Annotated in this window: 40 protein-coding genes and 2 riboswitches (2 of these 42 running past the window's edge); of the genes, 7 read left to right on the plus strand and 33 right to left on the minus strand. The window is 47.7% G+C overall.

Annotated elements, in window-relative coordinates:
* The 8 genes from MKY44_RS21715 to MKY44_RS21750 form a co-directional block, all read right to left on the minus strand.
* On the minus strand, positions 1–488 hold the 5' portion of the coding sequence (locus tag MKY44_RS21715; protein WP_341008563.1) for a hypothetical protein. 82 nt of this gene lie to the left of the window's left edge; only the first 488 of its 570 coding nucleotides appear in the window; it begins with the start codon at positions 486–488; its stop codon lies off the left edge, out of view.
* A gap of 267 nt (positions 489–755) precedes the next feature.
* Entirely contained in the window at positions 756–2,234 is a 1,479-nt protein-coding gene (locus MKY44_RS21720; protein ID WP_341008564.1) for a M20 family metallopeptidase, read from the minus strand.
* Positions 2,235–2,329: 95 nt separating this feature from the next.
* Positions 2,330–3,313 (minus strand): ABC transporter ATP-binding protein, encoded by a 984-nt coding sequence (locus tag MKY44_RS21725; RefSeq protein WP_341008565.1) that lies wholly within the window; start codon positions 3,311–3,313, stop codon positions 2,330–2,332.
* 39 nt (positions 3,314–3,352) lie between these two features.
* On the minus strand, positions 3,353–5,002 hold the full coding sequence (locus tag MKY44_RS21730; RefSeq protein WP_341008566.1) for an ABC transporter substrate-binding protein: 1,650 nt from the start codon (positions 5,000–5,002) through the stop codon (positions 3,353–3,355).
* Positions 5,003–5,060: 58 nt separating this feature from the next.
* Positions 5,061–5,960: an oligopeptide ABC transporter permease gene (gene opp4C / locus MKY44_RS21735; RefSeq protein ID WP_341008567.1), complete on the minus strand. Its 900-nt coding sequence runs from the start codon at positions 5,958–5,960 to the stop codon at positions 5,061–5,063.
* A gap of 50 nt (positions 5,961–6,010) precedes the next feature.
* Positions 6,011–6,961: an ABC transporter permease gene (locus tag MKY44_RS21740; RefSeq protein WP_253440055.1), complete on the minus strand. Its 951-nt coding sequence runs from the start codon at positions 6,959–6,961 to the stop codon at positions 6,011–6,013.
* Between the two features lie 22 nt (positions 6,962–6,983).
* Positions 6,984–7,982 carry an ABC transporter ATP-binding protein gene (locus MKY44_RS21745; RefSeq protein WP_341008568.1) on the minus strand — a complete coding sequence of 333 codons (999 nt, stop codon included), beginning with the start codon at positions 7,980–7,982 and terminating at the stop codon, positions 6,984–6,986.
* A complete protein-coding gene (locus MKY44_RS21750) occupies positions 7,979–8,983 on the minus strand; it encodes an ABC transporter ATP-binding protein (RefSeq protein ID WP_340967403.1) in 1,005 nt (334 codons plus the stop codon). The genes MKY44_RS21745 and MKY44_RS21750 overlap by 4 nt, the downstream gene beginning before the upstream one ends.
* A 379-nt stretch (positions 8,984–9,362) precedes the next feature.
* Here MKY44_RS21750 and MKY44_RS21755 point away from each other — a divergent pair, with 379 nt between their 5' ends.
* Together MKY44_RS21755 and MKY44_RS21760 are read left to right on the plus strand one after the other, a co-directional pair.
* A complete protein-coding gene (locus MKY44_RS21755; RefSeq protein WP_339789517.1) occupies positions 9,363–10,103 on the plus strand; it encodes a response regulator transcription factor in 741 nt (246 codons plus the stop codon).
* Positions 10,104–10,106: 3 nt separating this feature from the next.
* A complete protein-coding gene (locus MKY44_RS21760) occupies positions 10,107–11,879 on the plus strand; it encodes a sensor histidine kinase (RefSeq protein ID WP_341008569.1) in 1,773 nt (590 codons plus the stop codon).
* Positions 11,880–12,021: 142 nt separating this feature from the next.
* Here the strand turns inward: MKY44_RS21760 and MKY44_RS21765 are convergent, their stop codons facing one another.
* The 11 genes from MKY44_RS21765 to MKY44_RS21815 form a co-directional block, all read right to left on the minus strand.
* A complete protein-coding gene (locus tag MKY44_RS21765; RefSeq protein ID WP_076212356.1) occupies positions 12,022–12,651 on the minus strand; it encodes a 50S ribosomal protein L25 in 630 nt (209 codons plus the stop codon).
* Positions 12,652–12,931: 280 nt separating this feature from the next.
* Positions 12,932–15,808 (minus strand): type I pullulanase, encoded by a 2,877-nt coding sequence (gene pulA / locus MKY44_RS21770; RefSeq protein ID WP_341008570.1) that lies wholly within the window; start codon positions 15,806–15,808, stop codon positions 12,932–12,934.
* Positions 15,809–16,294: 486 nt separating this feature from the next.
* Positions 16,295–18,343, minus strand: coding sequence for a type I pullulanase (gene pulA / locus MKY44_RS21775; RefSeq protein WP_341008571.1), 2,049 nt, complete (start codon positions 18,341–18,343; stop codon positions 16,295–16,297).
* 173 nt (positions 18,344–18,516) lie between these two features.
* Positions 18,517–22,122, minus strand: coding sequence for a DUF5704 domain-containing protein (locus MKY44_RS21780; protein WP_341008573.1), 3,606 nt, complete (start codon positions 22,120–22,122; stop codon positions 18,517–18,519).
* 86 nt (positions 22,123–22,208) lie between these two features.
* Positions 22,209–23,477, minus strand: a complete 1,269-nt coding sequence (locus MKY44_RS21785; RefSeq protein WP_341008574.1) for an S-layer homology domain-containing protein — start codon at positions 23,475–23,477, stop codon at positions 22,209–22,211.
* A 347-nt stretch (positions 23,478–23,824) separates the two neighbouring features.
* Positions 23,825–25,336, minus strand: a complete 1,512-nt coding sequence (locus MKY44_RS21790; protein WP_341008575.1) for an extracellular solute-binding protein — start codon at positions 25,334–25,336, stop codon at positions 23,825–23,827.
* Between the two features lie 108 nt (positions 25,337–25,444).
* Complete coding sequence (locus MKY44_RS21795) at positions 25,445–26,548, minus strand: glycoside hydrolase family 88/105 protein (protein ID WP_341008576.1); 1,104 nt, start codon at positions 26,546–26,548, stop codon at positions 25,445–25,447.
* Positions 26,549–26,572: 24 nt separating this feature from the next.
* The gene (locus MKY44_RS21800; RefSeq protein ID WP_341008577.1) at positions 26,573–28,072 is read right to left on the minus strand and encodes an extracellular solute-binding protein; all 1,500 of its coding nucleotides are present in this window, start codon (positions 28,070–28,072) and stop codon (positions 26,573–26,575) included.
* Between the two features lie 61 nt (positions 28,073–28,133).
* Positions 28,134–29,006 (minus strand): carbohydrate ABC transporter permease, encoded by an 873-nt coding sequence (locus tag MKY44_RS21805; RefSeq protein ID WP_169481870.1) that lies wholly within the window; start codon positions 29,004–29,006, stop codon positions 28,134–28,136.
* 45 nt (positions 29,007–29,051) lie between these two features.
* A complete protein-coding gene (locus tag MKY44_RS21810; RefSeq protein ID WP_017686861.1) occupies positions 29,052–30,005 on the minus strand; it encodes an ABC transporter permease in 954 nt (317 codons plus the stop codon).
* A gap of 282 nt (positions 30,006–30,287) precedes the next feature.
* A complete protein-coding gene (locus MKY44_RS21815) occupies positions 30,288–32,624 on the minus strand; it encodes an AraC family transcriptional regulator (RefSeq protein ID WP_341008579.1) in 2,337 nt (778 codons plus the stop codon).
* A gap of 527 nt (positions 32,625–33,151) precedes the next feature.
* Between MKY44_RS21815 and MKY44_RS21820 the strand changes: the two genes are divergently transcribed.
* Positions 33,152–35,155, plus strand: coding sequence for an endonuclease MutS2 (locus tag MKY44_RS21820; protein ID WP_341008580.1), 2,004 nt, complete (start codon positions 33,152–33,154; stop codon positions 35,153–35,155).
* Positions 35,156–35,295: 140 nt separating this feature from the next.
* The gene (locus tag MKY44_RS21825; protein ID WP_341008581.1) at positions 35,296–35,547 is read left to right on the plus strand and encodes a cysteine-rich CWC family protein; all 252 of its coding nucleotides are present in this window, start codon (positions 35,296–35,298) and stop codon (positions 35,545–35,547) included.
* Between the two features lie 60 nt (positions 35,548–35,607).
* On the opposite strand, the gene MKY44_RS21830 is transcribed toward MKY44_RS21825, so the two are convergent.
* From MKY44_RS21830 to gcvH, 5 genes are all read right to left on the minus strand, one after another.
* Entirely contained in the window at positions 35,608–36,753 is a 1,146-nt protein-coding gene (locus MKY44_RS21830; RefSeq protein WP_341008582.1) for a mannitol-1-phosphate 5-dehydrogenase, read from the minus strand.
* Positions 36,750–37,184, minus strand: a complete 435-nt coding sequence (locus MKY44_RS21835) for a PTS sugar transporter subunit IIA (protein ID WP_017686856.1) — start codon at positions 37,182–37,184, stop codon at positions 36,750–36,752. The genes MKY44_RS21830 and MKY44_RS21835 overlap by 4 nt, the downstream gene beginning before the upstream one ends.
* Positions 37,181–39,283, minus strand: a complete 2,103-nt coding sequence (locus MKY44_RS21840) for a BglG family transcription antiterminator (RefSeq protein WP_341008583.1) — start codon at positions 39,281–39,283, stop codon at positions 37,181–37,183. Before MKY44_RS21840 ends, MKY44_RS21835 begins: the two co-directional genes overlap by 4 nt.
* Before the next feature lie 38 nt (positions 39,284–39,321).
* A complete protein-coding gene (locus MKY44_RS21845; RefSeq protein WP_341008584.1) occupies positions 39,322–40,776 on the minus strand; it encodes a PTS mannitol transporter subunit IICB in 1,455 nt (484 codons plus the stop codon).
* Positions 40,777–41,195: 419 nt separating this feature from the next.
* Complete coding sequence (gcvH, locus tag MKY44_RS21850; protein ID WP_047844042.1) at positions 41,196–41,588, minus strand: glycine cleavage system protein GcvH; 393 nt, start codon at positions 41,586–41,588, stop codon at positions 41,196–41,198.
* 343 nt (positions 41,589–41,931) lie between these two features.
* Positions 41,932–42,054, plus strand: a riboswitch (glycine riboswitch).
* A gap of 3 nt (positions 42,055–42,057) precedes the next feature.
* Positions 42,058–42,159, plus strand: a riboswitch (glycine riboswitch).
* 217 nt (positions 42,160–42,376) lie between these two features.
* Here gcvH and gcvT point away from each other — a divergent pair.
* The 3 genes from gcvT (at position 42,377) to gcvPB (ending at position 46,439) form a co-directional block, all read left to right on the plus strand.
* On the plus strand, positions 42,377–43,513 hold the full coding sequence (gene gcvT, locus MKY44_RS21855) for a glycine cleavage system aminomethyltransferase GcvT (protein ID WP_341008585.1): 1,137 nt from the start codon (positions 42,377–42,379) through the stop codon (positions 43,511–43,513).
* Entirely contained in the window at positions 43,510–44,865 is a 1,356-nt protein-coding gene (gene gcvPA / locus MKY44_RS21860) for an aminomethyl-transferring glycine dehydrogenase subunit GcvPA (protein WP_341008586.1), read from the plus strand. Before gcvT ends, gcvPA begins: the two co-directional genes overlap by 4 nt.
* 134 nt (positions 44,866–44,999) lie before the next feature.
* Positions 45,000–46,439, plus strand: coding sequence for an aminomethyl-transferring glycine dehydrogenase subunit GcvPB (gene gcvPB / locus MKY44_RS21865; protein WP_341009925.1), 1,440 nt, complete (start codon positions 45,000–45,002; stop codon positions 46,437–46,439).
* A gap of 786 nt (positions 46,440–47,225) precedes the next feature.
* On the opposite strand, the gene ptsP is transcribed toward gcvPB, so the two are convergent.
* The 9 genes from ptsP to MKY44_RS21910 all read right to left on the minus strand — a co-directional run.
* Complete coding sequence (ptsP, locus tag MKY44_RS21870) at positions 47,226–48,938, minus strand: phosphoenolpyruvate--protein phosphotransferase (RefSeq protein WP_036617013.1); 1,713 nt, start codon at positions 48,936–48,938, stop codon at positions 47,226–47,228.
* The gene (locus MKY44_RS21875; protein ID WP_036617010.1) at positions 48,931–49,206 is read right to left on the minus strand and encodes an HPr family phosphocarrier protein; all 276 of its coding nucleotides are present in this window, start codon (positions 49,204–49,206) and stop codon (positions 48,931–48,933) included. The genes ptsP and MKY44_RS21875 overlap by 8 nt, the downstream gene beginning before the upstream one ends.
* Positions 49,207–49,283: 77 nt before the next feature.
* Positions 49,284–51,335, minus strand: a complete 2,052-nt coding sequence (ptsG, locus tag MKY44_RS21880) for a glucose-specific PTS transporter subunit IIBC (RefSeq protein WP_307542706.1) — start codon at positions 51,333–51,335, stop codon at positions 49,284–49,286.
* 287 nt (positions 51,336–51,622) lie between these two features.
* The gene (gene glcT, locus MKY44_RS21885) at positions 51,623–52,477 is read right to left on the minus strand and encodes a glucose PTS transporter transcription antiterminator GlcT (RefSeq protein WP_047844046.1); all 855 of its coding nucleotides are present in this window, start codon (positions 52,475–52,477) and stop codon (positions 51,623–51,625) included.
* 165 nt (positions 52,478–52,642) lie between these two features.
* A complete protein-coding gene (locus tag MKY44_RS21890; protein WP_289390194.1) occupies positions 52,643–54,199 on the minus strand; it encodes a flotillin family protein in 1,557 nt (518 codons plus the stop codon).
* 63 nt (positions 54,200–54,262) lie between these two features.
* Entirely contained in the window at positions 54,263–54,799 is a 537-nt protein-coding gene (locus tag MKY44_RS21895) for a membrane protease regulatory membrane protein (protein WP_047844048.1), read from the minus strand.
* A gap of 278 nt (positions 54,800–55,077) precedes the next feature.
* The gene (locus tag MKY44_RS21900) at positions 55,078–56,241 is read right to left on the minus strand and encodes an iron-containing alcohol dehydrogenase (protein ID WP_047844049.1); all 1,164 of its coding nucleotides are present in this window, start codon (positions 56,239–56,241) and stop codon (positions 55,078–55,080) included.
* 93 nt (positions 56,242–56,334) lie between these two features.
* Positions 56,335–56,922, minus strand: a complete 588-nt coding sequence (locus MKY44_RS21905) for an MSMEG_1061 family FMN-dependent PPOX-type flavoprotein (protein ID WP_341008587.1) — start codon at positions 56,920–56,922, stop codon at positions 56,335–56,337.
* 158 nt (positions 56,923–57,080) lie between these two features.
* Positions 57,081–57,671, minus strand: the end of a protein-coding gene (locus MKY44_RS21910; RefSeq protein ID WP_341008588.1) for a UDP-glucose--hexose-1-phosphate uridylyltransferase. 1,008 nt of this gene lie beyond the right edge of the window; only the last 591 of its 1,599 coding nucleotides appear in the window; the start codon falls outside the window, past its right edge; it ends in the stop codon at positions 57,081–57,083.

Genomic DNA, 57,671 nt, shown 5'->3' on the forward strand with positions numbered 1-57,671 from the left:
TTCACACTGCGGTCAAAATAAACGTGAGCCGTGACGTTATACATGATTGGCTGTTCATCAAAGATATATCGGATGTTCTGGCACATCCTCTGCTCAGGCCAGCTCTTCTGTAAGATCGGACGAATAACCGGGCACTGTTTCTCAGGGTCCTTCACAACCATACTAAAACGTAGTTCCAAGCGGCAACCCGGATTCGCACCAGGCGTCTCTAGGATCTCCGCTGCAAGCTCCTCAAGGGAACTGCTTAATACAACTTCCCCTGTTACTTCCGGGCGATCCCTAAGACAGAACTGTAATGTGAACTCTCTGGACATCACTGCCATCTCCAGCCGATCTTTACGCCCTGTAATCTGAATACGTTCGTCCAGGTTATCCATATCATAGAGATAATTCTCAAACCCGACTTTCAGATTGTCATACACCGTTGGGTCAAACATTGAAATAAACCCACTTTCTTTTCCTTTGACTTCATCTGCACTGGTTCTCATCACTTGATCAAGCCTATGTTCAGGTTTATTGTAGTATATTCTCACTTTCCATGCACTTTTTCCGCAGCGTCCAGCAGCTCCGACCGTTGTTACCCCTCTGGTGGATTATTCGCTCTCTCCAGAGTTGCGTCGGATGGCAGTACGTTTAGCTTCGGTTTAACCAGCGGCTGGCCAGCCGCTGACTTGCTCCTTTGGTGCCCGAAGCTTTATTTTGCTTCGATGGTCTTTCTCTGCCATTGTCATTCTCTATATTCTTTTGGGTGGGAATTACACATTAATCGTTATTTGTTCAGTTGCTGCTCCGCCAGTACTTTGAGAAAATGAAAGATTCGGAGGCATCACCTCATCGGGGAACGGACTAACGTATGACTCTCCGTCCAGCCTTTCCTTCAGTTCAGCCTTTGCCATCTCGATGAGCACAGGATCGAGCAGCGCTGCAATGGCAGTGCACGCCATCGCCTTCCCCGCGAGCAGCATGCCTTTGTGGGCATAGCCGCTTTTGCCCTGCGCAACGGTCTGCCAGGCATGGATTGGCGTCGCGTAAGCCCAGGTCGCCGTGCCGCATTGCGCAGTTGGCACATTCCAACTGACGTCTCCAACGTCCGTCGACGCCGGCATAACGCGCATTGTCTCCATAAGTGGAGCAACGAAGCTCGCAAGAGGGCTAGCCGAAAGCATGTCATGAACCCCCTTGCCATTTTGCCGCGATGCACTCGTCTTATCCTCATCCGGGATCACAGCAAAGATCTCTTGGGCAAAGGCCAATTCATCCTCCGTATACACGGGAAGCTCCAGCCCACTAAGGAACTCGTGCATTTTGCCTTCCAGGGTCGCATTCGGAATGAGATTGGACGCTCCACCTTCATAGTGATATGACATCTTGGTTCCCGTCATCAGAGCCGCTCCACGAGCAACATCGAGAACCCGTTCGAACAGGTCAGCCACCTGGGAGGACTTCGGCGCCCTAACCAAATAATTCACTTCTGCTTCCGCCTGAACAACATTGGGTGCGAAGCCGCCTGTATTCGTCACGGCATAGTGGATTCGGGCATCCGAAATCATATGCTCACGCAAGTAGTTCACTCCCACGTTCATCAGCTCGACTGCGTCCAGCGCGCTTCGTCCGAGATGGGGCGTGGCTGCCGCGTGGGCACTGCGGCCTGCGAATTTGAAGTGCACATGTAGATTGGCAAGAGAGGACATATGCATGACAACGTTCATCGTGGCAGGATGCCAGCAAAAAGCGACGTCGACATCCTGAAACAAGCCTGATCTGGCCATGTAGGCTTTACCGGATCCACTCTCTTCAGCCGGACAGCCATAGTAGCGAACCGTGCCGGAGATTTGATGCTCCTGCAAATAATTCTTGACCGCAAAGGCAGCCGCAAGAGATCCTGCTCCGAGCAAATTATGCCCGCATCCATGTCCATTTGTCCCTGGCACAACAGGATTGAATACCGCTGCCCCCGCTTGCTGGCTAAGGCTGGCCAAGGCGTCAAACTCACCAAGAATTGCAATGATCGGGGAACCGTTCCCGAAGCTGCCTATAAAGCCAGTGGCGAGTCCGGCAACGCCTCTCTCAACGGAAAACCCTTCACGTTCCAATTCCTTGCAGAGCAAATCTGCTGACTCAAACTCTTCGAATCGCGTCTCAGCGAAGCCCCAGATCGAGTCACTTACATCAATAAATAAATCTCTCTTCCCTTCGATATACGCAGTAACCTCTTCAATGATCTTCTCATTCATGCTAAACACCTCTCTCCTTCATTTTGGCTAATCTTCATTATTCACAGGCAAAGGATGCAACAGATGCAGTACATACTTTGAGTACCGGCTATCGGTCAATCAAATGCGAAGCAGGCAACGGCATGATCGTGACCTTTGAGCTCCGGCTCAAATTCGCGACAGATTGCTTTGGCGATCGGACAGCGCGTATGGAAACGACAGCCACCTGGCGGGCGAACCGGATTTGGCACATCCCCTTGGATGATAATCCGCTTCTGCAAACGAAGCCTGGGATCTGTTACCGGATTTGCACTTAGCAAGGCGTTCGTATAGGGATGCTTCGGCACCCTGAACAGTTTCTCCCGGCTCGCAATCTCCACGATCTTTCCCAGATACATAACCGCTATTCGATCACTGATATAGCGGACGGCGCCGAGACCGTGTCCGATGAATAGATAAGCGAGCCCCTCCTCCTTCTGGAGCTTTTTCAGGAGATTCAGAATCTGTGCCTGGATAGAGACGTCAAGAGCGGAAACAGGCTCGTCACACACGATCAGCCTGGGGTTTAGGGACAAAGCTCTCGCAATGCCAATTCGCTGTCGCTGTCCTCCTGAAAATTCATAAGGATAACGACTTTTGTCTTCTTTCGAAATTCCGACTGTTTCAAGCAGCATATCCACCCGATCCCGAACAGACGAACGGCTCTCGAGTCGGTGCGCTAGCAGAGGCTCTGCCAGAATATCACTGATCCTCATCTGGGGGTTAAGCGAGGAGTATGGGTCTTGGAAAATCACCCCTATGCTCGCCCGGGTTCGGCGAAGTTCCCTCTTGCCGAGTTCTGCCAATTCCCGGCCCGCATAGAGAACCCTTCCTTCATAAGGAGTCTCTAGTTGAAGCAGCGTGCGACCGACACTCGACTTACCACAGCCCGATTCTCCGACGAGACCGAGCGTTTCTCCTTCGCGAATCGAGAAGCTGACTCCGTCGACCGCCTTGACGTATTCTGTGACCTGAGAGAAAATGCCCTGCCGGATCGGATAATAGGTCTTGAGACTTTCTACGCTCAGCAAAGGTGGTCTCTCCTTTTTCAAACCTGGCATCTACAGCTCCTCCCTGAACCGAAGCTAGTCGTTATTCGATCATGGATTGAACGTCCACTTGGCGACATTGTTCGTCAGGCCGACTGTACTGGTCTCAAGGCCTTTGCCAAGGTCTAGATTTTTGGCCGCAGCATACATTTGCTTGTCAGCGAACAGAGCGATAACCGGAACATCGTCGTGCAGGATTTGCTGAACCTGCTTATAAATCTCGAAACGCTTGGATGGCTCCAGCTCCTCCGCTCCTTGGACCAGCAGCTCGTCGACTTCGGCGCTCGAATAGTCTGCGATATTGAAGCTGACTCCTGTCTTGAACAGCCCTAGCACGGAGTTCGGATCGAGAATGAATCCGAGATTAATTATCGTCAAGTCGTAATCGTGCTTAAGTGCTCTTTGATAGGTTGTCGGAAAATCAAGCTTTGTCACTTGTACCTTCAGACCGACTGCTTTCAGATTCTCCGCAATGATGTCAGAAGCTTGTTCACGGATCTTGTTACCTGTCGGAACGACGAATTCAATCGTCTGATTGAAGTCCCAGCCCGCTTCCTCCAACAGTGCTTTCGCTTTCTCCGGATCGTAGCCATACAGTGGTATTTCCTTATTGTAGTAAGGGTGGTTTTGGCCGAGCATGCCATCCACGAGTTCGCCTTGCCCTTTGAGCAATTGATCTACAATAAGCTGGCGGTTCATGGCATAAGCGATTGCTTGCCGCACTTTTGAATCCGGGAACTTCTTCGAATTGATGAACATAATGTTCGGATTGTTCGCATCGCCGTAGCCCGTAGTCACATTCGCCATATTGGCTACCTTGTCAAAATCCTGCACCGGAATAAGACCTACACCCGGAGAAGTCAACTGTATGTCCCCTGTCTGGAGCTGCGCTGCCAGATTTGTCGCCGGCATCATCTTGATGTAAATATTCTTGATATTTGGCGCACCTTCGTAATATTGCTCGTTCGCGGTCAGCTGAACGTACTGGTCCTTGGCGAATTTGACGAACTTGTAGGCCCCGTTGGTGACCGTAGGATTCATCATAAATTCATTTTTGTTCAGGTCCACCGGGGCTACATCTTTCAACATATGCTCTGGCAAAAAGCGGAAGTACGTGCCGAATTGACTCTTGAATTGATTCGTCTCCATCGGGTTTTTCGTTTTGATAACAAAAGTGTAATCATCAACCTTCTCATAAAATCCCAGCTCCGTTTGCCCATCCTCTCTCTTACCGGCTTCGTTCAGTCCAGTGACAAACGTCATGTTGAGGAGTGTCTTCACGTTAACGTCCGTGAACATCCGGAATGTGAACTCAACGTCGTCCGCCGTGAACGATTCCCCGTCACTCCACTTAGCATTCTTGTTCAGCTTGATGGTGAAGTTCCGGTTGTCCGTCGTTTCGATTGATTCAGCAAGCTTCGGATCGAATCCATATTCGCTGTTCATCGCAACAAGCGTATCGCTCATCAACGAGTTAACGAAAACACCTGCATTGTCCAGATTGAAGACATCGAATGTTGTCACCGGATTCACAAGACCGATATAAAGAGGCTGACCGGAGCCTCCGGAAGCAGAAGCGCTCTCGCCATCCGATCCCGGAGACGTTGTTTTATTGCTGCCAGAATTCGAACCGCAGGCCGCGACCAATACCATTAATAATGTCAGTACTCCGCAAATCCAAACTTTACGCACCCTTTTCATCTGATCTCCTCCACCTGATTATCTTTTTGAATGCCATATTTGAGAGATGCATTGTGGTTTATTGTTTAGGGTCGAGTGCGTCGCGCAGCCCGTCACCTACGAAGTTGATGGCGAGCACCGTCACCAGAATCATGATTCCGGGAGGCAGCCAAAGCCAGGGCTGGTCGGTCATGACGCTAATGGATTGAGCGTCCGTCAGCATATTGCCCCAACTGGCGGTCGGCGGCTGTACGCCCATGCCTAGGAAACTCAGCCCTGACTCCGCCATGATTGCCGCCGCAACACCAAAGGTCGCATTTACGATGATCGGTGCCAGCGCGTTCGGCAGGATGTGACGGAAGACAATGCGCGGCGTACTGAGCCCCAGGGCGACTACGGCTTTAATGTAATCCATTTGCTTGAGCGTCAATACACTCCCCCGGACAAGTCGGGCGATGGACGGCCAGGAAAACAGAGCAAGAACAAGTACGAGCGTCCAAAGCGTTGGTCCAAGCACACTAACGACAACGAGAATAACCATCATGTAGGGGAATGCCATAAACATATCGGTAATTCTCATGACCATCATGTCGACCCAGCCACCAACATAAGCAGACCAAAGACCGATGATCGTTCCGAACGTCACATACAGAGCGACCGTTCCGAACCCAACCGTGACAGCGACTCTCGTCGCGTATAGCAGACGGGACAGCACGTCCCTTCCCACCTGGTCAGTTCCAAGCCAATGGGAAGATGAAGGCGCGGCAGAAAATTCGGCGGTTACCGCATAAGGGCTATGCGGGGAGAGCCACGGGGCAAAGATGGCGATGAGGATAAGCAGCAAGGTAACGACAAGACCGGCGACGGCCAGCCGATGTTTCAGGAAACGCCGGGCCATTTGCCGGAAGACACCCTCGGGCTCTTCTTGTTGAATGGGAAGAATGACTCCTCCGGCGACTGGGGTTTGTACAGCAGACATCGAGTCCGCCTCCTCTCATTCGTGTTCGTTTCACAGCAATAAGCCTTAATTTAATGATATTGGATGCGAGGATCGGCTACCGAGTAGAAAATATCCGTGAGCAGATTGGCGGCCAGCACAATGATGGCAGCGACCAGATTAAGGCCCATGATGGTGGAATAGTCGCGGGACATGATCGATTGGATGGTCAACTGACCGATGCCCGGCCATTGAAACAACTGCTCAACAATGACGGCTCCCCCGAAGAGCATCGGGATTTCCATTCCGACGACGGTAATGATCGGAATCAGAGCGTTGCGTAGCGCATGCTTGTTGGTGACATAAAACTCTTTGAGCCCCTTGGCTCGCGCTGTTCGCAGGTAATCCTGCTTCAGTACATCCAGCATGCTGGCCCGGATATAACGCACTTTGCGTCCCGCAATACCGACGGCTAGTGCTATGGAAGGAAGTACTAAATGACTGATTCGGTCGCCTAACCCTCCTCCTCCACCAAGATCCTCCGTTCCGCCGACGGGAAGCCAGCCCAGTTGAACAGCGAAAATATAAATGCACACGAGACCAAGGAAAAACTGGGGAATCGAGGTTCCGACAAACGATAGTCCAGTCATGAGATAGTCAAATTTCGAGTTTTGCCGGACAGCGCTCATAATACCGATCGGCAGCGCGATCAAAAGGCCAATAAGCAGAGCACAGATGCCGAGCAGCACCGTCTGCCCCAGACGCTCACCGATGAGCGAAATTACGGATTCGCTTGTGCTGAAAGAGTATCCGAGATTGCCGGACAGCAGTTGCCCTAGCCATTTGAAATATTGAATGATGATCGGATCGTTCAATCCAAGCTGCTCCTTACGCAGCTCAAGCAGCTCCGGAGGTGTGTCCGGTGTCATGTACATGTCGATCGGGTTACCCGGCGCAAGGTTGATGATGACAAAATTGATAATCGTAATACCAAACAAGACGGGAATCGCAATCAGAATGCGGCGAATGACGTAAGTAAACATGCTCTCTCTCCTCTCTTGCGATTTATCCTGTAGTCAATGGATAATGACAAGCCGCTGCGTGTTCTCCTCCTTGCAGAAGAGGCTCCTCCTCCTTGCACTTTGCTTGAACGAACGGACAACGGGTATGAAACCGGCAGCCTGACGGCGGACTAGCGGGACTTGGCACATCTCCCTGAAGAACGATTCGCTCCTGTCCGCGCTTGCGGGGATCCGGTACCGGATAAGCATTGAGCAAAGCTTGGGTATACGGATGGCGCGGACTCGCAAAGATCCGTTCCTTCGTTCCGATCTCAACCACCTTGCCAAGGTACATAACAGCGATGCGGGTACTGATGTACTTAACCGCCCCTAGACCATGAGCGATGAACAAATAGGTGAGTCCGAGCTCCCGCTGCAGCTCCTTCAACAGGTTCAAGATCTGTGCCTGAATGGAGACGTCGAGCGCGGATACTGGCTCATCGCACACAATGAGTTTCGGGTTCATGGAGAGTGCGCGGGCGATGCCGATGCGTTGCCGCTGGCCGCCTGAGAATTCATGAGGGAATCTCTGCTTGTAACTGCGGGGAATGCCAACCGTATCCAGAAGGGTATCTATTCTTGCCTCTAGCTCTGCTCCACTGGCCAGACCATGCACCCGCATCGGCTCGGCCAGCAGCTCCTGCACCCGCATCCGGGGATTAAGAGAGGAGTAGGGGTCCTGAAAAATCATCTGCATTTTCGTTCGTTCCCCGCGGAGGTCCGACATTTTGCTTGTCGTAATTTCTTGCCCTTCGAACCAGATTCGGCCGGCCGTTGGATTCTCGAGTCGAATGATGCTCCGGCCGATGGTCGACTTGCCACAACCCGACTCCCCAACAAGTCCTAGCGTCTCTCCTTGGTACAGCTCCAGCGAAATGTCGTCCACTGCTTTGACATTCCCGACTGTACGGGATAACAATCCTCGTTTGATGGGGTAGTACGTCTTTAAGCCTTTGATTTTAAGCAGAGGTTCTCGGGCCACTCTGCGTTCCGCAAGCGTCATATGACCCCCTCCTCTCGCGTCTTCCAGGCACCGGGATCCTGTGACATCCAGCAGCGCACTTGATGTCCCTCCTGAACCGGAAGCAGCTTCGGCGCTTCGGAAAGACATTTCCCTGCGGCAAACTCGCAGCGAGTATGGAATCGGCAGCCCTTCGGCATGTTGGTAAGTGGAGGCACCGCACCCGGGATGGAGGTCAGCATCTCATCGGCATCAGTTTCAATGTGGGGAATGGATCTCATCAATCCTTGCGTGTAAGGATGAAGCGGCTTCTCAAACAGGGTAAACACGTCCGTTTCCTCGACCACCTGACCGGCGTACATGACCACAACCTTGTCCGCCATCTCCGCAACAACGCCGAGATCATGGGTGATGAGCATGATCGAGGCACCCATCTCTTCGCGGAGCTCCTTCATCAGATTCAGAATCTGTGCCTGAATCGTCACGTCCAGTGCGGTCGTAGGCTCATCGGCGATGAGTAGCTTCGGCTTACAGGAAAGTGCCATTGCGATCATCACCCGCTGTCTCATTCCCCCGGATAGAGAGTGTGGGTAGCTCTTCATAATCGCTTCAGGACGGGGGATGCCGACCTTTTCAAGCATTTCGACTGCGTATCTTTCAGCAGCCTTGCCTCTCAATTCGGTATGTAGCCGGATGGCTTCCGTCAATTGATTCCCAATAGTGAACACTGGATTGAGTGAGGTCATCGGTTCCTGAAAGATCATCGCAATATCTCCGCCGCGAATCAGGCGCAACTCGGCCTCAGGCAGCTTCGCGAGATCCTTGTCCATGAACCGTATTTCCCCCTCCCTGATGCTGCCGTTCTTGCCGAGCAGCCTCATGATCGAGAGAGAAGTGACACTCTTACCGCAGCCCGATTCGCCGACGATACCGATGGTTTCCCCCTTCTCCAGCTTAAGGCTGACCCGGTCCACCGAAGTGACTTCCCCTTTTTCCGTTTTGAAAACGGTCCTTACGTCCTTAAGCTCTAGTAGCATGCGCAGCCCCTCCTTTGCCTCAATATTTGGTATGCCGCTAAGCAGTTTAATGTTATGTTTATTGACATATAAAAAACATCCTAAAATCCTATTATGAAGTCACCTGTGAAATCCCACACTTTTTCCTCTTTTTTCTTGGGGAAAACTACATATTTTTCATAGGACACTTATGCTATATTTCAAATATAAGATTTATTTTCTTGCGAACGCCCCCTAACATTTCAATCATGTATCTCTTCTTGTAACTTTATTTAACTTCAATATGACGATTAATTAAAGACACTTTACATTAGCTTTTGGAATCATTTCTTGGCATCCATGCCTCCGTAAGACCAGAAAGGTATCAAATTTTAAGAATTAATAAAAAAAGAAGGGAGTGTGGGCCGTGTACAATCTTCTAATCACCGATGACGAGAGCGAAATTCGCAACGGTCTAAGTAACTATTTCCCATGGCATGAATTCGGTTATCAAGTTGTCGGGCAAGCGTGCGACGGTGAGGCTGCACTCGCCTTTATCCAGGAGCAGCCTGTGGATGTGCTTCTCTGTGACATCCGCATGCCCTCCTTGTCGGGCATTGATGTAGCAGAACGGCTATATCGACAAGGCTCGGAGGTCAAGGTTGTTCTTCTAAGCGGCTTCAAGGAATTCGAATACGCGCAGTTGGCCGTACAGTATGGAGTCAAGAGATATTTGACAAAACCTACTAAATACACGGAAATCGCCGAAGTGTTCGGACATCTCCGAAGCGAAATGGACAATGCAAAAATGCCTGCCCCTCCCCTCTCTGCATCAACCGCAGAGAGCGGCCTGGCGGACCAGACCATCGAGAAGGTTAAGATTTACTTGCAGGATAACTTGTCCGCCGCCACCCTGGAGAACGCCGCAAAGCATGTTTTTCTTAACCCCTTCTATTTAAGCAAATACTTCAAGACCAAGACCGGCGAGAACTTCTCGGATTATGTGACGAAGCTTCGCATGCAACATGCGGCCGTACTTCTGAAGACTACCTACTGCAAGACGTACGAGATCAGCGAAATCGTCGGGTACAGTAACGCAAAGAATTTCACGCGAATGTTCCGGAGCTTTTTCGGCATGACTCCCAGAGAATATCGGAACGAGGAATAACTTATGATCACGACCACCGTCCGCTTTTTCATCAAGAACCTGTTGACCTTCCTATTGCCCATGCTGATCCCTCTCCTCGTTCTCGGTGCTCTGTCCGCCTTCCTGATTCAGCAGTACGTCGTTCACGGAATTAACAACAACAACATGAACATGCTTAAGCAGACCAAGGAGAACATTGAACTTCTGTTCAATGAACAGAACTCCCTGAACCTGCATATCATCGCCAGCACGACCCAGTTCATGAACCTCAAGGGTATGCTGAACAAGCCCCTGCCATCGGCAGAGGATTACCAACAACTGGCGGTCTTAAAAAATTTTATCGATTCACCCTCCATTGCCAGCCCCTATATTGATTCCATCTATATTTTTCTAAATAACGACAACCAGCGCTACATTTCATCCGTTACCGGAGGCTTCATCGAGCTTGGAGAGGATCCAGACCACTTATGGTACGACAGCTATCTAAAGCATGAGCATCACGAAGCAATCTGGACGGAAAGCCGGGCGGTTCCGCGCTATAATCTGAACGAAGAGATTGAATATGCAGATGTCATTACCATGTATCGCAATTTCAAGGTGTCAGATGACACTCGCGGTGTTATCGTCCTTAATATCAAACGGGAGTATATTGAACGCAGATTGAACGATCTCTCTACAGCAAAAGGGCAACTGCTCGCCGTTGTCGATCAACAGGGCTCTGTTATATTCCGCAATAACGCCCGGTACGAGCTAAGTCCCGAGGAATTGGAACAGGTTATTTCAAGTAAAAGCAACTTTATTACGACACAAACTCCGAATGACGAGGCCTTGATCAATATGATTTACTCCAAGACCTATGACTGGGTATTCATCTCCGTCACTCCAAAGCAAACCCTGTACACCGCGCTTAATCGCCTGCTTCGCATCGGGGCTGTGCTGATGATCATGGCGTTGCTCGCAGCGCTTCTGCTAGCCTTTCATTTGACGAAGAAGAATTATTTGGACCTTAAGATCATCATGTCCATTCTCGGCGCAGCAGAACAAGGAAAGCCGCTCCCTTTACACCGCACAAAGGGTAACAGCGTTCACAGCCAAATCATCCGCAGTTTGCTTCAAAATTTTATCGAGCACAACTATATGCGCGTTCAACTTTCAGAGAGCCAGTATAAAACGCAAGCCGCCCAGTTCGCCGCCCTACAATCGCAGCTCAACCCTCATTTTCTCTATAATACGCTGGAGACGATACATTGGAAGGCAGCAGGTTATACAGAAGGGCCGAATGAGCTAACGAGCATCGTGGAGCATTTGTCCGATATTCTGCGGTACTCCCTGGACGGGCAAAATGGACTTGTGCCGCTTAACGTGGAGATCGCCAATACGAAGAGCTACACAGCGATACAGAAAACAAGATATGGGGAGCGATTTTACATTTGGTGGGAGTATGACGCGGAGCTAGAGAAGTACCATGTGCCCAAGCTGATCTTCCAGCCATTGATCGAGAACAGCCTACAGCATGGCTTGAGTCGTTCGGATCAGAAGCTGGCAGTCAAGATCAAGATTCAGCGTTGTGGCAATTCCCTCCGCTTGGCCATCATTGACAACGGCAACGGTATATCGGAGGAGCGAATGGTCGAGCTTCGCACGAGGTTGTTTAGTGATTCGACGGATGCAAACCACATCGGCCTTATTAATACACAGAGAAGAATTCAGCTTGCTTACGGTCATAAAAGTGAGCTTCGCATCAAGAGCAAGCCCGGCTGGGGAACGCTAATTTACATTACGCTTCCAATCAGTTAGTTCGTGGATTGGTGGCTGGGGTGTTACAATATTTTTCACATGTTTTTCACTTCCAGATGTTTGTCCTGGAAATTTAAAAAGCCCAGTCACTAGGACTGGGCTTCGGCTAAGCATGGGATCTGATAAGATCCCTGAGCTTCGCTTATTCTTCTGTAGCTTTTTCTTCAGCTGCCGGTTCAGCTTCCTCAGCAGAAGCTGTTGGCTCTTCCTCAGCCGCTTGTGGCGGCATGACGGACGCAATGATGGACTCAGGTGATGTTATGAGTGTCAAACCTTTGTCCAGTTTGATATCCGCAGCAGTCAAGCGATCGCCAATATCCAATCCGCTGACATCCACCTCAATGGACGTTGGCAGATCTGCAGGCAATCCTTCTACTTCCAGCTGTGTCTCCTGTGTCTGGAATACACCGCCAGCTTTCGAGCCGGCCGCTGTACCCTGGAAGTCGATCGATACACTTACGCTGATCGGCTTGTTCTTGGAAATTTGCAGGAAGTCTACATGCAGCAAACGTCCGTTACGCTCTTGCTGATCCTTGATCAGCACCGGAACCGTTTTACCGCCCTCAACATTCAGGTTGAACATTTCGGAGCGGCCTGTGCGTGCCACTTTCAGCATTTCTTTTTCATCTACATGTATTGAAGCACCTTCAAGTCCCGGGCCGTAAACGACTGCGGGAACTCGTCCGCCTTGTCTTAACAGGCGCAGTGCTGCACCTTTCTTTTCCGTTCTTGGCGTTGCTGTAAGTTGAGCCATTTTTCCGTTGGATTTCATGATTGAACATCCTCCTTCAAGGGATCACTACATTATATTTGTTGGAAAGCGCTGAGGCTTATCTCATAGACCATAATGGTCTTTTTTCCTTTGGCCGAATCGTGGGCCATATCTATATTTACCCCAATGATAGAGGATCTCAAACACGAAACAGGACAATTAATTATTTTTTGGCAAGTTATGCGGCTTATAATCAGACCAAAAAAGCAGTCGGAATCTCTTCCAACTGCTGATTTAACAAGGTTTTGACGAACTACGTTCGACGTTATAAATTAAGAAACTATGCGCTATCACGATCCTCCGTTTTTTCGCTTTCACGAATGATCTGCATCTCGTCTGATCCGCTACGGACAATAATGTGCACATCCCCATCTTCAGGTACAATGTCCACGTAACGGTCTCCGCACGTATCTTTAGCTTCCCATTCGTTCAATCGAATGATCAATCCCAGATGATGCAGACCCGGAGCAACGCGGAAGCGGGCTTCGGCGACATTTCCGACTTGTTCCAGCCGTACTGCTCCGTCCTCCATACCTGTGCCCCATACCCAGACATCCCAACCTTCATAATGTTGGTCTTCCCGTTCGTATCGAAGCGTGACGGTTCGCGAAATCTGTTTATGAATCGTCACCGCAAGCGTTGCCCGGATTCCTCCAGCTTCAGCAATAATATGGGTTACACCAGGTGTCATCGCACGTACGATCCCTGCTGCACTCACCGCTGCAAGTTCTGGATGAGAAGAGCTCCAGCGTATATTCGAATCCTGAAGCGGCTGACCAAATTGATCCAGAGCCAAGGCACGGAAGCGACTGATTCGAGTCATGTACATGACAGGTTCGCCCACAATTTCAATTCGTTCAGCATGACGATAATCCACTTGTAACATACAGCTTGCCGTTATGTCCCCACAGTGGACTGTAATCGAAGATTCCCCCCGTTCCAGTGCATGGATTGTTCCATCAGGCTGGATCTGAATAATATCCGGATGAGAAGAAGTCCAGGTAACTGGAGCTTTTTCGACCACATTGCCAATGCTGTCCCGTACGATCGCTCGCAGTTGAGTGGTCTCCTGTGGACTATATACCTGGCGAGGAAAACTAATCTCCACTGTTGATGGTTCAGCGCCTCCAGCATGCTCTGTATCATACAGTACCATTAAAGACCATCGTTCTACCTGAGCAGTACCACGAACAGTCTCGATCACGTCTGTGCCAGCCTGATGATCATTGACTACGACATGCCAGTCCCCTTCACCCAGGTCGACATGCTGTTGGTGCTCCGTTCCGTTATAGATGACCATAATCTGATTCCAGGTGTCCTTATTCGCACCATCATGAAGTATAAAGGCAACTACATTGCCATCCGCACGAATAACACGTAGGTGATTTCGTACCTGTTCAGCATCAATCATACGAAAAGCGGGATGTGTGCGCCGCAAATGAATAAGACCACGATAGTAGTCGAACACCGGTCTGAAGCGTGATTTGTTGGCCCATGTGATGGCGTTCACCGCATCCCCGCTCCGATAACTGTTATGATCACCGGCTTTGGATCTGAGCATCTCATCCCCTGAATGCAGAAACGGAATTCCCTGAGAAGTAAGCAGAATGCCGGAAGACAGTAAAGAGCGACGAACCATCTCATGATTCAAAACATCATCTGCATCCACATATCGATAAGGATCTGCAGCTTTTACAGCGGACTCAGCACTCCCACCACCCACGGGCTGTCCGTCCTTCCATACGGGAAATCCTAATTCATGCCTAAGGTTCATTGTTGTCGCAATTTTATCCCACAGATTGAGATTGTCATGGGCAGTTACATAATTGACAACTTCCACAGGTGAAGATGTGAAATCATCCAATGCTCCTGCCAATCCCCTAATAAGCTCATATTCCTGCCCTCCGGCACCCGTGACAAACCCTCTGCCACTGCCATCACTATCACCCTTGATTGCACTGCGAAAATGATCATTAAATACTGCAAACCCCTGACCTCGCTGGGTTCCTTTTAATGTTTTACGGTCCAAAGGTGAGTCTCCACCCATCCAGGGTTCCCCATAGATCAGAAACGCCGGATCGATCTGCTCCCGCAATTCACGTGTCAATTCATTCATCGTTTCCGTATCAATCAGGGCCATAAGGTCAAAACGAAATCCGTCCACATGATATTCTTCTGCCCAATATCGGAGAGAATCCAGAATATATTTTCGCACCATTGGACGTTCTGTCGCCAATTCATTGCCTACACCAGAACCATTACTGAGGGTGCCATCCTCCCGATAACGGTAATAATAGCCTGGTACAATCCGTTCAAAAGGTCCCTCTTCCACGCTATACGTGTGATTATAGACAACATCAAGTACAACGCGAATGCCTTGTCTGTGCAGCGATTGAACGAGAGTTTTGAGCTCCCGAATTCGAACTGCAGGATCACGAGGGTCGGTAGCGTAGGAACCTTCGGGAACGTTATAATGCTGGGGATCATACCCCCAGTTGTATGGTGCTCTGACATTTGAACCCACATCTGCTGTAGCGAGTTCATTCACCGTCTGATAATCCGCCACAGGCAGAAGATGTACATGAGTGACTCCCAGTTCGGCAAGATGGTCTACGCCAATACTATTGCCTGCTCTATCCGTCAGACCGGATGCCGTGAATGCCAGATATTTTCCCTTATACGGAATATCTGCATGTGGGTCCGAGGAGAAATCACGGACATGCAACTCATATAACACGGCATCGACAGGACGCAGAAAAGCAGGTTTGACATCCAGGTCCCAATCAACCGGATTGGTGGTCTCTGGATCTATAATAGCCGTTCGTTGCCCATTAGCCGTTACCGCTCTGGCATAAGGATCAACAACCACTTCAATCCGCTGATCATCATGGATAATGCGGTACATATAATAATGTCCTGCCCAATCGCCGCTGAGCTTCAGGCTCCATATTCCGTCCGCATCGCGCGTCAGAGTATGTTCCTGTCCACCTTCATGATCTTGTACTTTGCCACTATCGTTGTAATGACCTTCATCGTCAAAAACCAATATATAAACCCGTTGTGCCGTAGGTGCCCACAATTTAAAAGTACTTGCAGCACGAGTATATGTTAAGCCAAGATCGTTGCCTTCGTAACGAAAAGAAGTCCATTCCGGCATCGTTCCCACCGCCTTTATATCCATTGTTTTCGTGTTGTCCCGATGTTACGGAGCGGGACGTGATTTGTCAACCCGGGGTTGTCTGTACTCATCATATCGGTCCAATTTGCGTATTCAATTAGCAATCGCTTTCAAAATATAGATATGTAAACAAGCGCCATAGATTGACAGCATTTGTACCTGTCCCGACAAAAAAAGTTTGAAATATACAAGAATAAATTGCAGGATGTCATTGGGTTGAGATTAAAATGCACCAACAGGTGCACAACATAAAAAAGGTGGACATATGACGATATATAGTCCTGTGACCAAGGCAATGGTTTCTGACGCATCAACAAATCCCCCTTTCTTACGGGAAAGGGGGATTTGTTTTATCTCAATTTATTTGATTAAATTCGATTGATTGGATATCTTGAACGTGTCCTTGTTAACGATTTTACTAATGGTTTGTTGGTACCCTTCAATTCTTGGCAAGCATTGCGTTCATTAGGAATTGGAATACATCACCGTAAGGGATATCGCATTCACATGTACCTGACCATCCTGTATGGTGCGTATCGTATTAACGTCTGCTTGTCCTTTTTCTACAATCACATTCCATGTCCCTGTGGGAACAGCGATGTCACGGTTTTCTTTTGCCGCGTTGTATATGACAACAATACGTTCCCATGAATCGCTGGTTGCTGTACCGTTCAGTTCATAGGCTAGCAGCCCATTACCTTTTTCGATTAGACGAACATGCTTCTCGATCTCTTCCCGGGTACGAAGCCGAAAGGCTGGATGTTCTCGCCGAAGACGGATCAGCCCACGATAATAATCAAATACCGGCTTGAACAGCTTCTTCTGTTCCCAATGTATGGCATTGACCATGTCTCCACTCTGGTGGCTGTTGGCGTCCCCATATTTGCTGCGAAGCAGCTCATCTCCAGCCGCGATCAGGGGAACACCCTGGGAGGTTAGAACGATACCATTGGCAAGCAGACAACGCCTAACCGTCTCATTCTCCAGAATGTGTTTCGGATCAATCTGCAGGTAAGGCTTAGCCTTCTCTACGGCCTCTTCCGCACTCTGGCATCCACGAATACTTCCATCCTCGTCATAGGTGAGGAAATTCAAGGTATCATGTAGTCCTTGTGTACGTGCGACTTTGTCCCACAGGTTGAGATTATCGTGCACTGTTACATAGTTAATCGTCTCGGATGGACCATCCGTAAAATCCTGAATGGCTCCCCGGACGCCAGTCCACAATTCGTCTTCTTTCCCGTGCGCGCCCGTCGCAAATCCCGTCCCCATGCCATCGCTGTCTCCCTTGATCACTCCACGGAAATTATCGTTAAACACAGCAAAACCCGCTCCGCGCTGCGTTCCTTTAAGGGTCATATCATCCCCAAGCGGCGAATCCAGTGCGCCCCATGGTTCACCATATAACAATATGGAAGGTGACACTTCGGTGTGCAATTCCGCTGCAAGCTGTTTCATCGTAGTTGTGTCGATCAGGCCCATCAGATCAAAGCGAAAACCGTCCACATGGTACTCCTCTGCCCAGTAACGGACCGAGTCGATGATAAACTTGCGAACCATGGTGCGTTCAGTAGCCACCTCATTGCCCGTACCTGAACCATTGCTGTAGGTCCCATCGGCGTTTTGACGATAGTAGTACCCTGGTACAAGTTTTTCAAAAGAGCTGCCTGCCGTATCAAACATATGATTATATACCACATCCATAATGACACCTATTCCCTTGTTATGAAGGGCCAGCACCATTGATTTGAACTCACGAATTCGTGTCTCCGGATCATCTGCACGTGATGCATAGGACCCTTCCGGGACATTGTAATGAAGTGGATCATATCCCCAGTTATAGTTGGAGGCATCAGACGTATCACCATCCACCCTGGATTCATCCACCGTCGCAAAATCAAATACAGGCAGCAGATGAACATGGGTAATCCCGAGTTCAACCAAATGATCGATCCCCAGTGTGTTGCCCTCCGAATCACGCAGACCCGTCTCGGTAAAAGCCAAGTATTTGCCTTTATTCGTTATACCCGATGATGGATGAATGGAAAAATCACGTACATGCAGTTCGTACAGGACTGCATCTACAGGACTGGTCAATTCCGGGCGAATATCATCTCTCCATCCCTTCGGATGTGTCTGCTCCAGTCTGACAATTACACCCATTTCTCCATTCATGGTCACTGCTCGGGCGTATGGATCTACAGCAGTAGTTGAATGTCCATCTTCAAAAGTAGGCTTGTACATGTAACGGTAGCTGTTTAAATCACCCTCCAGTTCCAGAACCCAGATGCCTTGTTCTTTCTTTTGCATAGGTAACGCCTGCTGTTTCCGTTGATTGGGCTCTTCCTCCGGGCTCCCCCCTGTCAAAGGTGGGTACAGAAGTAGTTCCATCTGAACGGCGAACGGTGACCAGACTTTGAAGCGACAGGACTGTGCTTCTAATGTGACACCTAAATCTCTTCCTTTGTATGTATCTTCTGAAATCAATAGTTCCTGCTTATCCTCTTCAATCATGTGTGTTGTTCCCCTCTCGTTGAGAAAATTGATGAATATGGATGGTACGAGTGCTCCTTACCCTTTATACCCGTTCTGCTGCCCAACCATAATCCGAATTACACAAAAAAGAAGACAAACGTCATGTAGATTCACATTACGCCTGCCTTCTTTATGGGTAAAACGATACCTCTCTAATGTGGTACCTGGGATTGGAAATCATTTCGGCTGGATTGATCCGCGTGGTACAAAACCACGTCCCCATCTTGCATCGGCCAACTTCTCCCCTGACCATCTACCGGGCTGTTATCAAAACCTTCCATTTGCCATTGATTCATCAACGGTGCATGAATATATTGCAGATGTGGTGCACTCGTATTACCACTGCGCAATGTTTCGATATTGAAGTTAACCACAATGTAACCGCCCCTCAGAAATACCGTTGCCTTCTCATCCAACCGGTTTTGTCTGGCAAGCGACTCGAGATCGGTTCCTTTGGGTACTGCATATACATCTGCTGGCAAGCTATATTCCCCATACCAGCGCTGAATCGCTGCATTCGCCCGATCCACATTAACACTGGAGGGAATATCCGTTTTTGGGCCAATGAGTGTACGGATCTGTGAAGGAAGAATCATCCAGTCATAACGACCTACCCACGTTTTATGATGAGAGGTCTGATCCACGAAACGAACCATATGTTCCGCCATTGTACCCTGATTGCGTTCCTCCGCCGACAGTTCATAGGTATACTGATAACGCGCTGTATCACCTAACTCCGTACTTGGGACATTCCGCAACCGTGAGTTCAGCACAACAAAGCGTTTTTCTAAATCCTGTCCCGATCCGATACGAATGAGTCGTTCCTGTCCTCGATGGTAGTATAAATCCACTTCTTGCCGGGTGGTGCCATCTTTACTCACAAAAGAGAACGTTGGCGTAATTCGGATACCATCCTGTTTCCCAAACATATTGCCCTTGGTTTTCAGATCAAACTTGAAATGGTAACCTGTCTTCACTGCAGCATTTCGGAAACCCTGTACCGGATGACTGCCGGGACGAATAGGCAGTACATAGGGAGCCAAGTTACCTCGGGGATCTCCGTCGATACTGTTTTCTCCGGTCCAGTAGCTCACACCCGTTGGTTCCGGGCTGCCCATCCGCTTACGGAACACATTCTCCCAGTTGTAGTCTGAAATATCGGTAATGTGAAAATCATACAATCGTCCGATAACCTCTACAGCAACGGTATCTGCTGCGACATGATGGGTCAGATTCGTGTTCGCATCCTGTTGTTCTGTGAAGTTTGCAGGTGCATTTTCGGCGATATTTCGAAACTCAACCTGGTAATTCCCTTCATCTACCCATACAGGAAGATAAAAAGGAGTGTCCAACTGATTTACCGGAATATCCACCCATGTCATGGCCGGAATAAACTGACTTCTGGCACCGTTATAGACATCGAATGGAAAACGTAACTGTTTGATCCGGAAATATTTCGCATAATCATGGTTTCCATACCCAGGGTAACTTGCTGCATCCAGATGCTGCCCTGAAGTTGGGATACGTACAATAAACGGACGCTCTAAAACAAGTGCAGCTCTGGTCGGATCTGGCGTAGTCTTCTGATTATGCGGCTGATCATCTGACACCCAGGCATAGTTCACAACTGGAGTATGTACTGTCACCGAGTTAATGCCCAGAATGGGGAACTTCTGATCCTGCCCTCCGTTAACATTGCCAAGGAGCAGTCCATACGTAATCTCACCCGTGGTCGGCTGGTTAGCTTTGTTCAACAATGTGTTTTTGATCGTAAGCCGGTTCTGGTACAGAACATCGTCTCTAATCATGTCAGGCTGTGGGATCGTTCCAGGTCTTGGAGCTATTTTCTCCACCGGAGCAGGGTCCATAATCGTCACTCCATTAAAGGTTACCTTATCGTTATTAACGGCGTTCTCTCTAACCTCCGCTTCAGCTTCAGATTGAAACAATGACGTTTCATCTGGCGTAGGCGGTTCGTTAGAACCACCCGGAACCCCTTTGACGCCAAGATCAATTTCTCGACATGGCGCAAGTTTCACATGACTGGTAACCGCAGTATCCATAGCCGATTGCAAAGTCGGTGGTGTATATGCATTGGGCGTCAGGGTCACGGTGTCGCCATAACCGCCTAGCGCATAGTTAGATACCTTGGCCTCATTTAACTTGTATACCTCCAGGTTATCGATCTGCCAATAGCTATATGTCCGTGTTACTTGCATCGTTTTATCCCCGGGCACATCACGTTCTCTGGGCTGAGGAGCTGTCCCTGGATCACCCTCACCACTAGATGCTCTTCCCGGGATCGTCCAGGTTTTATGATAAACCCTTTTCACTTTAACGGTGTAAGTCACCGTTCCTGTCATGTTAACCCAACGGTGCTGAAACAGATATTCCTTGGCTAAAACATTGGCATAGAGATCTTCCGAAGTCGGAATACCATGGGTAACATCGAACTTCTCAGATCCACGATCATCTGCCTTCAACACACCTCGAACAGACGGGTCCATAACCGATGCTTCAATAACCGTGCCTCTACTCGGTGGGCTGATGGTCACGGGGCAAGTGTTCGCAGGGTCGCCCCCCGGATCGCCATCATTACCACCCTCACCATTATCTGTGCAGTCCTTCACCACAAGCACCTGAGTTCCTTGTTCATCCAGTTGCTGGGTTGAATCAAGAAAATGAGCTTTGATGGTAGTGCTACCCACGATCCCTTTTGTCGTGATTTTGCCATCAGCACCGATCGTGGCTATAGTCGGATTCGAGCTCTGCCACGTCAATTTGGGATGAGCCGTCAGTTTATGAACAGTACGATCCGGTTTGGTTAGAACGGCTTCTGCCTGTAGAGGTGTCGTATTGGCTTTACAAGCATTCGGCAGATTCACAACGAGTCCTGGCTCAGACGTGACTGTTATGGTGGCGGTATCCGAGATCAGATATGTACCATTGTTCCAGATCGCACGCACAGTGACCGTGCCTGGACTTTCGGCCGTTAGCATCCCTGTTTTCAAATCTATACTCGCAATTGTCTCGTCAGAAGAAAACCATTTGATTTCCGTTTCCCTGCGGGATACATCGATGCCCTCACCAAAAGCTGTCGCACCATAACCTTTCGTCTTCACCTTGGCTTCCATCTGCTGGGTTTGACCTAGGGTGAGGGTAGAATCTGGGGTTACATCGATTTCTTTTTCTTCGTGAATCTTACCTTCCCAGAAGATGCTAACAGGGGTGTGGTATACCATCTTATATTTGGGTTTATTGCCTGGCCTAGTCCCATAAGGTTCCCTTTCAAAGAACTCAAACCCCTTGCCAGTATATGTTCTAAGATCCGCATTTTTTTCACTTGTAACTCTTGGACTACCTATTCCTTCATAACTATTTACCTGCTGATATTTTACACCATCAGGATCGTTCTTTAACTTAATATCAGTTACCATTTCCTTATCAATTCCTATACCTCTATATGGCTTCCAACTTAGTGGCGGCCATCTACTCATATCAACATTATCAGGAATTTCTGTTTTTACAGGGTATGCATCATAATCAGTTCCTCCGTTATCCACATCTTTGTGTGTGCCTTGATATTCTGCCCTAAATTCTCCTGAATCAAGTTGATACCAGTAAACTCCCGGTGTTCCTTGAGTTGGGTTTGCATCAACTGTTACTGCTGGCCCTTTCATGGATTTAGGACCATATTGTTCTTCTAAGGCATTAGCTTTAAGAGTATCAGATGTGCAGTAATAGACTGGTATCATCATAAATATAATTATTAAGATTTTATATAAACTGTTTAAACAATCTAATAGATAACGTTTAATATTAAATTTAAACACCACCAAAAGTTCTATTGATAGATTTGAACTTCTTTACCAGCATCATTCTTTAACATATATCCTCCCTTTACAGGATCCAGAGTATGTGATGACCAAAATTTGGAAGATATCCCTTGCTTCAACATTGCGTTTGAGTCGTCTGGTAAAGTAATAAACCCTTTTTCTTTCAAATAGCTCACGTTAAATAATCGTTGAATTGGAATAGCTATATTATCATTCGCTCTAGCAATATTTAAAAGATTTGACTTATCAAGTCTTGAAGTAAACGTTATCTCAGCGTAGGTAGAGAAGCGCCCCTTTTGTGCCCTAGTCAAGTTATTTTGATCTACAAATAACGTGGCGTACAGTCCCTTGGGTTTAGTCCCTCGGGTATCCACTACGATAAATCTATGGTACTTTACGACCCCCACATTATTTTTCAATGTGTACTCTGTGTTAACTATATCTCCGAAGTTACCTTTAATATATTTGTAATTTGATACTGTCGTTAAATTCGTCCCCGTCGTGCCGACCTCTCTCATTTCATTCAGGTCACTATACTTCCCGGCATCCGTGCCCTCTACGTCCATATAACGCAGCAAAATGGCTGACACTTCTGCACGTGTGGTGGAATCCGCAGGTTTTAATGTGCCATCCTGAAATCCACCGACAATGCCGGTCCCACGAACTAGGGCAAGATACGGAATCTGCTCGGCACCAATGGTGCCACGGTTCACTTCCGGTGTGGGAAGCAGCGTATTTTTTGTATCATTAAAAGCATCCTGGAAGCTGCTCCCGGACTTGATCAGTCCATTGGCAATCCATTTCATCATCTCGTAACGTGTCAGTTCCGCATTTGGATTGAACCCTTTGGCATAATCATCAGTGTTAATGAATCCTTGTCCGACAAGTTGGCTAACCGCCGCTTCAGACCAATGGCCCTTGAGATCAGCAAAGGAATTCTTCCCCTCTACCTTCTCCAGTCCAGTCGCGCGGGCGAGTATTGTCGCATATTCCCCACGCGTGATTTTACCATTGGGACGAAACGTTCCGTCCTGGTAACCAGAGATCAGATTTTTTTCATAAGCTTTGGCAATTGTTGCTTGAGCCCAGTGGCCCTTGATATCTTTGAACTTGCTAAGGGCACTGTCACTCGTTCCCGATGCAGCATTCGCTGTTGACGTCAAATCTACGGGGCCAATCGGTAATAGTGTTGCTACCAATACAGCTGTCGTCACCAACCCGACGATCCAAACATTCCGTTTTTTCTTCTTCTCATGACCTTCAATTCGTTTCTTCAATCTACTCACGCTCCTATGTACCTTAGTATGGGGATGCTTTACTTGGTCAACCTAGTCACTTCTCTTCATAACCACAACCTAAATTTGCCATAATAATCAATATTCTACCATGTTGTACTAGGCTATTGGTATTATTTTTCGTCCATCCCCATCACGTCAAGGCGTGCGTGCCTCCTTCCATAGACCCACTTCATTCGCCTAAAACACAAAAAAAGGCCATGAATCCGCAGATTCATAGCCTTATGCTTTAAGGGTGTGGTCTTTCTTATGATATTGGAAAATGAACTCACTCATAGAATAAACCATATCATTCCATTTGATCAACCCTTTTTTTATTCCATCCAGCTTTATTTTCCGTTTAACTCCTTATAGGATGCTTCGAGTTCCGTGATCAATTGATCACCACCGGCTTTTCTCCAGCTTGCGATTTCCTGCTCCCAACCAGCATCATCGATTTTCCCCATAATGTACTTGGTCTGCGCATCCCAGATCATCTGATCCAGCTCCTGACCACGCTCAGTATAGATCGCAGAAGACAATGTGAGTGCCGGATTGGCAATGGCATACTGCTCATTTTCACGCGCCATCTTTGTACCTTTCATACCAATGGGAACATCGACTAGTTCAGGCACGTTGTAACCTTCAATGCTTAACAAATTATCCCGATATGGCTTCACTTCACGCTGATAAGCGTCAAAATCCTTGAGTTCGGTTTTCCCATCAGCAGTCTTGGTGTAGTGCACATCGAGCAATCCACGCAGCTGCAACGCGCTTAATTCCTCATCCATTAACTGATCCAGGAACGTGAGAACCTGTTTCAATTGCTCCTCATCCGTAACGGATGCCTTCGGGATGACCAGCATTCCGTAGTTCCCTGGCTCCCCAGCGATGCGAATACCATCGGTTCCCTGGAACGGAGCCACGTCAATCTCCCCATCCGGAGCGTTAGGTGTAAGCCGCTGCTGAGAGGACTTTCCGTTCTGAGCCACACCATTCAGCTTCATGCCAACCAGGCCCGAATCCATTTTTTTGTCCGCATCAGAAGGGTCCAGGGCAGGGAAATCACTATTAATCAGTCCCTCGCTGAACAGTCGCTTGAAGAGCTTCATCGTATCCACATATTCGGTAGTCAAGAACTCCGGGGTCAGTTTCCCAGCATCATCCACTCCCCATTTGTTAACACCGCCAATACTTACAGCAATCCGCGTCAGTGGCGACGAAACACCCTCATTATACTTTTTGAAGAGCAGTGCACCGTACGTATCTTCCTTACCATTCCCGTCAGGGTCATCCTTGCGAATAGAGCGCATCACTTCATACCAGTCATCCAGCGTTTTTGGTATATCCAGCTTCAATGTATCAAACCAGTCCTTGCGATATACGATCGCAGTCCGTCCAATATCCCGGAAGTTCGGAATACCGTAGACCTTGCCTTCAATTTTGATATTGTTAAAATAAGCCTCGGATTGGGCAGACAGGTTTTTATAATCCTTCAAGTAAGGCCCAAGTTCCCAGAACAGTCCCGTTTTGGCTGCATTAAATGTGGTCGGTACATAATTCACCCGCATAATGGTCGGCATCTCACCTGAAGCAACCATAACATTCACCTTATCATCAAAAGCAGACTGCGGAATCCACTGTACATTAACATCCGTATTGGTATATTCCTCAATCTTCTTTTCAATCCCGTTCTCCTTGGCCGGTGTATCACCTACCTGCATTAAAGAGATGGAAATGGGAAGTTTACCTTCCCCTGCAGCAGGTGCTTTTTCTCCCCCGCAACCTGCAAGCAATCCAGCGGACATTGCACCAATTACAACGATTCCGCCTAAACGGGACATTGGACCTTTTGGACTCATGAACCATCTCTCCTTTTTGATAGCCAAATTGTTCAGCAATCTTGCCTCACTTTACTCAAACCAACCATGTATGCGCTATCATAAGTGTTTTAAAAAGAAGAACCAGCATTACGCCAGTTCAATCTCCACTCCCGCCAAAATGAACGGAGCGACCGACTTCGGATCATTGATCCGAATGGACTCGGTAACATAATACTCATAGGACCCATCCCGATACGGGCTTCCTCCGAGACCTGCTCCGCCGTTACACTGCGTCAAGGACAGCACGCCTTCACGGTCCGTTTGCAGCAGATGCTGCACCAGACCCTGATACCCTTTTTCCGCAACCGCTTTGAACTTGCCACTCAGATATCCTTTACGCACACCTTTGGCCAATGCATAGACAAACATTGAGGTCCCAGAAGCCTCCAGATAATTCCGCTCACGTCCCGGTTGATCCAGCAAATGTGGCCATAGCCCGGTCTGCTGATCCTGCACATGCACTAGTGCGTTTGCTACCCGTTCGAAGATACCCACAATCTGCCCGCGCTGCGGATGATCTACCGGCAGATAATCCAAGGTATCCACAACCGCCATCACATACCAGCCCATCGCCCGACTCCAGACATGTGGTGAACATCCCGTCTCACCCGAACTCCAGCGTTGCTCTTTGCTCTCATCCCAGGCATGGTACAAGAGACCGCTACGCGGATCACGTGTACGTTGCTCCACCAGCAAGAGCTGCAGAGCCGCCTTGTCAAACCACTTCTCTTCACCCGTCACTGCGCCATACTGAGTCAGATACGGAGTAGCCATGTACAATCCATCCAGCCACATCTGGAAAGGGTAAATCTTTTTGTGCCAGAACCCGCCTTCACTCGTATGTGGCTGTCCCTTAAGCTGAGTCATAAGCAACTCCGCAGCTTTGCGATACTTCTCTTCTCCCGTTTTTTCATGCAGCAGGAACAGTGATTTTCCCTGATTGATCTGATCCAGATTATATTCCTCGATCGTATAGGATCGAATGGAGCCATCGTCCTGAACAAAATGATCCATCAGCTCACGGATGTAATCAAAATACTTTTGCTCCCCCGTGTGCGTATACAGCTCCTCCAGTGCTTTCAGCAGGCAGCCATTCTCATAATGCCAAGTGGAGTACAGCTCATGGTTGCGATAACTTTCCATGAACTGCTGTGCCATGCGCACCGATGTGAATTGCAGTGTTTCTTTCATGATCAAGCCTCCGCTTCCGGCTCTTTATTGAGCCTGTTTTTTATAATCTTCGGCATATTCCTCACGTATCTTGTTTCCACCAGCATTGCCCCAATTCTCGATTTCCTTTTCCCAGCCGCTTTGATCGATCTTGCCCATAATGTATTTGGTTTGTGCATCTGCAATTACCTGATCCAGATCCGCCCCACGGTCACCATACGTTGGAGAATATAACGTCAGCGCAGGGTTTGGCACAGCATGCTCCGCCAGTTCCTTAGCAAGTGTAGTACCTTTTTCACCAAGTTCGGTATCCTTCAACTTCGGTACGTTATATCCTTCGACATAAGGAAGGTTGTCACGGTAAGGTTTCACTTCACGCTGGAATGCATCGAAGTCACTCATCTCCACCTGATCTTCGCCCACTTTGGTGTAATGTTTGTCTTCCATACCACGCATCAACAGGGTCGCCATCTCAGGGTCCATCAATTTATCCAGGAAGGAGAGCAGGTTCTTGAGTTCTTCTTCCGATTTCACCGTCGATTTAGGGAATGCCAGGATTCCGGAGTTACCCGTCTGTCCTGCAACACGATCTCCGTTCGCGCCAAGCAAACCAGCGATGTCTACCACACCATCCGGATTGTTTTTGGACAAACGCTCTTGCTGACTTTTTCCGTTCTGAGCAACACCAACACGGATACCGACAACACCGGAATCATACTTTTTCTCCGCTTCCGTAGAGTCGAATACGGCAAAGTCCTGGTTCAGCAATTTCTCATCGTACAAACGTTTCAGCAGATCCAGCACCTGCATATATTCCGGTGTCATGAATTCCGGCGTGAAGCTGCCATCATCTTCGACTTTCCACTTGTTAGGTGCACCAAAACTTACGCCAAGGCGTGTTGTGAAGGAATATTGGTCCTCATTGTATTTTTTGAAAAGCATTAGTCCAAACGTATTATCCTGACCATCTCCATCCGGATCGGAGGTTGCCAGTGTCTTGATCGTTTCATACCATTCATCCGGTGTGGCTGGCACCTTAAGATTCAGCTTCTCGAACCAATCCTTGCGATAGATCACCGTAGCCCGCGCAATATCCGAGAATACAGGAACCCCATAGATTTTGCCCTCTACCTTGATGTTGTCAAAAAAACGCTCGTTCTGTGCCGACAGATTTTTGTAGTCTTTCAGCAATGGGCCAACTTCCCAGAACACGTCATTGCGCATTGCGCTGGTCACCGTTGGGTTATATTGCACTTTCACAATTTTTGGCATATCGCTTGAAGCGATCATCACGTTGATTTTGTCATTGTAGGCCGAAGCCGGAATCCACTGGATATCCAGTTTGGTATTGGTATACGCTTCAATCTTTTGCTGAACTTCATTGCCTTTGCTTGGCACATCACCCACCTGTGCAATAGCTATGGACACATTTTGTACGCCGCCCTCGGCAGCCTGACCCTCGTCTGATCCGCATCCTGCCAGCAAACCTGTCACCAGTGCCAGTGTGCTCAAGACAGCTACGGCTTTCTTTTTTGTTGCTTTCATAACTTGAAAACCTCCCTTTTTTATGCAGTCATAGTGAACTGACTTTGAACCATGTGCCGACTCAACCTTTCACCGAACCCAGCATCACGCCTTTAGCAAAGTGCTTTTGCAGGAATGGATATACCAGCATAATCGGAATCGTGGAGAATACGATAACAGCCATGCGAATGGTAAGCGGCTGGATCTCGGTCTCTTCAATACTTGTGTCTCCGATTCGGCTCTGTGCCAGAATGACAATCTCACGCAGCCAGACTTGGACAGGCCACTTCTCACTATCGTTGATATAGATAACAGCGCTGAAGAAACTGTTCCAGTGGGCCACCGCGTAAAAGAGTGAAAATGTTGCCATCGCTGGCATGGACAACGGCAGTACAATCCGGAACAATACGCTGACATCGTTACATCCATCAATTTTGGCTGCATCCTCCAGTTCGTCGGGAATGGCCTGGAAGAAGTTTTTGAGTACGATCAAGTTAAATGCACTAATAGCGGTAGGCAGCATCAGCGACCACAATGTATCCGTCAGGTGCAAGGATTTCACGACAAAGTATGTTGGAATCATCCCACCACTGAAGAGCATTGTGAACAATACACCGAGCAAAATGGGCTGGCGTCCACGTAAATATCTCCTGGAGAGCGGATACGCCATAAGTGACGTAAACAGCAGGTTAATAAAGGTACCGATCACCGTAATATAGACCGATACACCCAGACTGCGAATCAAGGTATCTGTAGAGAAAATGTAACGATACGCAGCCAGAGAGAACTCTTTTGGAAAAAGAATGAATCCTCCCTTAGCCACTTCATGCGGACTGGTAAACGAAACGGCCAAAATATACATGAACGGGATGACCGTCACGATTCCAATCAACAGCAGCAAGCCGTGATTCACAAAATCAAAGATCCGGTTGCCCCACGTTTTATCCTGTTGCATCTTAATGTTCACTCCTGTCTGGTGAAGAACGTCTGCACCCGAGGGTTAATAGACGCCTTCCTCCCCGAATTTTTTGGCCAGCGTATTGGCACCAAGAACAAGCGCCAGCCCGACAACCGATTTGAACAACCCGACAGCAGCACTATAACTGTACTGTGCCTGGGTGAGCCCCTTCGTGTACACGTAAGTATCGAATACCTCGCCCACATCCCGGTTCGTCGGAGTCAGCATCAGGAAGATCTGTTCAAAGCCTGTATCCAGGAAATTGCCCAGACGCAGAATGAGCAAAATGACGATGGTACTGCGAATGGCCGGCAACGTAATGTGCCAGGTTTGGCGCCAGCGATTGGCACCATCAATTCGTGCAGCTTCATAGAGCTGTGTATCAACACCAGAGAGTGCTGCAAGGAAGATAATTGTGCCCCAACCGACTTCTTTCCAGATGGATTGTCCAACAATCATCGTTCGGAACCAACCTGGTTCAAGCAGGAACGCCACTTTTTGTCCCGTCAGGTTATAGAGCAATTCATTAATCGCACCACCCTCAGTTGTGAACAGCATGTAGAACACACCGACAACAACAACCCAGGAAACAAAGTGTGGAACATAGACAAGAGTTTGTACAAATCGTTTGAAACGTTCACGGCGAACTTCATTCATCATGAGTGCCAGTACAATTGGCAGTGGGAAAAAGAACACAATGTTATAAATGGCAAGTAAAAACGTATTTCGAAATAATGTCCAGAACTGCGGTTCTCCGAAGAAACGCTGGAAATGTTTGAACCCTACCCAGTCACTTCCCAAGATGCCCTTGTAAGGCGTGTAATCCTGAAAAGCCATCGTGATGCCATACATGGGTATGTATTTGAAAATAACAAAGTACAGCACACCCGGTATTAACATAATATAAAGCCACCGGTTTTTGATAATGTCCCTCCACAGCAGGTTTTTGTCACTGCGGGTAGCGGGCCGTGTTCGAGCCGCCGTTTCGGCTTTCATATTGTCTTCCTCCCCACGTTGGAAACGATTACAAAATATCACTTCCTGAATTCATGTCTTCATTGTGGAGGATAAACGAATGACTGGCTATCGTCTCGTTTTAGCCTTTTGTTTTTCCTTATGTAGCAAGGGTTTAGCTCATTTCTGTCACAGAGTTCAAAGGCGCAATGAACTGCTTTCAACCTCTATATTCCTGTCTTAACTTCATGGAGAAAAGTGGTCTTCTTCCTTCATCCGAACGTAAAAAAGCCTGCCTGCCATGGCGGGCAGAGCAGGTTTGTTTTATCGCTGCTGCTCCCGGTACTTGCCGGGGGTTGTTCCTGTGATTTTGCGAAACGTACGGATAAATGCGGTTGGGTTGGTATAGTTTAATTTCTCGGCAATCTCCGATATTTTAAGATTTGTTGTTTGCAGCCATGTCTTTGCTTTTTCCATACGATACTCTGCGAGATATTCCGTAAAATTGACTCCGGCTTCCTTCTTGAATACCCGACTTAGATAGACAGGGTGAAAATTAAGCTCAGCGGCACAGGCTTCCAGCGACAATTCACGATCATAACGTTCCTCGATTAAACGAATCATACGTCTCGCAATATTCATGTATTGGGATTCTTCCTGTTCTCGCCAGAAACGGATGACGGGCAGGAACAGCCGCTTGCGGAACCAATTGGTCATTTCGTCCAATGTGGACAACTTCAGCAAATGTGACATGGATGCTTTTTCACCCAGTACTTCGGCCACATCCCCGCCCTGCTCCTGCACAAGCTGATATACACGAGACAATAACTGAACCATAATGACGGGATATTCACTGAAATGAAGCTTTTTGTCTGCAAGTAGCCCCAAATATTGCTTAAAGTAGGCGTCCGTTTTCTCTTCATCTCCTTGCTTGAGGGCAGACGCGAGCTGATCCTCGATCATACGTAACTGGGTATACAACGCGGCCTCCATCTGACCACGTGGCTGAATATCCTCGTAATGCAAAATAATACGGCTACCCAGACTTACCCGGCCTTGCAGAGCCTCGCGGCTCTCCTGAACCGCTCTTGGCGTATCTCCGATACAAGTGTAAGAACGACTGATGCCAATACTTACGGGCAGATTCAGATAAGTCACGACACGTTCGCGGATCCAGTCTGCCTGGGTATGCATCCATTCCTTCAGCTTCATCTCATCCGTGAGTTCGGAGGCAAGAACGGTGACCTGAGCATCATCCAGCATGACCGGAGTGAACCGAACTGCTGAAGGAAGGAGCTCACCTACCATATTGTTGACAGCAAACAGCAGCAGATCGCGATCCTGTTCCTCATATCGGGTCCCTTCCAAGGTATCGATCTGGAGCATGAGTACGCCAAGAGTCGCCCACCCTGTCGGGAAATCGTACAATTCTCCCTGATATCTGAAATCTTCCTCCGAGATTTTGCCTGTCAGCAGTTTGGTCATAAAAAACTCCTGGAGGTGCACATGCTGCCCCTTCATCTGCTCACGCATCGTTTTCTCCGAACTGAACAAGGTTGACAACTGCTCCTCAATATAGATAAATTCATCCTGACGGCGTCCTGACGGAGCAACTGGGGAATCCAACCCCTTCGTAAATTGCAGCAGTCTGGAGATCGGGGAGTACATCCGCCGACTGCCGTATATGGCGAATAATCCCGTTACACATAACATGACCAGTGTAGCGATACCGGTGACCAATGCAATTTTCTGTGACTGGGCCGTAATCTGTCCAAGAGATACAACGGACACGTATAACCAGCCATTGAGTGGAGATTGCCTATAGCTAACCGCCACTTGGTTACCTTCCACCTCCGCACTGAAGAAACCCTCTGGCTGGCCTGTCGTTTGCACCATTTCCTGAATTTCCTTATTCAGCGCGTCATATTTCCCGCCTTGCTGCATATCGTTCAGAAAATACTTCTGCTCCCGATCCAGAACGTACATATCTCCAGAATTTGTATTTCGGCTCAAAAACGTACTCAGTTCCGTATCGGCGATATCAATCACAAGAAATCCCTTTGGTTTCACATTGGTTGGTATCATCGGGATTTTGAATACCATACTGACCACATTATCCGAAGATATAAGGGTAGGTGCCTGTTCGGGTGTTAGTTCACCCATACCTGCTGACACAGGTACACTTTCTTTGGCTGAACTGGCATTCTGAGTGACCCAAAAAAGGCTGTTGGTATAACTTAGGTAGGAGCCAATCCGGTCTCGAATGCTAAAATCATCCAATTTTCCAAAAGAACGCATCGAAACGACCCAATCTTCATCCAGATTAACCAGATAGGCTTGGTCAATGTTCGTAACCGCTTGCAAGTTGTTAAATCCGGATGTCAGATCACGAATCTCCTGAAACTCGCTGCTGTCTAGTGGTTTCTTCATCGCTTGTAGTACCAGAGGCGAATTGACATACTGGATGGATGATAATTGCAGGCTGCGCAGAACTTGTTCTACCCGCATTTGGGTCTGATGCAATATCTGAAGATTGCTCTCACGCACTTTCTGCTCAATGTCACGCGATGCAATTGTATACGAGACGGTACCAATAACAATGACTGGAAGGGCTCCGAGGATCAGGGTAAAGCAGAGCAAACGCAGTAAATACTTCGGCAAGAAGAGCATCCTCCTTTATACGTATGTTTATTAAAATAAATCGCTTTCATTGGATTATTTTACTATTGTTATTTTAAAACCCATTCTTATTCAAGTCCACTCATTTATTCTAAAGGTTGACTTCAAACCAATTTCCAGTTTATATTGGTTGCATATTCCTCAATCAAAGGAGAGATTTTTAATGTCGGTGAATGTTCTTAACTAACCAAGTTTCATATTCAGGAGTTTGGCCTTTCATTGCGCTTGTGCCCATATGGCATACGTGTATTTCATGATGCGCCAGATCCCTGTACTTAGTTAAGAACAGCGGATATCATAAATCGCCTCCAGGATTGTAATTGTCCGGGTCTATTTCCGCGCTGAGTTCAGCGCGGATTTTTTAATATAGACCTTTAGTGGACTTTGCTTTCCCATACGTTTAGGGCGGAGAATGACGTTTGTTCATTCTCCGCCCTTTTTGCGTTTTCCAGGAATATGTTTCAGCGCGTCAACTGAAATCCCAACTCAAATTCAAGGAGAGATTACGCATGAATGAAAACACATTAAACAGTTTGGGCTATCCACAAATTCAAAAAAACGTTGCAGACTGCGCCCTGTCTTATCTGGGCAAACGTTATGCCAGAGAACTAAAACCGATGGTAGATGCTCACCTGATCCAGCTCCGGCTGGAAGAAACAGTTGAAGCGGCTACGTTGATTCGCTTCGGGGCCAGTATCCCCCTCCCTTCACTCGACGGAATGGAAACGATTATGGATCTGCTTGGCACCGGTTATCTATTCAGTGAACGCGACTTCAGTCATCTCGCTCAGTTCCTGCGGAGCTGTGCACAACTCATGAAATACATGGAGGGTAAATCTGGGGCCGCTCCCACCGTCAGTCGTTATGCAGCATCCATGATTATGATCGAACCTTTGCTGAGTGAGATCGAGCGCTGCATCCATAGTGGACGCATTCAGGATCAGGCGAGCAAGGAACTGATTCGAATCCGCAAAAAAATGACCGTGAATGAGGAACGTATGAAACGAAAGCTTGATTCTCTGGTGAGCAAACATCGCTCCATTATGCAGGAGCATGTCATCAGCCAACGCGGAGGAAGAACAGTTCTGCCCATTAAGAAAGAGTTCCGTAAACAGGTAAAAGGCAGTGTGCTGGATGAATCCGGGAGTGGGCAAACCGTATATATCGAACCCGTTGAGTTAGTAAGTCTGCAGATGCAATTGGCTGCTCTACAAGCGGAGGAGTCCCGAGAGGAGATGAGAATTCTCGGTGATTTAACCTCCCTCGCCGAATCGTATAACCGTGAAATCGCCCTGAACACCGAAACGGTAGGTGTATTGGACTTCCTGTTTGCCAAAGCCAAATATGCGGCCACCATGGATGGACGTACCGTTCGAGTCAATACTCAGGGCCACATTAACCTTCAACGTGCACGTCATCCGTTCATGGGTTCTTCTATGGTTCCCCTTGATTTTGCAATCGGCAGAACATACTCGTCGCTCATTATTACGGGCCCAAATACCGGGGGTAAAACGGTCGCACTCAAAACACTTGGTTTGCTAACCCTGATGATGCAATCCGGTTTGCTTATTCCGGTCGAGGAAGGTGGCGAGATGGCTGTTTATAACGAGGTAGCGGTTGATATTGGTGACGGGCAGAGTTTGGAACAAGCACTCAGTACATTCTCAGCACATATTCACAATATGATTGGCATACTGGAACAGGCCAATACGTCAACTCTGGTGCTCATTGATGAGATGGCTTCCGGCACAGATCCTGGCGAAGGTGTTGGACTATCTATCGCCATGCTGGAGGAACTTCACAGCCGCGGAGCAACCGTTGTGGCGACAACACATTTTGGTGAAATCAAACATTTTGCAGCTGCCACACCAGGATTCGAAAATGCCCGCATGGAATTTGATACCGTTTCTCTCCAGCCGCTGTATCGATTGCGTATCGGAGAAGCTGGTGAAAGCTATGCTTATTCCATCGCATTAAAGCTGGGCATGCCACAGCGAATTATCGAGCGATCCAAGTCCCTGTCAGATCAAAGTATTTCAAGAGATCGTACATTCGTGTTCGCGTCATCTCCTTTGGAAACACCGGTCCTGACACCTGATCGTTCCGTTGCAGAAGCAGACGGCCCAGCAGAGTTGTCCAAGCGGAATCAGTCGAAGCAGTCAAAGGATTCAATCGGTCTCCACAAAAAGACAACACCAAGAGAGTCAGATCCCCCTGCTCCTGCTAAAACTTTTCGCAAAGGAGATCGGGTGTATGCGGCCTATCTTAATCAGTCGGGCATCGTCTGTGATGTCGAGGATAGCCGTGGAAATATCGGGGTCATGCTGCGGGGACGCAAAGTCAAAATCCATAAGAAACGCCTGACCCTGCATATATCAGCCGATGAGCTTTATCCGGGTGACGATTATGACTTGGACATTGTGCTAGAAACAAAGGAAAATCGAAAGAAGCGTAAATTGATGGGACGCAAACATGTGGAAGGCCTACAGATCGAATTACCGCCTGAAGAATAGCCGATGGGAGAAACAGATGTGGTGAACTGGAAGTCATATATACAGAGCGAAATCCATAATCACCGGCACATTTCTGTTATACTGGGGACCAGTATGTTTAACTTCAGCTCGTAGCTATTGCACAGGGAGGGAAGAACTGAATGTCTGCAGAACAAGACAATCAAGAGCACATCCATATCGATGTTCTTGTCTGCCCATTATGCGGGGAAGCTAATCGCTGTTCCTATGCGGCAGGACATCCTCATTCGGAATGCTGGTGTAACCGGGCTACTTTCCCCGAGGGTGTGTTTGACCGCATTCCGCCAGAGCAGCGCCGAAAATCGTGCATATGTCAACGCTGTTTGGACGAATATGCCGATAAAAGCCAACAAAAAGAAGAGCCACACAGTTAACAACTGTATGGCTCTTCTTCATTATGCCTCATCTATACTGTTAGTTGGCTGCCACTGTTCTTACATTTGGTTATACTGGGCAACAGCCTGTTCAAGCACCGGATGATGCTCATCCATGGACGTATAATGATGCAGTGCAGCTGTAATCCCCTTCTGGCGGATCATGTTCTGTAGTTCAACTGCTTCCGGATCATCGGAGACATCGAACTTGCAGGCTGCTGCCATACCCATAGCCAGATAGGTAGTTTCACTTCCATCCGCATATGCTTGAAGGGCCGGGCGAACCAGACGATCATTCGGAGACAACTTACGCAGCGGGGAACGACCAACACGAGTAACCTCATCGGTAAGATACGGGTTTACGAATCGTCCCAATATTTTGACAATATACTGCTCATGTTCTTCCGGGTTGAATGCAAAACGTTTCACTAGAACTTTTCCAGTTTCCTGCAAAGCACCGTATACAATCGATTTGACCTTTTCATCAGCAATAGCCTTCTGAATCGTGTCATAACCGTGCACATTACCGATGTACGCAGCAACGCAGTGTCCTGTATTAACAGTGAACAGTTTACGTTCGATATACGGCTCCAGATCATCGACATATACGATGCCTTCAACCGGTTTGAATGCAGGAGCCATCTGGGAACGATCCACCACCCACTCGTAAAAAGGCTCCACCTGTACATGTAGAGGATCTTCATGATGCTGAATAGGCACAATCCGGTCTACGGCCGAGTCTGGAAAATAGACATACTGATCTGCAAGGGAACGTACCTTTTCATCAAGCAGAGCATATACATGTTCTTTCAATTGCGTACTGGCTCCAATGGCGTTCTCGCAAGCAATAATGTGAAGTGGGTTTTGAACCGGACCGGAATTTAATCTTTTCTCAAGTCCCTTTGCAATACCTGGTGCAATATGTTTCAGCACGCCTACGCCCACCGCGGTTGTAATCAGATCAGCTTCCACAACGGTTTGGGCAACCGTCTCCAGCTGGGTTCCATCGATTGCATTTACACCTGTGACGGTCTCCTGATCCTTGCTCTCGTTAGCCAGTTCCACCGTATATTGCCCCCGTTGCTGGAGAGCTGTTACCAAGGTCTGATTCACGTCGGAGAAAATAACCTCATACCCTGCACGGGAGAGGATCAAGCCGATAAACCCGCGTCCAATGTTACCTGCGCCAAAGTGTAGGGCCTTCATAGCTCCATTTCACTTTCCAGAATAGCGATTACTTCTTCGGCTGTTTTCGCCAGACGCAGGGCCTCCATATTCTCATCCTCAGCACAGATCACCGCGATGCTAGTCAAGATCTCCATATGTTCCCCGCCTTGAGCCGCGATACCAATGACCATATAAGCCTTTTCTTCGCCAAAATCAACACCCTGTGGATACTGAATGACAGAGATACCTGTGGATAAAATGAAAGCTTTGGATTCCTTTGTACCATGCGGAATAGCCAGGCCGTTCCCTACATAGGTCGAGACAATCTCTTCACGTTCAATCATCTTCTCAATGTAATCAGCGGTAATATGTCCCGCATCCTTCAAAATCTGCCCTGCCATGCGAATCGCTTCGTATTTGTCCTGAGCCGTCGCATTCATGATGACTTTATCTGTTGTTAACATACTCATAATGGTTGACCTCCAATTTCGGTTTTACTGCGATAAAATCCAACAAGTTCCTGGGACAGGTAATGAATGAGTTCATCCCTGATTCCTTTTTCCAGCAATGTAATCATTTCTTCCTGTAATAACAGGGCGCTGATCTCACTGAGAACCTCCAGGCTTTCCTTGGATAATTCTCTGGGACCAAGCATCAAGAGGACATGGGTAACTCCTGCCGGATCATCCGGTGTACGAAGGAGTGGCTCAGTGAGCTGAAACAAGCTAATGGACGGCCTATAAATTCCCTCACTTCGTGTATGAAACAGCGCAAGTCTTGTGCCGGGAATCTTCTGACTCCCCACTGCCTCACGTGCCTCCAACCGTTTCGCGATCTCCCCCGGTTCCTTCAGCACACCAGTTCCATGGAGTACGTTGCACATCGCATATACCGTTTTATAGAATCCGATATCCTGGTTATCCAGCGGATAAACCTGAAACTTACCAATAATCCGGACGATTTCAACTAAAATAGCTTCCATTCCATCAGGGTCGGAGTAACGACTTGTCGTCTGAACCTCTGTTTCACGGGGCTTATTATGCTGTCGTTGTAATGTTGTTGTTCGGATAAAATGACGCAGACGTTCGCTCTCTTCCGCCGTAAGCAGTGGACTCACTTTGTAATACTGATTTTCATCCATCGGCAGATCAACAGTGGATAACACCAGATCATATTGATCTGTAGGTATCCGTGCAGCCTCGTACCAGGACACGCTATCCATAATCCGAATCTCAGGAATCTCCTTGGATAATCGGCTGGAAAGCATGCGTGATGATCCAATTCCGCTTGTGCACACGATGATTGCCCTGATCTCACGTTTCAGTGCACGTAACCTCTCGATGGAAGCGCCAAAATGCATGACCAGGAAACCAATTTCTTCATCCGGAACTTCTGTGCCTGGCCAAGCTTGATGCACGGATTGTTTGACCTCTTCGAAGAGGGAATCATAATCCTTGCGAATCTGCTGCAGTAGCGGATTACGAATCATCTGTTGCCCTTCAATTCGCTCCATGACAGGTTGCATATGACCAAGCAGACCTTCACGAAGCAAACGATCCTCATGAAAGGCGTAATGCGTTCTCGCCTGCATCTGATCAATCAGTGAATGTACCCTGTCCAGTAAAATCAAGTCGTCTATTGGCAACAGCCGCGAAGAGTGAATCCGCTGCTCTGTCTCAACTAATAGTCTGTGAAAATAAGCTTGTTCATCTTGGGAGAATGTCAGCCCCAGCTGGGTGGATAACACACCACACAAGCGGGAAGCCATATAAGGTGGAACCTTCATTTCATCCTGCTCTGCGACTTCATCTCCCTTGTTCTCCAGGGGAGGTATACGGCCAATGCCAAAGCCTTTACGAATACGTACAACCGCTACGGATAATTGAATCAGCAGCTTCATGTATTGCCGTTCCGGGATGTTCTCCAGCCATTCGATATCTGGTTGCCATAACGCATTTTCGACCGTAAGCACATCACCGTGTCCAATCATATCCAACAATTTTTGGTTTACGATGGAGCCCCCTTGTTCAGGTTGTCTTCCGAACAGGTCGGATTCATCCAGAAATTCGAGAGCAAGTGCAGCTATGGCTGTGCGATGAATCGTCTCACTTCCGTTAATCTTGACGCCATATCCACGTCTGCGAACCAGCTTTAGTCCCGCCTGACGAATTCGTGACTCCAGATCGTCCAGATCAGTGGTTACGGTCGATACGGTCACTTTCAGATCCGAAGCCAAGGCGAGTAACTTTACAGGCTCCGGTTCATCCAGCAGGATGCAAAGCATGAAGAGCTTACGCTCTTCTGGCGTAAACTCTACATATTCTTTACCCTCTAGTTGCTGGCGCAATACAGCCAGATCATCGGAACTGGCATCGATTCGGATGCCGGTTCCTGATTTTTTTTCCAGCCTCATACCCAAAGGTTCAAGCCATTGTTCAATCATTTGCAGCTCCCGGTGAACCGTTCGGGTACTGACCTTTACTTCAACGGCGATTTCGCCGGCAGTTACTTCATGTGGATGTTCTAGCAGGAACTCCACGATTTCACGTTGTCTTTTGGTAATACTCATATCTCAGCCTCCGGCTCAGGGAAAACAAATGCGTGCAATTACTTTAGACGTTCAACGAGCGCATCGTATTCCGGGCTTTTTAGGAAGTTGTCGATGGATATATGTTCTGCATTCGGTGCAACGGAGCGGGCACGATCGGTCAATACTTGTTGTGTGATCACCACGTCTGCATCCGGCGGGATATCACTGATAGCCGTATTGGTCACCGTAACGTCAATCCCCTCTGCCTTCATCTTCTTGCGCAGAATGGAAGCACCCATGGCACTCGACCCCATGCCTGCATCACAGGAGAAAACAATTTTCTTCACGTCTGTTTTGACGGTAGAAGAAGCCATATCTGCGGCTCTGTCTGCTTCATGTTGGTTAGCCGTAATGCCAGCGTTTGGAACGGTTCCTTGACTCTTCATATCTTTCATCCGACTGGATGCGGACTCCAGATCTTCGTCCTTTTGTTTACCCGTTTTCAGTAACACTGCTGCTACCAGGAAGGAAACGACAGCTGCTACAAGCACCCCTGCAAGCATCGGCAGGTATCCACCTTTTGGTGTTAAGAGGAAATACGCGATAATACTACCCGGTGATGGTGCTGAAACAAGTCCTGCTCCAGTGAGCATGAATGTTAATGTACCTGCGACGCCACCCGCAATTGCGGCAAGAATCAGAATCGGTCTCATCAGAATGTAAGGGAAGTAGATCTCATGAATTCCCCCGAAGAAATGAATGATTACGGCACCCGGTGCAGAAGATTTGGCCATTCCGCGTCCGAAGAAACAGTAAGCAAGCAAGATACCAAGTCCTGGACCCGGATTCGATTCAAGCATGTATAATACGGATTGCCCTAATTCTCTCGCTTGATCTGTTGCAATTGGTGTCAGAATCCCGTGGTTGATTGCATTGTTCAGGAACAATACTTTACCTGGTTCAATGATTAGGTTGACCAGCGGCAGCAAACCAAGATTCATTAAGCCTTGTACCCCGGCAGATAATACTTTGCTAATTGCTTCTACAGCAGGCCCGATGCCCAGTAGCGCAAAAATCCCCAAGATCCCGCCAATAATACCGGCTGAGAAGTTGTTAACCAGCATTTCAAATCCGGCTCTAATTTTACCTTCAATCGATTTATCGAATTTTTTGATAATCCATGCGGCCAGTGGTCCGGCAATCATGGCACCGAGGAACATCGGAATATCACTACCCACGATGACCCCTATGGTCATAATGGCACCCACGACACCACCACGCTGACCATGCACCATCGTACCCCCGGTGTAACCAATTAACAGTGGCAGCAAATATTTGATCATCGGATCAACTAGCTGTGCAAGCGTCTCGTTAGGGAACCAGCCTGTTGGAATGAACAGAGCCGTAATTAATCCCCAGGCGATGAATGCGCCCATATTCGGCATGACCATACCACTCAGGAATCGGCCAAAACGCTGAACACCTACCCGTAGCCCACCTTTGGAATTGGACGATTGGTCCAAATTACTCATTGTATTATCCTCCTTGGATCAAGTGATTATGATTTATGAAAGGGGTATCATTTCTCCCCTGCTGTAATCCTAAGCGAGAATGCTCTCCTGTTCAATCAAATGAAAGCGTACTTTCGTCATGAACAATGATGACAACATTAGGTTATGTAATCGTTTTAATTGATGCATAATGGCTAAATCCATTGGTACACAAGGCTTTTCTTGCCTATGACTTTTATCATTTCCAGAATCATTTTCTAACCTATAGCTTGGTCCAATCAGGTGATTTACATCCACAATCTGCTTCAATCCACATTCAAAACCATTCTTGGAAAGCACAAAAAACCTGTGCAAGCATCCGGCTCACACAGGTCGAAACAATATGAAGCTCATTTCATTTGGTTATAAAATATATGTTAATAAGTACAAGTTCGTTGATGCTATTCTTCCGTATGTTTACGATATGCGTCTGCATTCATCAATGTAGACAATGCTGCTGTCAGATCTCCCTCAACACGGATCTCAATCATCCAGCCTTCCTCGTAAGGAGAGCTGTTCACAAGTTCAGGGGAGTCCTGCAACGAATCATTCACTGCAATAATTGAACCTGTGACGGGAGAGAACAAGTCCGACACCGTTTTGACCGATTCGATCGTTCCAATGCTGTCCTCTGCTTTTACATTGGTTTCAAGGTCAGGCAATTCCACAAACACAATGTCACCCAGCTGATGCTGCGCGAACTCGGTAATGCCAATACGTACAGTATCCTCCCCTACGGTTTGCACCCATTCGTGCTCTTCACTGTACAGGAAATCACTTTTCAATTCGCTCATCGATATCCGCCTCGCTTTTCATTAATGAGTACATGCGTTCTTTGACCTTAACCTTTTTCCCAGAACATAGCGTATGATATTTTTGAATCAAATGTCAAGATACCTCACAATTTATTTATTGAACACCTCTAAATCCTGTAACCGGATTACACTCTTTCTTCATATACTGGTGAATATTAGAATAGTAAGCGCAGTCTTTATAAATATACGAACGATAACATTAAAAATAAATTAAATATTCGGTTTTTAATCATTATCTATGATATCGTTCTTGACATCGGCAGTGGATTCACGTTTTAATGAGAGGAGTAAATGTGTTTATTGGACTATGTTATACCCGCGGATGAATGTAAAGGGAGAGATTACCCGTGACACCCGATTCGGGATGTACATGAGGTAACGCCGAAGGAGTAAACCACCGATAAGCGGGGGTGAATCTCTCAGGCAAAAGGACTTTTACGGGACGCAACTCTGGAGAGCATCTATTCGCCCTGAGCGGGCGTTATGATCACCCAAGGGGAAACCTGCTGCACTAATGCGGCGGGGTAACTCTCAGGTACAAGGGACAGAGCCTTAGAATACAGCGTGCTACTTGGCATGCCGATTCTTTGGCCTGTCCTTTTCCTTTTTCCCAAAAAACGAAAAACAGGATGTAGAACGGCGCTGCCATAGCTGCCCTTACCATACTTATGTGATGAAAATATCTAGCTGAAAATTTAAAAATACCCTGGTTCATTGATCCACGATTGTATATCCGGCCGGCTGACGGCCTATGACGAGGTGATTTGATGTCCGATTTGCTTAGAACACCACTCTTCCCACTGTATCAGCAATACGAAGGTGTACGGTGCATTGATTTTGGAGGCTGGGAGCTTCCGGTACAATTTAGCGGAATCCAGAAAGAACATGAAGCGGTACGCGAGCGTGCTGGACTGTTCGATGTATCCCATATGGGCGAATTCACAGTACAGGGTGAGCAGGCTGAAGCGTTTTTGCAACAAATGATGACCAATGATGTGACCACGCTGGTTCCCGGTCAAGCCCAGTACACCCTGATGTGTTATCCAGATGGCGGTGTGGTGGATGATCTGCTCGTGTATAAGCTGGAAGATCAGCATTATATGCTCGTCGTTAACGCCTCCAATATCGACAAGGATTGGGCATGGCTGCAAGAGCACTTGATCCCTGGCGTGAGCATGACCAATGATTCGGAGCAGACAGCGCTGCTCGCCTTGCAAGGTCCACTGGCTGTAGACATTATCGGGAAAGTTACAGATACGGATGTAAGCTCGATTGAACCGTTTCGTTTTGTGCAGGATGCCGAAGTATGTGGAGTAAAGTTGCTGTTGTCCCGTACCGGTTATACCGGTGAAGATGGCTTTGAACTATATGTTCCTGCAGACCAGGCTGCTGCGGTGTGGAATGGATTAATGCAAGCTGGTGAAGGTTACGGACTCGTACCAACCGGACTTGGTGCCCGGGATACGCTGCGCTTTGAAGCGAGGCTCCCCCTGTATGGACAGGAATTGTCGGCAACCATCTCTCCGCTCGAAGCTGGCGTTGGCATGTTTGTGAAGCTGAATGCCGGACCTTTCATCGGACACGAAGCCTTGTTACAGCAAAAAACTGACGGGCCTGCTCGCAAACTGGTCGGCATCGAAGTGCTGGAGCGTGGTATTCCTCGCCCCCACTATCCGATTTATGCCGACGGCGTACAGATTGGTGAAGTGACAACAGGCACGCAATCACCTACATTGAAGCGTAATCTGGGGCTTGCCCTCATCGACAGCAAATACGCTGCGCTGGGAACCCCGCTTGAGATTGAGATCCGCGGCAAGAAACTAAAAGCCGAGGTCGTGAAGACCCCTTTTCATAAACGGACACGTACGTCAAAGACACCTACTCAAGGAGCTGATCAAGCATGAGCAAGCACCGTTACATTCCCATGACCGAGCAAGATCAGAGCGCCATGCTCGCAACCATCGGTGTGGATACGCTGGAGGATCTGTTCCAGGACATTCCAAAAGAGATTCGTTATCAGGGCGAGCTGCCCGTGTCCTCCAAACTCGATGAATATGCGCTGACACGTCACATGTCCAAACAAGCTGGCGCCAACGCCAATTTCGAAACACACGCCAGCTTCCTCGGCGCAGGTATATACGATCATCATGTTCCTTCCGTCATCAATCATGTCATTTCCCGTTCCGAGTTCTACACTGCCTACACACCTTATCAGCCTGAGATCAGCCAAGGTGAACTACAGGCCATTTTCGAATTTCAATCCTACATCTGTGAATTAACCGGTATGGCTGTAGCCAATGCCAGTATGTATGACGGTGCAACAGCCTTTGCGGAAGCGGGTAATCTGGCCGCAGCAGCAACACGTCGCAAACAGCTTATCGTATCCCGTACCGTTCATCCGGAAGCCCGTCAGGTATTACAGGCATATGCGCACGGATTAAGTCTGGAGATTGTCGAGATTGGTTATAAGGATGGCGTCACTGATTGGGATGCCCTGCAAGCCGCCTTATCGGACGATACCGCTGCTGTCATGATCCAGAGCCCGAACTTCTTTGGTGCTGTGGAAAATGTGAAGCAGGCTGCCGACCTCGTGCATGCATACAAGGGCCTGCTCGTTGTAAGTGCCAACCCGCTATCGCTGGGTCTGCTGGAAGCCCCAGGCAAGCTGGGTGCTGACATCGTTGTAGGTGATGCGCAACCCCTTGGCATCGCCGCTTCACTCGGCGGCCCGACATGCGGATATTTCGCGGTATCCCAGCATCATATGCGCCGAATTCCTGGCCGAATTGTAGGCCAGACAACCGATCGCAATGGCAAACGTGGATTTGTACTCACACTGCAAGCACGTGAGCAGCACATCCGTCGCGAAAAGGCGACATCGAATATCTGTTCCAACCAGGCTTTGCTTGCGCTTAGTGCATCTGTATATATGTCCATCATGGGTAAACAAGGCATGATTGATGTCGCGGATCTGAATCTGCAAAAGAGTCATTACACCCTGAATACATTAACTGCGATTCCTGGAGTTAGCCTTACTTTTAATGCACCAACATTTAATGAGTTTGTTATTAAGCTTCCTGAAGGAACCGACGTGGATGCTCTTCAGTTGAAACTGCTGGATGCGGGCTTTATTGGTGGGTACGAACTCGGACGTGATTATCCGGAGCTTGCCGGACATATGCTGATTGCTGTTACGGAACGGCGGACTAAGGAAGAGATTGACGAATTCGCACGAGCATTGGAGGGATCGCTGTGACTCAGGAAACGACGACAACGACAACATCGGTACAAGGACAATCGGAAACAGGTACCTCTGTCTCCACTTCGGTTCAACCTGAGACGGATACAACATTTAGTGCACAGACCTTATCTCCTGCTTCGGAACAATCATTGATTTTTGAACTCAGTAGCCCGGGACGTGTCGCTTATTCCCTGCCAGAATGTGACGTTCCTCGCCAGTCTGCCGATACGTTGATTCCCCGGGAAATGCTCCGTTCGGAAGCAGCGGCACTGCCGGAAGTGTTCGAGGTAGATGTTATTCGACACTATACTGCGCTATCCCGTCGCAACTTCGGTGTAGATAACGGATTCTACCCACTGGGCTCTTGTACAATGAAATATAATCCGAAGATCAATGAGGATGTTGCCCGTTATAACGGTTTTGCCAAAATCCATCCGTACCAGCATGAATCCAGCATTCAAGGTGCTCTTGAACTGTTATATACGTTGCAAAACGACCTTGCAGGTCTGACAGGTATGGACGCTGTGACCTTGCAACCCGCCGCTGGTGCCCATGGAGAATGGACTGGACTTATGATGATTCGTGCCTACCACGAAGGTCGTGGCGAACAACGTACCAAAGTCATCGTGCCCGATTCTTCTCACGGGACCAACCCGGCAAGTGCTACCGTTGCAGGATTTGAAACGGTGACGATTCCATCCCGCGCAGACGGACTGGTCGATCTGGACGCACTCCGTGCAGCAGTCGGTTCGGACACGGCAGCATTGATGCTGACAAACCCGAATACACTTGGTCTGTTTGAGAAAGACATTCAGGAGATTGCATCCATCGTACACCAGGCTGGTGGCTTGTTGTATTACGACGGAGCCAACTCCAATGCCATTATGGGCATTACCCGTCCGGGTGATATGGGCTTTGACGTGGTGCATTTGAACTTGCACAAAACGATGAGCACACCGCATGGCGGTGGTGGACCAGGTGCCGGACCAGTTGGTGTGAAGAATCGCCTGATTCCATTCCTGCCTAAACCAATGGTGATCAAGAATGATGATGGTATATATGCATTCGATCGTGAAGGCGATCAATCCATTGGCCGAGTGAAAGCCTACTATGGTAACTTCGGTATATTGGTACGTGCCTATGCCTACATTCGTACCTATGGACCGGAAGGATTGCGCCGTGTCTCTGAATGTGCGGTACTGAATGCCAACTATATGATGGCCCGCCTCGCACCATACTACGAGATTCCGTATCCGGGTGTATGCAAACATGAATTTGTCATGTCTGGTCGGGGTTTGAAGCAATATGGTGTACGCACACTTGACGTTGCCAAGCGATTGCTTGATTTTGGATATCACCCACCTACGGTGTACTTCCCGCTCAACGTGGAAGAATGCATCATGATCGAGCCGACAGAAACCGAAAGTAAAGAAACGTTGGATGGGTTTATTGATACGATGATACGGATTGCCAAAGAAGCGGAAGAGACACCTGAATTGGTATTGAACGCACCTTATGGCACACCGGTTACTCGACTCGATGAGACCACCGCCGCCCGCAAACCTATACTGAACTGCGCGTGCAGTTAATCAAATCATTGTTATCACGAAAGCTCTTGCTGATATTCCAATCAGCAAGAGTTTTTTGTGTTGCCTTCCCGGTCTACTGATGTCAATCTTACAGCTCACCATCCTCCTGCTAGAGCATGTCTCAAACACAGGCCAGTTATGCTCCAATGTATTCCAGCGTCCAGGCCTGGATACCCAGACTTTCGGATGCCTGTGATGGATCGTACCAAGCCAGAAGATGTTCTAACGAATCCAGGAAGTCTTATTTGGCCTCCAAGTTCAATTTTTCAATTCTTAGGAACATCAGACACGTTATTTCTCTAAACCCCCTCACAAAAATGCTAAAAATGGCTGTTTATTGAAACCTAACGTGTCTCAGATTCTTTAGATTTCTGTGGGTGCTTCAAATCCCGGAATAAGATGTCTCAGATTCCTTAGCACTGACCACCCACGCCTAATGCTCAAAGTTTAACCCCCAGTACTAATCTCTTAGCTTTCCTCTCTTAGTTCTCTGTACTTTCCCTTATGAAGTACGCATTCTCGTACTGAAGAACGCCATCTCGCAATTCAGAATACAGCGCTTTTGTCTGCTTTTGTCTGCTTTAGCCACATTCAAGCTCCCTCCAGTTCTCAGACCGAGGTTTGAAGAAGGTTTGATTACACACTAGAGTCCGAATCAAAATGTCCTGTTTATAACAAAAAAAGCCGATATCCACATGAATCGCGGATACCGGCAAAATCGCTGCATCAATGCAGCTCATTATCGGAAAAAGAAAAACCTCAAATCCGGAGGAAACCCCGGCAAAATTACGCTTTAATGCTTTGAACCAATTCAACGACTTGTTCAGCCGTTTGCATATCCAGAGCTTTAGCAGCCAGTTCCTGCATATCCGCACGGGACAGTTTGGTGATCTGACTACGAGCTGGCAGAATGGAAGTTGCGCTCATGCTGAACTCATCCAATCCAAGACCAAGCAACAATGGAATTGCTGTTTCGTCTCCTGCCATCTCACCACACATGCCAACCCATTTGCCTTCACGATGCGCTGCATCGATAACCATTTTAACCAAACGCAAAATGGCTGGGTTGTAAGGTTGGTACAGATACGCTACACGTTCGTTCATACGGTCAGCAGCCATCGTGTATTGAATCAGATCGTTCGTTCCGATACTGAAGAAATCCACTTCTTTGGCAAATTGATCCGCCAGAACTGCAGTCGAAGGAATTTCGACCATGATTCCGAGTTGAATGCTGTCAGAAACAGCAATACCTTCAGCAACCAGCTTCTCTTTCTCTTCGAGCAAGACAGCTTTTGCTTCACGGAATTCACCAAGTGTTGCGATCATTGGGAACATGACACGCAGGTTTCCATGTACGCTTGCACGCAGCAATGCACGCAATTGTGTACGGAAGATATCCAGACGGTCCAGACACAGACGAACTGCGCGGAAGCCGAGGAATGGATTCATTTCTTTTGGCAGATCCAGGTATGGAAGCTCTTTGTCTCCACCGATGTCGAGTGTACGAACAACGACAGGTTTGCCTTCCATTTTTTCCAGTACCGCTTTGTAAGCATTATACTGAATGTCTTCGGAAGGAAGCTTGTCTCTGCCCATGTACAAGAACTCGGTACGATACAGGCCTACAGCCTCGCCGCCGTTTTCCAGAACACCCGTTACATCATTTGGTGTACCGATGTTGGCTGCAAGTTCAACATGAACGTTGTCCACCGTTACCGTTGGTTCATCACGAAGTTTTCTCCACTCTGCACGTTGTGCATCATACTGTTCCTGTTTGGCACGGTATTCAGCAATAACTTCATCAGTAGGGTTAACCAGTACGTGACCATCCAGACCGTCAACAATAATCATATCGCCTTGTTTCGCTTGAGCCAAGATGTCCTTGGTTCCAACAACAGCTGGAATTTCAAGTGAGCGCGCCATGATCGCCGAGTGAGAAGTACGTCCACCAATGTTGGTTGCAAAACCTTTAACAAATTGGCGGTTCAATTGAGCTGTGTCGGAAGGTGTTAGATCCTCCGCAAGCACGATCACTTCTTCATTGATCTCAGCCGGACTCATAAAGTCAATACCAAGCAAGTGATTTAGCACACGTTTGGTAACGTCACGCATATCTGCTGCACGTTCCTGCAGGTATGCACTCTTCATGTTCTCGAACATGGAGATAAATTGCGATGCCGTTTCGTTCAAAGCAAATTCTGCATTGATCATGTCATCTGCAATTCTAGCTTTAACCGGATCAATCAGTTCCGGGTCATTAAGAATGAGCAAATGCGAAGCAAAAATCTCAGCTTTTTTCTCGCCAAGCTCTTGTAAAGTACGCTCTTTGATCGCCTCAAGCTCAGCCTGGGATTTACCCAGAGCTGAGTCGAGTTTCGCGATCTCTGCGTCAACGTCGTTGATTTGGCGTTTTTCTACAGAGTAATCAGGATGCTCCAAGATAAACGCCTTGGCGATAGCAATACCCGCCGAAGCCGCGATCCCGGAGACATTAAGCATTAATTTCGCCCAACCCTTCGTTAACCATAACGTCAGTCAAAGCTTGAAGAGCTTCAGCTTCGCCTTCGCCTTCAACGATGATGCTGATAGTGTCGCCTTGTTCCAATCCGAGGGAAAGAACACCCAGAATGGATTTCAAAGTTACTTTTTTACCGTTAGCTTCTGCAAAGGATTCTGCACCTTTGAATTTGTTTGCTGTATTAACCAGGGCTGTCGCCGGACGTGCGTGGATACCATCTTCGTCTGTAATTCTGAATGTTTGTTGCATTACAATCATCTCGCTTTCAGTAGTTTGGTTTAGGCATTGCATATATTTACAATTGCTTGCCATCGTCGTAACACTTCTTATTTTATCTCAATGATTGGCTGATCGCCAACTTTCAGCACTCCACTCTTCTTCAGAGTTACCGTGGAGCCCTCTGGCAGGTTGGTGAAAATAACTGGTGAAATGATCGAAGGAGCGTTTGCTTTGACATACTCCAGATCCACTTCCATAATCGGCTGACCTGCCGATACCAGATCACCTTCCTGTACCAGTACGTTAAAGCCTTGACCTTTCAGCTTCACCGTATTAACACCTATATGAACAAGCACTTCCTTGCCACCATCGGACATGATGCCCACGGCATGTTTGCTTGGAAATACATTAAACACTTTACCATACACAGGAGAAGTTATCGTACCATCATGTGGCAAAATTGCGAACCCATCACCTGTCATTTTCTCAGCAAAGACCGGATCAGGCACGTTTGTAATGTCCAGCAATTCACCATTGACTGGCATGACGATATCCTCAGCAACAATGCGCTCGCCTTGCTCACCTTGTGCCTTCTCCTCTTCAGGAGTTGGTTTGGCAGCTGCTGGCGTTGGTGCTGGTGTTCGTCCTGCAATAATATCCTGCATCTGAGATTTGATCGTGTCGGAACGCGTACCGAAGATGGCTTGAACATTATTACCCACTTCAAGTACACCAGATGCACCCAATTGTTTCAAACGATCTTTTTTCACATTGGATTTCTCATTAACTTCAATCCGCAAACGAGTAATACAAGCGTCCAGATGTTTGATATTTTCCTTGCCACCGAAAGCTTCGAGAATGTTATGTGGCAGGTCATCCGTTGAACCAGAGCCTCCGCCAGATTCGGTTTCAGGCGTTGCATCCTCTCGTCCAGGTGTTTTGAGATTGAATTTGCGAATGATAAACCGGAAACCGAAGTAATAGATCACCGCAAGAATCAATCCGACAATAATCACGTCCCACCAAGGTGTACGGTTCGGAATAATCCCGAAGATCAGGAAGTCAATGAACCCACCGGAGAAGGTCATACCGATCTTTACACCCAGAATTTGCATGGTCATGAAAGACAAACCTGCAAAGATACAGTGTACTGCAAACAGGATTGGTGCTACAAACAGGAACGAGAATTCAAGTGGTTCTGTGATACCTGTCAGGAACGAGGTCAGCGCAGCTGAACCCATGATACCTGCAACATACTTTTTGTGTTCCGGTCTTGCTTCATGGTACATCGCAAGTGCGGCTGCTGGCAAACCAAACATCATGAACGGGAATTTACCAACTTGGAATGTTCCCGCTGTGAGGTTCACACCATCACGCAATTGATTGAAGAAGATTTGCTGGTCACCACGAATGACATCTCCAGCTTTGTTCACGTACTCACCAAACTCAAACCAGAATGGGGAGTAGAAAATGTGGTGAAGACCAAACGGAATTAATGACCGCTCAACAACTCCGAAGATGAATGCCGACAATGTCGGGCTTGTATCTACCATGAAGTGAGATACAGCATTCAATCCATTTTGAATCGGCGGCCAGATAATCACCAGAAGCAACCCGATTAAGAGGGAAACAACCGAAGTGATAATCGGAACGAAACGTTTACCTGCAAAGAAACCGAGGTAAGACGGCAGTTCGATTTTGAAAAATCGATTGTAACACAGCGCGGCGGCAATACCTATGATTATACCTCCGAACACGCCTGTACTTAATGTTGGGATACCCAAGATGCTGGCATAACCCGGTACTTCACCGATCATTGCCGGAGTAACCCCTACTGCGGTACCCAGTGTGACGTTCATGACCAGATAACCGATGATCGCTGCGAGACCTGCAACCCCTTCGCCACCGGCCAATCCGACGGCTACACCGACAGCGAACAGCAATGCCAGATTATCAAATACGATCTGACCTGCGTTCATCATAATTGTTGCGATCGAGTTCACCCAAGGGGTGTCGAGCGCCGTTACATATTGCAAGAAATCTGGATTAACCAACATGTTACCGATTCCGAGCAGCAAACCTGCCGCAGGTAGAATGGCTACAGGCAACATGAGAGCTTTACCTACTCTTTGCAATACACCAAAAAGCTTTTTGAACATCGCGTCGTTTCTCCCTTTCGTCTAATTTATATGTTGTGATGCAAGCAAGGGAACACAAAAAAAGGCATGAATTAATAAAGTAAACTGTGCCAACCTTGGGGTATAGCATACCCTGTACAAGGAAAGAACAATCACACTTTAATTAACTCATGCCTGATCGAGTCAGTAACACGTCGCTTATGTTTATTCAGTTGCTTGATTACGGAAACCATTGTAGCACCAGTTCTAATCTATTGCAAGCCTTTACACCAAAAAAATAAATTCCGCATTCCATCACTGGAATGATCTCACTTATTCTCTTCTTCCTTCCGCTGATTCAGCCTTTGCAGATGAATGGTCAGATAACCTACCTCCGCAGGATAAACCGGCAGTTTCAGTCTTTTTTCCATTACTTTGGTCAGTTTCCATGCAAGCGAGTACATTTCGGGATACTCCAACTTAAGCAGGGAATCCAACTTATGAAGCTCTTCCACTTTGTCTCCACGGCGAACACGCTCAAGGGCGAACCGAAGATGAGTCAGCAAACGAGAGTAATCCAGCGATTCCGTTTCAAACGAATAATCGAGTTGGTCGGACACCAGGTTCACCAAATCAGTTATCAATTGTGAATGCTCCCGTACCTGGGATATATTTTGATTGGTCATTGCGCTATAGATATGGAGGGCAACAAAACCAATCTCGTCCATCCCCAGATCTACACCCATTTTCTCTTTGATCAGACGAACAGCGTATTCTCCCATTCGATATTCTTCAGGATAAATCTCGCGGGTTTCATATAAAAATGGATTTTGTATGATAATGCCCTGCTCCTTGCGTTTTAAGGCGAAAGAAATGTGATCGGTTAATGCAATATGGATATGTTCATTCAGAGGAACGTCCGTACGCTCTGCAATATACGTAATAACTTCGTTAATAATCTCGATCAGTGCTTCATCCACCTGTGGAAGAAGCTGTTTGTACTGCTCTTGCTCCTGCTGGTTTTTCAAAATAAACATTTTCTCCACAGCCATCAATGGAATGTGATCACTCGGTTTTCGGTTAAAGCCAATGCCTTTACCAATAACAACGACTTCCCCGTGTTCAGGATGCTGTGCAATGATTACATTATTATTTAGCGCTTTATCTACATGCAAGCTGCTCATTGTTTGCACCTCTTTTTCACACCATCTTAGGTGTGATTAAGTCACACCCTGTTACGAACGAAAAGACACCCGGAGCGGGCAAACCGCGCCGGACGTCTCGCTTAAAAAGTAACAAAAATTCGCCTTAAGGTCAATAGAGCAACCATGCAAGATTCGAAGTGCTTCTTACTCGTCGACTCCAGCTCTTTCCACAATCTTGTCGATTATAGAAGGAGTTGTAACAGCCTCGCTCTGTTGAATGGCAACTGGCGCAGGTGTTTTGGACTTCGTAAGGCCTTTAATCAGCTGCTCTACATCGATGCCGGATACACTTTTGAGCATCTCTGGAGCGGTCGCCATAAGTTCGGTAACATAGTTACTCACTCGTGCTGCACCTTCACCTTTACCTGTATCTACCACCGTCAGTTTATCAATGGATGCAATTGGCTCTGCAATTTTACCAGCCAGTTCAGGCAGCATTTTGACAATGATATCGAGTACAGCTGCTTCGCCAAACTTCTGGAACGCTTCGGCCAGTTTTTCTTTTGCTTCTGCTTCTGCAAGACCACGCAAACGAATAACTTCTGCATCTGCTGTACCTTTGGCAAGTTCCGCATCCGCCATGGCCTGACCTTCGAGTCGCTTCTGCTCAGCTGTTGCTTTGGCATGTGTTTCGATGGAATACTGTACTGCATCGGCTTCACGCATTCTTTTGGCTTTATCCGCTTCGGCAGCCTGCTCTACCGCATAACGATCCGCTTCTGCCTTTTTCTTCACTTCGGCATCGTATTGCTTCTCACGTACGACGATTTCTTTTTCCTGGAGATCGATCTCACGTTCTTTACGAACGAGTTCAACCTTCATTTCTTCTTCCACCACGGTCTGTCTCGCACGAGCTTCATGGATATGGTAAGCCTGGTCGGCTTCCGCTTTGGCTGTATCCTGATCCCGCTTAAACGTGGCTACTTTCAGTTCTTTCTCTTTGGCTGCCTCAGCGATATTGGTATCACGCAGCAACTCTGCTTTTTGACCCTGCTCTTCCGCATTGGCCTTCTGAATACGTGCATCACGCATCGCTTCCGCTTCAGCTATCTCGGCATCACGCTTCACAGCAGCAATTCTCGGTTTACCAAGAGCATCCAGGTAGCCCTGTTTATCACGAACATCCTTGATGGTAAATGAGACAATTTGAAGGCCCATTTTCTTCAGATCTCTAGCTGCTACGCCTTGAACCTCTTGCGCAAACCGATCCCGGTTCCGATATACTTCTTCCACCGTCATTGTACCGAGGATGGCCCGCAAATGCCCCTCCAGTACCTCCTGTGCTTCGCTTCTCAGCGCTTCTACAGGTTTACCGATGAATTGCTCAGCTGCCGTAGCAACGTCTTCTACAGCGCCTCCAACCTTGATAATAGCTACACCGTCAGCAATAACTGGAACCCCTTGCTCCGTGTATACTTCAGGTGTGGATACATCCAGCTTGTGGGACAACAAGGAGATAAACTCGGATTGCTGGAATACCGGCAGGATAAATGCACCGCCACCACGAACAATTTTAATTTTCCGTCCAGAATCATCATCGGAGATATTTTTACTACCCAGGAATGATCCCGTAACGATCATCGCCTCATCCGGTCCAACCGTTTTGTATCTCGCCCAGAAAGCCAGACCTAAAATTAGAATGACTCCGACTACAACTATGGGAATCAATAAAACATCCCAATTCAAATTCAAATTTTCCATTCCACATCTCTCCCCTTATTCATTCATGATGAGTGCTTAAACTAATTAGGTGATTAGAGTACTTTATAAATCTTTAAGTACATTTTCATCCCATTCCGACACACGTAGTACACCATCTACAACATCCACCACGACAACACGGGCTCCCGCCGCAATGGGGAGGTGTTCAAAACTGGATGCCGTTTGAATCGTACTACCGGATGCAAAACGAATCATCACTTCGCCAAAACCTTTTTCCGGCACCGGAATGGTGATTTCCCCAATTTTCCCGGATAACTCTTTCATCGAAAATGCAATCGAGACATCGCTGTTACGCATCGGTTTGATATATGCGAAGAATACCAGCATGGCTGCAGCAATACCTATAAGCAGGGATAGTATTAGACCGGACATTGCACTTAATGAACTATAACGTGTCAGTAAAATACCTGCCCCACCAAAGGTTGTAATGGAACCAGCTAACACAACGGGTTTGAAAAAATCAAGACCTGGCATTTCGAAGGCTCCGTCCAGCAAGCCGTCAATCAAGTCACCCAGCACAAGGCTGACAACCGCAAATATTGCTCCTCCGATCAGACACCCCCAATAAATTGTCTCCATCCCCTGTTCCTCCTCTCTCTGCCGCAAATTCATCCTAACTGGGCATTCCACATGTAAATAAATACGTAGCTAACATCAAAATGTTTCAAAATCTTTCCTCAAATGTATTCTGAACCCGATAATGGGTATTATCACGACATTCTGTTCTTCTTGCTTCTTGTTCCTCCATCATTCACGTGTACAGCCCGAATACATGAAAAAACCGCAAGCCTCCATGAAGGAGACTTGCGGTTTTTGGACAACAGGATGTGTCCGTTCACTTGTCAGTGATTATAGAATTACAGAGAAGCCTTGTAGATGGATACAACATCTTCCCGTTGCAGTTTCTTGAAATTACCGAATGGGCCAAACAGCATCGCTTTGTCTGCCATTACGTCGATCTGACTATCATCGATATCGTAATCAGCCAAACGGTTAGGGGCACCAATGGATGTCCAGAATTTGCTGAGCGCATCGATACCTTCTTCGGCAATCTGTCTGTCAGACTTGCCTTCAGGGTTCACTTCGAACACATTAATTGCCAGACGTTTGAATCGATCCACATTCACGTCCAGGTTATGTTTCATCCAGTGTGGGAACAAGATTGCAAGTCCACCGCCGTGTGGGATATCATACACTGCGGATACCGCATGTTCAATATTATGTGTTGCCCAGTCGCCTGCGAGACCCATATTCAGCACGCCATTCAGTGCCATTGTTCCGCAATACAAAATCGTTTCGCGCAGTTCATAGTTCTCCAGGTCTTCAACCAGACGAGGCGCTGCTTCCATGACAGTACGCAAAATCGTCTCACAGAAGCCAAGTTGAACCGGTGTATTGGCATCCAGATGGAAGTAATGCTCCAAAACGTGGGACATCATATCCACCATACCGTATACCGTTTGGTCCAGTGGAACAGTGTATGTATTCACTGGATCCAGGATGGAGAATGCAGGAAATGAGTATGCGCTACCCCAGCCCAATTTTTCTTGTGTATCCTGATTCGTAATAACCGAACCGGAGTTCATTTCCGAACCCGTTGCTGCCATCGTCAATACCGTACCCAGTGGAAGAGCGTCCTGTGCAACGGCTTTGCGCTGAGCAAAATCCCACATATCGCCATCATATTTGGCACCTACAGCGATAGCTTTGGAGCAGTCTAGTACACTACCTCCACCTACAGCGAGGATCAGGTCGATGTTATTTGTTTTACAGAGGTCTACCCCTTTATGCACCGTAGAAAGACGCGGGTTAGGTTCCACACCTGCCAGTTCAGTCACTTCTGCTCCAGCTTCCTTAAGCAAACCGATTACTTGATCGTACAGACCACTGCGTTTGATACTGCCGCCACCATATACAAGCAGAACCCGTTTACCGTATTTCGGCACTTCTGTTTTCAATGCTTCCAGTTGTCCTTTGCCGAAAATCAGCCGGGTTGGATTATAGAATTGGAAAGATCTCATATCTATTGTCGCCTCCAATGGAGTTTAGAATTTTTAGTGCAACTCCAATTATAGTACCCTGTTTATAGAAAAACAAATCGATAGTCACTCACTTTATAACAACCCGTTAATCTCCAAATGGGCTCGAAACATCTCGCTCGATGAAGGCAAATTCTCAGCATCCACCCATGTTTCAGAGGCCCATAATCCAGCCTGTTTAAATGCCCGCGGACAATGGATAAAACACTCTTCCACATCTACAATGACAGCCGCACCTATGGTTTTACCACTCCAGCCCATACTGGCGATGAATTCCTCATCCTTGGTAATGGATGCTGTGCCATTAATACGCAGCACTTCATTCATACCCGGAATCAAAAAGAGCATGCCAATACCAGGGTTCGACAACATGTTCAACAATGAGTCTATCCGCCGATTGCCTGGGCGTTCGGGATAAACGAGCCGATATGTATCATACACTTTCACAAATCCCGCTCCATCACCCCGAGGTGACACATCACTTTTTCCATCACGATCGGAGGTGGAGAGGAAAAATAACGGTGACATGGATAGAAAGTTCTGAACATGTGAATCCACAAATGAAATTGCCTTGTTACGCACATGTTCATGCGGTTCACCCACCATGCCTTGCAGTTCCTCAGCATCTGTAATCAACGGAATATTCAATGCTTTCTTTTCCAAGTTATTAACCCCATTTCCTCAATTCATTGTGGCACTCTAGGACTTCACTCCATTATAACTGGCCCGGAAGCTCATTCCAATGCGCACAAATGACAAGAACTACTAGACGACAAGAACACCCGCTCATGATTGAGCGGGTGTTCTTGGTTTGTAGACTACTATTCAGTGTATCCCATGCTGCTTACAAAACGATGGAAAGCCTGGCGTCCTGCTTCATCATATTTGTAAACACCTGCATGTTCCAGAATCTCGGCAAATTTCAAGCCAACTTCCTGTTGTACAATGGCAACGGCTTGTTCTTTGTCCAAGTTAGGACCAAAGCGTTCAATCAATTCTTCCGCCCAGCCCAGATGTTTGTTCAACACATGATCAGAAGCTTTGGCGGCTTCAGCAAGTTTGGCATCTCCAGCGAGGATATCCGCGATACTGTCCAGTTCTTCTTTCAAACGACCTGGCAGGATGGCAAGCCCCATCACTTCGATCAGACCAATGTTTTCTTTCTTCAGATGGTGCATCTCACGGTGAGGATGGAAAATCCCTTCAGGATGCACATCATTTGTACGATTGTTACGCAATACAAGATCCATCTCATAACCACCATCTGCACTACGACGAACGATTGGTGTTACCGTATTGTGTGGTACCTGTTCGCCGTCCACTTCACTGAATGCTTCGATATCCACAGCAGAATCACTGTAGACCTTCCACGCTTCATATACAGCGTTACCAGCTTCTAGCAGTTCTTCAGG

The sequence above is a fragment of the Paenibacillus sp. FSL R7-0026 genome (genome assembly GCF_038004485.1).
Lineage (GTDB): Bacteria > Bacillota > Bacilli > Paenibacillales > Paenibacillaceae > Paenibacillus > Paenibacillus xylanexedens_A.

What these genes read in the sequence shown, in the direction of transcription:
- MKY44_RS21845 (WP_341008584.1), bottom strand. Translation starts at nt 40,776, where the DNA reads ATGAGTAATTTGGACCAATCGTCCAATTCCAAAGGTGGGCTACGGGTA.
- ptsG (WP_307542706.1), bottom strand. Translation starts at nt 51,335, where the DNA reads ATGTTCAAAAAGCTTTTTGGTGTATTGCAAAGAGTAGGTAAAGCTCTC.
- gcvH (WP_047844042.1), bottom strand. Translation starts at nt 41,588, where the DNA reads ATGAGCGAATTGAAAAGTGATTTCCTGTACAGTGAAGAGCACGAATGG.
- MKY44_RS21820 (WP_341008580.1), top strand. Translation starts at nt 33,152, where the DNA reads ATGAATGAAAACACATTAAACAGTTTGGGCTATCCACAAATTCAAAAA.
- MKY44_RS21830 (WP_341008582.1), bottom strand. Translation starts at nt 36,753, where the DNA reads ATGAAGGCCCTACACTTTGGCGCAGGTAACATTGGACGCGGGTTTATC.
- MKY44_RS21725 (WP_341008565.1), bottom strand. Translation starts at nt 3,313, where the DNA reads ATGCCAGGTTTGAAAAAGGAGAGACCACCTTTGCTGAGCGTAGAAAGT.
- MKY44_RS21720 (WP_341008564.1), bottom strand. Translation starts at nt 2,234, where the DNA reads ATGAATGAGAAGATCATTGAAGAGGTTACTGCGTATATCGAAGGGAAG.
- ptsP (WP_036617013.1), bottom strand. Translation starts at nt 48,938, where the DNA reads ATGCTTAATGTCTCCGGGATCGCGGCTTCGGCGGGTATTGCTATCGCC.
- MKY44_RS21875 (WP_036617010.1), bottom strand. Translation starts at nt 49,206, where the DNA reads ATGCAACAAACATTCAGAATTACAGACGAAGATGGTATCCACGCACGT.
- MKY44_RS21790 (WP_341008575.1), bottom strand. Translation starts at nt 25,336, where the DNA reads ATGAGTCCAAAAGGTCCAATGTCCCGTTTAGGCGGAATCGTTGTAATT.
- MKY44_RS21900 (WP_047844049.1), bottom strand. Translation starts at nt 56,241, where the DNA reads ATGAGATCTTTCCAATTCTATAATCCAACCCGGCTGATTTTCGGCAAA.
- glcT (WP_047844046.1), bottom strand. Translation starts at nt 52,477, where the DNA reads ATGAGCAGCTTGCATGTAGATAAAGCGCTAAATAATAATGTAATCATT.
- MKY44_RS21730 (WP_341008566.1), bottom strand. Translation starts at nt 5,002, where the DNA reads ATGAAAAGGGTGCGTAAAGTTTGGATTTGCGGAGTACTGACATTATTA.
- MKY44_RS21890 (WP_289390194.1), bottom strand. Translation starts at nt 54,199, where the DNA reads ATGGAAAATTTGAATTTGAATTGGGATGTTTTATTGATTCCCATAGTT.
- MKY44_RS21765 (WP_076212356.1), bottom strand. Translation starts at nt 12,651, where the DNA reads ATGAAATCCAACGGAAAAATGGCTCAACTTACAGCAACGCCAAGAACG.
- MKY44_RS21740 (WP_253440055.1), bottom strand. Translation starts at nt 6,961, where the DNA reads ATGTTTACTTACGTCATTCGCCGCATTCTGATTGCGATTCCCGTCTTG.
- MKY44_RS21800 (WP_341008577.1), bottom strand. Translation starts at nt 28,072, where the DNA reads ATGAAAGCAACAAAAAAGAAAGCCGTAGCTGTCTTGAGCACACTGGCA.
- MKY44_RS21825 (WP_341008581.1), top strand. Translation starts at nt 35,296, where the DNA reads ATGTCTGCAGAACAAGACAATCAAGAGCACATCCATATCGATGTTCTT.
- MKY44_RS21795 (WP_341008576.1), bottom strand. Translation starts at nt 26,548, where the DNA reads ATGAAAGAAACACTGCAATTCACATCGGTGCGCATGGCACAGCAGTTC.
- pulA (WP_341008571.1), bottom strand. Translation starts at nt 18,343, where the DNA reads ATGATTGAAGAGGATAAGCAGGAACTATTGATTTCAGAAGATACATAC.
- gcvT (WP_341008585.1), top strand. Translation starts at nt 42,377, where the DNA reads ATGTCCGATTTGCTTAGAACACCACTCTTCCCACTGTATCAGCAATAC.
- MKY44_RS21805 (WP_169481870.1), bottom strand. Translation starts at nt 29,006, where the DNA reads ATGCAACAGGATAAAACGTGGGGCAACCGGATCTTTGATTTTGTGAAT.
- MKY44_RS21780 (WP_341008573.1), bottom strand. Translation starts at nt 22,122, where the DNA reads ATGATGATACCAGTCTATTACTGCACATCTGATACTCTTAAAGCTAAT.
- MKY44_RS21840 (WP_341008583.1), bottom strand. Translation starts at nt 39,283, where the DNA reads ATGAGTATTACCAAAAGACAACGTGAAATCGTGGAGTTCCTGCTAGAA.
- gcvPA (WP_341008586.1), top strand. Translation starts at nt 43,510, where the DNA reads ATGAGCAAGCACCGTTACATTCCCATGACCGAGCAAGATCAGAGCGCC.
- MKY44_RS21745 (WP_341008568.1), bottom strand. Translation starts at nt 7,982, where the DNA reads ATGACGCTTGCGGAACGCAGAGTGGCCCGAGAACCTCTGCTTAAAATC.
- opp4C (WP_341008567.1), bottom strand. Translation starts at nt 5,960, where the DNA reads ATGTCTGCTGTACAAACCCCAGTCGCCGGAGGAGTCATTCTTCCCATT.
- MKY44_RS21895 (WP_047844048.1), bottom strand. Translation starts at nt 54,799, where the DNA reads ATGGAGACAATTTATTGGGGGTGTCTGATCGGAGGAGCAATATTTGCG.
- MKY44_RS21760 (WP_341008569.1), top strand. Translation starts at nt 10,107, where the DNA reads ATGATCACGACCACCGTCCGCTTTTTCATCAAGAACCTGTTGACCTTC.
- MKY44_RS21810 (WP_017686861.1), bottom strand. Translation starts at nt 30,005, where the DNA reads ATGAAAGCCGAAACGGCGGCTCGAACACGGCCCGCTACCCGCAGTGAC.
- MKY44_RS21835 (WP_017686856.1), bottom strand. Translation starts at nt 37,184, where the DNA reads ATGAGTATGTTAACAACAGATAAAGTCATCATGAATGCGACGGCTCAG.
- pulA (WP_341008570.1), bottom strand. Translation starts at nt 15,808, where the DNA reads ATGCCGGAATGGACTTCTTTTCGTTACGAAGGCAACGATCTTGGCTTA.